Annotated in this window: 51 protein-coding genes and 1 pseudogene (1 of these 52 running past the window's edge); 15 read left to right on the top strand and 37 right to left on the bottom strand. The window is 61.9% G+C overall.

What is annotated here, in order from left to right:
• Positions 1–171 precede the first annotated feature (171 nt).
• From VCB98_RS01100 to ispF, 3 genes are read right to left on the bottom strand one after another with little or no spacing between them, the layout of a single operon-like run.
• Positions 172–927 (bottom strand): enoyl-CoA hydratase/isomerase family protein, encoded by a 756-nt coding sequence (locus VCB98_RS01100; RefSeq protein ID WP_346049565.1) that lies wholly within the window; start codon positions 925–927, stop codon positions 172–174.
• Positions 924–1961 carry a tRNA pseudouridine(13) synthase TruD gene (gene truD, locus VCB98_RS01095; RefSeq protein ID WP_346049563.1) on the bottom strand — a complete coding sequence of 346 codons (1038 nt, stop codon included), beginning with the start codon at positions 1959–1961 and terminating at the stop codon, positions 924–926. Before truD ends, VCB98_RS01100 begins: the two co-directional genes overlap by 4 nt.
• Complete coding sequence (ispF, locus tag VCB98_RS01090) at positions 1954–2445, bottom strand: 2-C-methyl-D-erythritol 2,4-cyclodiphosphate synthase (protein ID WP_406672204.1); 492 nt, start codon at positions 2443–2445, stop codon at positions 1954–1956. The genes truD and ispF overlap by 8 nt, the downstream gene beginning before the upstream one ends.
• Before the next feature lie 107 nt (positions 2446–2552).
• Between ispF and VCB98_RS01085 the strand changes: the two genes are divergently transcribed.
• The gene (locus VCB98_RS01085) at positions 2553–3032 is read left to right on the top strand and encodes a VOC family protein (protein WP_346049559.1); all 480 of its coding nucleotides are present in this window, start codon (positions 2553–2555) and stop codon (positions 3030–3032) included.
• Here the strand turns inward: VCB98_RS01085 and VCB98_RS01080 are convergent.
• The 25 genes and pseudogenes from VCB98_RS01080 to rpsB all read right to left on the bottom strand — a co-directional run bounded on the left by VCB98_RS01080 (position 3029) and on the right by rpsB (position 30987).
• Entirely contained in the window at positions 3029–4318 is a 1290-nt protein-coding gene (locus VCB98_RS01080; protein WP_346049557.1) for a tetratricopeptide repeat protein, read from the bottom strand. The genes VCB98_RS01085 and VCB98_RS01080 overlap by 4 nt on opposite strands.
• Before the next feature lie 2 nt (positions 4319–4320).
• Positions 4321–5016 (bottom strand): 2-C-methyl-D-erythritol 4-phosphate cytidylyltransferase, encoded by a 696-nt coding sequence (gene ispD / locus VCB98_RS01075; protein ID WP_346049555.1) that lies wholly within the window; start codon positions 5014–5016, stop codon positions 4321–4323.
• Positions 5006–5329, bottom strand: a complete 324-nt coding sequence (ftsB, locus tag VCB98_RS01070; protein WP_346049553.1) for a cell division protein FtsB — start codon at positions 5327–5329, stop codon at positions 5006–5008. Before ftsB ends, ispD begins: the two co-directional genes overlap by 11 nt.
• Before the next feature lie 57 nt (positions 5330–5386).
• The gene (gene eno, locus VCB98_RS01065) at positions 5387–6679 is read right to left on the bottom strand and encodes a phosphopyruvate hydratase (RefSeq protein ID WP_346049551.1); all 1293 of its coding nucleotides are present in this window, start codon (positions 6677–6679) and stop codon (positions 5387–5389) included.
• Between the two features lie 41 nt (positions 6680–6720).
• On the bottom strand, positions 6721–7557 hold the full coding sequence (gene kdsA, locus VCB98_RS01060) for a 3-deoxy-8-phosphooctulonate synthase (RefSeq protein WP_346049549.1): 837 nt from the start codon (positions 7555–7557) through the stop codon (positions 6721–6723).
• A gap of 37 nt (positions 7558–7594) precedes the next feature.
• A complete protein-coding gene (gene pyrG, locus VCB98_RS01055) occupies positions 7595–9256 on the bottom strand; it encodes a CTP synthase (protein ID WP_346049547.1) in 1662 nt (553 codons plus the stop codon).
• 102 nt (positions 9257–9358) lie between these two features.
• Positions 9359–10675 carry a tRNA lysidine(34) synthetase TilS gene (gene tilS / locus VCB98_RS01050; protein ID WP_346049545.1) on the bottom strand — a complete coding sequence of 439 codons (1317 nt, stop codon included), beginning with the start codon at positions 10673–10675 and terminating at the stop codon, positions 9359–9361.
• 144 nt (positions 10676–10819) lie between these two features.
• Positions 10820–11080: pseudogene (locus tag VCB98_RS01045) on the bottom strand (transposase domain-containing protein); the annotation flags it as partial.
• A 692-nt stretch (positions 11081–11772) separates the two neighbouring features.
• Entirely contained in the window at positions 11773–12729 is a 957-nt protein-coding gene (locus tag VCB98_RS01040) for an acetyl-CoA carboxylase carboxyltransferase subunit alpha (RefSeq protein ID WP_346049543.1), read from the bottom strand.
• A gap of 90 nt (positions 12730–12819) precedes the next feature.
• Positions 12820–16356, bottom strand: coding sequence for a DNA polymerase III subunit alpha (gene dnaE, locus VCB98_RS01035; RefSeq protein ID WP_346049541.1), 3537 nt, complete (start codon positions 16354–16356; stop codon positions 12820–12822).
• Entirely contained in the window at positions 16353–16958 is a 606-nt protein-coding gene (gene rnhB, locus VCB98_RS01030) for a ribonuclease HII (RefSeq protein WP_346049539.1), read from the bottom strand. Before rnhB ends, dnaE begins: the two co-directional genes overlap by 4 nt.
• Entirely contained in the window at positions 16955–18109 is a 1155-nt protein-coding gene (lpxB, locus tag VCB98_RS01025) for a lipid-A-disaccharide synthase (RefSeq protein ID WP_346049538.1), read from the bottom strand. The genes rnhB and lpxB overlap by 4 nt, the downstream gene beginning before the upstream one ends.
• A gap of 92 nt (positions 18110–18201) precedes the next feature.
• Entirely contained in the window at positions 18202–18972 is a 771-nt protein-coding gene (gene lpxA, locus VCB98_RS01020; RefSeq protein WP_346049536.1) for an acyl-ACP--UDP-N-acetylglucosamine O-acyltransferase, read from the bottom strand.
• Positions 18969–19427 carry a 3-hydroxyacyl-ACP dehydratase FabZ gene (fabZ, locus tag VCB98_RS01015; protein WP_406671923.1) on the bottom strand — a complete coding sequence of 153 codons (459 nt, stop codon included), beginning with the start codon at positions 19425–19427 and terminating at the stop codon, positions 18969–18971. Before fabZ ends, lpxA begins: the two co-directional genes overlap by 4 nt.
• Positions 19421–20446, bottom strand: a complete 1026-nt coding sequence (lpxD, locus tag VCB98_RS01010; protein ID WP_346049534.1) for a UDP-3-O-(3-hydroxymyristoyl)glucosamine N-acyltransferase — start codon at positions 20444–20446, stop codon at positions 19421–19423. The genes fabZ and lpxD overlap by 7 nt, the downstream gene beginning before the upstream one ends.
• 13 nt (positions 20447–20459) lie before the next feature.
• Complete coding sequence (locus VCB98_RS01005; RefSeq protein ID WP_346049532.1) at positions 20460–20978, bottom strand: OmpH/Skp family outer membrane protein; 519 nt, start codon at positions 20976–20978, stop codon at positions 20460–20462.
• Between the two features lie 83 nt (positions 20979–21061).
• On the bottom strand, positions 21062–23416 hold the full coding sequence (gene bamA, locus VCB98_RS01000) for an outer membrane protein assembly factor BamA (RefSeq protein ID WP_346049530.1): 2355 nt from the start codon (positions 23414–23416) through the stop codon (positions 21062–21064).
• A gap of 72 nt (positions 23417–23488) precedes the next feature.
• The gene (gene rseP / locus VCB98_RS00995; protein WP_346049528.1) at positions 23489–24856 is read right to left on the bottom strand and encodes an RIP metalloprotease RseP; all 1368 of its coding nucleotides are present in this window, start codon (positions 24854–24856) and stop codon (positions 23489–23491) included.
• A complete protein-coding gene (locus VCB98_RS00990; protein ID WP_346049526.1) occupies positions 24853–26040 on the bottom strand; it encodes a 1-deoxy-D-xylulose-5-phosphate reductoisomerase in 1188 nt (395 codons plus the stop codon). Before VCB98_RS00990 ends, rseP begins: the two co-directional genes overlap by 4 nt.
• Positions 26037–26828, bottom strand: a complete 792-nt coding sequence (locus VCB98_RS00985; RefSeq protein ID WP_346049524.1) for a phosphatidate cytidylyltransferase — start codon at positions 26826–26828, stop codon at positions 26037–26039. Before VCB98_RS00985 ends, VCB98_RS00990 begins: the two co-directional genes overlap by 4 nt.
• On the bottom strand, positions 26821–27579 hold the full coding sequence (gene uppS / locus VCB98_RS00980; protein WP_346049522.1) for a polyprenyl diphosphate synthase: 759 nt from the start codon (positions 27577–27579) through the stop codon (positions 26821–26823). The genes VCB98_RS00985 and uppS overlap by 8 nt, the downstream gene beginning before the upstream one ends.
• Positions 27580–27591: 12 nt before the next feature.
• Positions 27592–28149 carry a ribosome recycling factor gene (frr, locus tag VCB98_RS00975; RefSeq protein ID WP_346049520.1) on the bottom strand — a complete coding sequence of 186 codons (558 nt, stop codon included), beginning with the start codon at positions 28147–28149 and terminating at the stop codon, positions 27592–27594.
• The gene (pyrH, locus tag VCB98_RS00970; protein WP_346049518.1) at positions 28146–28883 is read right to left on the bottom strand and encodes a UMP kinase; all 738 of its coding nucleotides are present in this window, start codon (positions 28881–28883) and stop codon (positions 28146–28148) included. Before pyrH ends, frr begins: the two co-directional genes overlap by 4 nt.
• A 185-nt stretch (positions 28884–29068) precedes the next feature.
• On the bottom strand, positions 29069–29944 hold the full coding sequence (gene tsf / locus VCB98_RS00965; RefSeq protein WP_346049516.1) for a translation elongation factor Ts: 876 nt from the start codon (positions 29942–29944) through the stop codon (positions 29069–29071).
• A gap of 53 nt (positions 29945–29997) precedes the next feature.
• Positions 29998–30987 carry a 30S ribosomal protein S2 gene (gene rpsB, locus VCB98_RS00960; RefSeq protein ID WP_445353985.1) on the bottom strand — a complete coding sequence of 330 codons (990 nt, stop codon included), beginning with the start codon at positions 30985–30987 and terminating at the stop codon, positions 29998–30000.
• 349 nt (positions 30988–31336) lie between these two features.
• Between rpsB and map the strand changes: the two genes are divergently transcribed.
• From map to dapE, 8 genes are all read left to right on the top strand, one after another.
• The gene (map, locus tag VCB98_RS00955; RefSeq protein WP_346049590.1) at positions 31337–32107 is read left to right on the top strand and encodes a type I methionyl aminopeptidase; all 771 of its coding nucleotides are present in this window, start codon (positions 31337–31339) and stop codon (positions 32105–32107) included.
• Positions 32097–34784 carry a [protein-PII] uridylyltransferase gene (gene glnD, locus VCB98_RS00950; protein WP_346049514.1) on the top strand — a complete coding sequence of 896 codons (2688 nt, stop codon included), beginning with the start codon at positions 32097–32099 and terminating at the stop codon, positions 34782–34784. Before map ends, glnD begins: the two co-directional genes overlap by 11 nt.
• A 41-nt stretch (positions 34785–34825) precedes the next feature.
• Positions 34826–36028 (top strand): succinyldiaminopimelate transaminase, encoded by a 1203-nt coding sequence (gene dapC / locus VCB98_RS00945; RefSeq protein WP_346049512.1) that lies wholly within the window; start codon positions 34826–34828, stop codon positions 36026–36028.
• A 131-nt stretch (positions 36029–36159) separates the two neighbouring features.
• On the top strand, positions 36160–36498 hold the full coding sequence (locus tag VCB98_RS00940) for a GxxExxY protein (protein WP_346049510.1): 339 nt from the start codon (positions 36160–36162) through the stop codon (positions 36496–36498).
• Positions 36499–37014: 516 nt separating this feature from the next.
• Entirely contained in the window at positions 37015–37839 is an 825-nt protein-coding gene (dapD, locus tag VCB98_RS00935) for a 2,3,4,5-tetrahydropyridine-2,6-dicarboxylate N-succinyltransferase (protein WP_346049508.1), read from the top strand.
• Positions 37836–38183 carry a Spx/MgsR family RNA polymerase-binding regulatory protein gene (locus tag VCB98_RS00930; RefSeq protein WP_346049506.1) on the top strand — a complete coding sequence of 116 codons (348 nt, stop codon included), beginning with the start codon at positions 37836–37838 and terminating at the stop codon, positions 38181–38183. Before dapD ends, VCB98_RS00930 begins: the two co-directional genes overlap by 4 nt.
• Before the next feature lie 19 nt (positions 38184–38202).
• Positions 38203–39144, top strand: a complete 942-nt coding sequence (locus VCB98_RS00925; RefSeq protein ID WP_346049504.1) for a pirin family protein — start codon at positions 38203–38205, stop codon at positions 39142–39144.
• Between the two features lie 15 nt (positions 39145–39159).
• On the top strand, positions 39160–40287 hold the full coding sequence (gene dapE / locus VCB98_RS00920) for a succinyl-diaminopimelate desuccinylase (RefSeq protein WP_346049502.1): 1128 nt from the start codon (positions 39160–39162) through the stop codon (positions 40285–40287).
• Positions 40288–40297: 10 nt separating this feature from the next.
• Here the strand turns inward: dapE and VCB98_RS00915 are convergent, their stop codons facing one another.
• Positions 40298–40750: a YaiI/YqxD family protein gene (locus tag VCB98_RS00915; protein ID WP_346049588.1), complete on the bottom strand. Its 453-nt coding sequence runs from the start codon at positions 40748–40750 to the stop codon at positions 40298–40300.
• A gap of 188 nt (positions 40751–40938) precedes the next feature.
• Between VCB98_RS00915 and VCB98_RS00910 the strand changes: the two genes are divergently transcribed.
• Positions 40939–42405, top strand: coding sequence for an MFS transporter (locus VCB98_RS00910; protein ID WP_346049500.1), 1467 nt, complete (start codon positions 40939–40941; stop codon positions 42403–42405).
• On the opposite strand, the gene VCB98_RS00905 is transcribed toward VCB98_RS00910, so the two are convergent.
• From VCB98_RS00905 to VCB98_RS00895, 3 genes are all read right to left on the bottom strand, one after another.
• A complete protein-coding gene (locus VCB98_RS00905; RefSeq protein ID WP_346049498.1) occupies positions 42402–43088 on the bottom strand; it encodes a hypothetical protein in 687 nt (228 codons plus the stop codon). The genes VCB98_RS00910 and VCB98_RS00905 overlap by 4 nt on opposite strands.
• 89 nt (positions 43089–43177) lie before the next feature.
• Entirely contained in the window at positions 43178–44080 is a 903-nt protein-coding gene (locus VCB98_RS00900) for a bestrophin family protein (protein ID WP_346049496.1), read from the bottom strand.
• 27 nt (positions 44081–44107) lie between these two features.
• Entirely contained in the window at positions 44108–45013 is a 906-nt protein-coding gene (locus tag VCB98_RS00895) for a LysR family transcriptional regulator (protein WP_346049494.1), read from the bottom strand.
• Positions 45014–45127: 114 nt separating this feature from the next.
• Between VCB98_RS00895 and VCB98_RS00890 the strand changes: the two genes are divergently transcribed.
• The 3 genes from VCB98_RS00890 to VCB98_RS00880 all read left to right on the top strand — a co-directional run bounded on the left by VCB98_RS00890 (position 45128) and on the right by VCB98_RS00880 (position 48054).
• Positions 45128–46006, top strand: a complete 879-nt coding sequence (locus tag VCB98_RS00890) for a pirin family protein (RefSeq protein ID WP_346049492.1) — start codon at positions 45128–45130, stop codon at positions 46004–46006.
• A gap of 68 nt (positions 46007–46074) precedes the next feature.
• Positions 46075–46908 (top strand): hypothetical protein, encoded by an 834-nt coding sequence (locus VCB98_RS00885; RefSeq protein ID WP_346049490.1) that lies wholly within the window; start codon positions 46075–46077, stop codon positions 46906–46908.
• 198 nt (positions 46909–47106) lie between these two features.
• A complete protein-coding gene (locus VCB98_RS00880; protein ID WP_346049488.1) occupies positions 47107–48054 on the top strand; it encodes a hypothetical protein in 948 nt (315 codons plus the stop codon).
• On the opposite strand, the gene VCB98_RS00875 is transcribed toward VCB98_RS00880, so the two are convergent.
• On the bottom strand, positions 48032–49468 hold the full coding sequence (locus VCB98_RS00875) for an SLC13 family permease (RefSeq protein WP_346049486.1): 1437 nt from the start codon (positions 49466–49468) through the stop codon (positions 48032–48034). The two genes, VCB98_RS00880 and VCB98_RS00875, sit on opposite strands and share 23 nt — an antisense overlap.
• Positions 49469–50020: a disulfide bond formation protein B gene (locus tag VCB98_RS00870; protein WP_346049484.1), complete on the bottom strand. Its 552-nt coding sequence runs from the start codon at positions 50018–50020 to the stop codon at positions 49469–49471.
• Positions 50021–50163: 143 nt separating this feature from the next.
• On the opposite strand from VCB98_RS00870, the gene VCB98_RS00865 reads away from it, so the two are divergent.
• Positions 50164–51930 carry an AMP-binding protein gene (locus VCB98_RS00865; protein ID WP_346049482.1) on the top strand — a complete coding sequence of 589 codons (1767 nt, stop codon included), beginning with the start codon at positions 50164–50166 and terminating at the stop codon, positions 51928–51930.
• A 15-nt stretch (positions 51931–51945) separates the two neighbouring features.
• Positions 51946–52848, top strand: coding sequence for a bile acid:sodium symporter (locus tag VCB98_RS00860; RefSeq protein WP_346049480.1), 903 nt, complete (start codon positions 51946–51948; stop codon positions 52846–52848).
• A 74-nt stretch (positions 52849–52922) separates the two neighbouring features.
• On the opposite strand, the gene phoU is transcribed toward VCB98_RS00860, so the two are convergent.
• The 3 genes in view from phoU to pstA are tightly spaced (at most 43 nt apart) and all read right to left on the bottom strand, a layout consistent with a single transcriptional unit that may run on beyond the window.
• Complete coding sequence (gene phoU, locus VCB98_RS00855) at positions 52923–53660, bottom strand: phosphate signaling complex protein PhoU (protein ID WP_346049478.1); 738 nt, start codon at positions 53658–53660, stop codon at positions 52923–52925.
• A 25-nt stretch (positions 53661–53685) separates the two neighbouring features.
• Complete coding sequence (pstB, locus tag VCB98_RS00850; protein WP_374729179.1) at positions 53686–54540, bottom strand: phosphate ABC transporter ATP-binding protein PstB; 855 nt, start codon at positions 54538–54540, stop codon at positions 53686–53688.
• A gap of 43 nt (positions 54541–54583) precedes the next feature.
• Positions 54584–55487 carry the 3' portion of a phosphate ABC transporter permease PstA gene (gene pstA / locus VCB98_RS00845; RefSeq protein ID WP_346049476.1) on the bottom strand. It continues 761 nt past the right edge of the window, so 904 of the gene's 1665 nt are visible here — the last part of the coding sequence; the start codon falls outside the window, past its right edge; it ends in the stop codon at positions 54584–54586.

The raw sequence follows: 55487 nt of genomic DNA, 5'->3' as shown, positions 1-55487 counted from the left end.
GCGCAGCCTTCCGGGCGAACCCAGAGCCCCCAGGGATGGGTCTACGGCGTTCTTGGAAAGGTCTGTCGCCACCTAGGCCGGAACGCAACCCGTCACCGTCATGGAAAGGTGCTATCCCAACCGAAACCACCCACTTCGGATGGCACCAAGCCATTCGAAATCGACCAAGAGTCACTTTGCGGCGAGACGCTCAACCAGGGCATGCATGGCTGCCTGGGTTTCATCACTGAACCAGACTTCGCTCATGGCCTCACAGGTTTCGCGATCCACGTCCTTGAACAGGGCGCTGAGATCCGCGCGCACGACGCGGCGGGTGGAGGCCACCGCCACCGGCGGCAGGGCCGCGACCTGGGTGGCCCACTCCACCGCCGCCGCGCGGGTGGCGGCCGGATCATCGGCCAGGGCATCCACCATGCCCACCCGGTGGGCCTCCTCCGGCAGGATCATCTCACCCGAGGCCAGCAAGCGGTTCGCCGTCCCGGCGCCCACCAGGCGGGCCAGGGCCAGGCAGATCACATCCGGGACAGGGAGCCCGACCTGCACTTCGTTCAGGCCGATACGGAACTCGCCACGGCTCATCACCCGATAGTCACAGAAGATTGCCAGCACCGCACCGCCGGCCGGGCTGTGCCCCGTCAGACCAGCCGCGATCGGCACCGGGCAGGTCGCCAGGCGTTGAATCAGGCCAAAGAAATCGGACCAGAACTCGGTCATCTCTTCCCGGGAGAGACGCAACAGCACGGGCACATCCAGCCCCGCGGAGAACATCTTCTCCCCACCCACCAGGGCAATCCCGCGGGCCCCATCAGATACCGCATCAGCCAGACCCTGGTCGAGCGCCTGAATGAGCTGCGGATTGAGGGCATTGACCGGCGGCCGATCCAATTCGATGACGGCCACGTCCCCTTTGCGTTCAGTCTTGATCATGACTTGCTCCCGTCCTGTACATTGAGAAATTCGCGAATCACGGTGGTGGCATAGCTGCCCGCGGGCAGGCGGAAATCCAGCCACAGGCAATCGTCCTGCTGGCGCCAGCTCAAACCCCGCACCGGGAGACGCAGCGCCCGCCGCTCCTGTCGCATTCCGGCCTCTTCCAATACCTTGACCAGCGCCGGGTGCAAAGCCGCGATCCGCTCTTCAAGCTCAGCCACCGAAGCCCCGGCCGGACTGCCGCCCTGTCCCCACATGGCGCCACTGGGATGAATATCGCCCCGGCGGCAGCGATCCGCCAGCGCCGGATCATCGGCCTCGGCCACAAAATGGCTGTTACTGCCATCCAGCATGGGCAGTTCGCCGGCAAGGATGCGGTGCCAGCTATCATCCCCCACCCGTTCCGCCAGAATGGCATTGAACAACCAGGACCGTCCGGCTGACAGCAGCAAGCCACGTAACTTGCGTCGTCGGGGCAGCGGCGGTGTCAGCAGGCGAATGACATTGTCGCCATCCCGGCCGAAGCGCTGGGGCCCAAAGTAATTGGGGACACCGAGGCTGCCGATCCGGGCAAGGCGTTGATCGAGGAACCCGCTGTCGGCGGAGACATGTCGCAAGGCCAGACGAAAACGGTTACCGGTCAGGGCACCCGGACGCAGCTTGCGACGATGGCGATGGGCCTCGATCACTCGCCCCTGGGGTACCTCCCAATCCAGGGGATTGCCCTGTGCGGGCCAGGGCACGGTGAACCACTGTCGGGTCACCGCATGGCGGTCCTTGAGCCCGGCATAACCCACATCCCGGGGCCTGACTCCGGCAAGCCGGGCCAACTGCCCGGCCATCCAGTCAGTATTGGCCTCGCGCTTCTCCACCAGCATCAGGCAGTGCTCACCTTCACCGTCGGCGGCAAAGCCCAGGATTTCATCCACGCGAAAATCATCCGGGCTCTTGCGAATGACCGCCTCGCCAATCGCGGGTCCAAAGGCGCGGGGCAGAGCCTGATCCTGAAACCAATAGGCCTCATCATCCACAGGGCTCACTCCCCACTTCATCCAGCAATACCACCGCGTGGGCGGCCAGGCCCTCTTCGCGGCCAATGGCGCCGAGTTTTTCGGTGGTGGTGGCTTTGACATTGACCCTATCGGTGGCAAGGCCCAGGCTTTCGGCCAGCACCGCGCGCATGTCCGGTACATGCAGCCCCAGCTTGGGCGCCTGCGCCACCACGGTGAGGTCCACATGCACCGGCGCCAGGCCGCGGTCATCGATCCGCCTTAGCACCTCCGCCAGCAGGTCCCGGCTGTCGGCGCCGGAAAAGCCGGGGTCGGTATCCGGAAAAAGCTGGCCGATATCCGGGAGCGCGGCGGCACCCAGGATGGCGTCACACAGGGCATGCAGGGCCACATCACCGTCGGAGTGGGCGCGCACGCCCCGGTGATGGGGAATCCGCACGCCACAGACCATAACATGGTCTCCTTCGCCGAATGCATGCACGTCGAATCCGTGCCCGATTCTCAGGGTTGTCACCTGCCGCTCCCACAGTCCATACGATCCACACCGGCGCAAGGCGCCTGCCAGGGGCCGGCATTATCCCATGGCGGGCGGTTCAGGCATAATGCGCAATCATGAGTCACCGAGCCCGTTTTGCCCACGTCAATATCGTTGCCCGCGACTGGCGACGACTGGCCGATTTCTATGAAAACGTCTTCGGCTGCCTGCCGGTGGGGCCCGAGCGGGATTATCAGGGACGGGATCTGGATGCCGGTACCGGACTTTCGGGGGCCCGACTACGGGGCGTGCACCTGAAGCTGCCCGGCTTTGACGGCGACGCTGCGCCCACGCTGGAGATCTTCCAATATGACCCCAGTGGCGATGATCCACCGCGCTCGGTGAACCGCATCGGCTTCGGCCATATCTGCTTTCAGGTTCGGGATGTGGCGGCGGCCCGCAAGTCGGTGCTGGCCAATGGCGGCAGCGCGGTGGGCAAGGTGGTCACCCTCTCACCCAGCCCTACCGCCTCGGTGACCTGGTGTTACGTCAAGGATCCGGAAGGCAATATCCTGGAACTGCAACGCTGGAGCCCCTTCGGCTTCAAACCCCGCTAGGTGGGACTCCCCACCGCGTCAATCCGGACAGCCACCTCACGCCCTGCCAGTGCCATGGCCAGATAACGATATTGTATTCGGTGGCTAGTAACGAACTCCTGCCAGGCCCGGTACTCGTGATCCTGCCAACCGCGATAGCCGAGATAGTCGTCGAACACCACTACCGTGCCCGGCACCAGTCGTTCAGCCAACTGCTCCAGTACGCTGCGGGTGGAACTGTAGAGATCACAATCAATATGGACCAGGGCCACTGAGTCGCCGGGATGCTCGGCGAGAAAATCCGGCAGCGTGTCGTCAAACCAGCCGGCATGGAGCGTGACGTTATCCGGAACCTTGGGGAGCTCCCCCAGGGTTGAATAACTGCCCGCCGGTTCCCGCCCCCAGGCCTCGGGCAAACCGGAAAAACTGTCGAAACCATGTACCGGACCGGGCCGGGCGGCAGCAATCTGACGGATGCTGCGACCGTGGAAGACACCGAACTCCAATACCAGGCCTTGCTCCGGCGCCGCTTTCAAGCCATGGCGCAGCACGTTCGACGGTACGCTGAGCAGGCGCGCATCGGCACCCTGCTCTTGCCAGTAGCGCAGGGAAGTCACGGCAGGCTCCAGACGACGATCCCGGCCGGCGCGCGTCAACGCCCCTTCCGCCGCCGCCGGATCACCGAGGAGATAATGGCAGGCAGCACGCATCAGCTCCAGACGGGGATGCTCCCGGGCCGGTGAACGCCTGGCAACATCCAGGCTGGCGCGCGGGTCACGGTCACTGAAGCGGAGCCAGGCGGCCATCATCGCCGCTTCACCCTCCGCTGCCTTGTCCAGGACGGCAAGGGCCTTTCGACGCTGCCCCATTGCGATCAATGCCTTGCCCAGGGAGACCGCATAGCTCGGCACCCGCGGCTTGGATTGGTGGGCCTGGCGAAAGTAACGAAGCGCCTGATCGTAACGTCCGGCCGCCCATGACAACTGCCCGCGCAGTTGCTGGAGATCGGGTTTACGGGACGAGAGGGCATCCAGTAATGGCAATCCCCTGCCGGGGACGCCGGCCTGCATCCAGATGCGGGCGATGGCCGGCAGCAAGACCTGACGCGGCCCTTCCATATCCTGTGCCTTCGCAGCCAGCTCAATGGCATCGTCCTTGTGACCGGCGAGCAGTGCCACCCGGGCCAGATGCGTCCAGGCCAGGCCGTTTCGCGGCTGTTCCTGGAGCAATGCCCTGAGTCCGCGTTCGGCCTGTCCGAGATCGCCGGCATCAATCAGCGCGGAAAGTCGGATTATTTCATCCGCCATGATCAGTCTCGACCTTTCAGGTCTTCGCTATGGGTAATCTTGATGTTGCCGCGCTCGCCGAGAACAACCCGCACGGTCTCACCGGCCGCCTCGAGCGCCGCCGCTTCGTCCGTGGGCCAGTGCCCCTGGGCGAGTTGCTGGGACAGCGCCTGCTCCAGCCGCCCCAATCTTGCCATCTGCGGCGTTTGGGCAAGCCATATCTGCTCGCGCGGCACAGTCTCCACGATGCGTCCGGCCTCATCCACCCGCTTGACCGTATCCACAACCGGCAGGGCCAGAATACCGGCATCACCGCTTTCCAGAGTGGCATCAAGCAGCCGGGACAGGGCGCCGGCAGTCAACCAGGGCCGGACGGCATCATGAACCAGGACCCAGTCCTCATCGGCGGCACCGAGGGATCGCAGGTGGGCCAGTCCACGCAGGACAGAGTCCGCCCGTTCCGCGCCACCCTCGCAGGCATGGAGGCGACGATCGCGGGACAGTGCCAAACCATCCCAGTACTCGTCATCGGGAGCCAGGGGCACGGCGATGCCGTGCAGTCGTGGATCGGCCAGTAGGGGTTGGAGGGTGGCCTCGAGAATGCAGAGCCCGGGGCGGAGACTGAGATATTGCTTGGGCCGGCCCGCGCCGAAGCGTTGCCCTGCCCCGGCCGCCGGCACGACGGCCCAGATGGCCACGCCTTCAGTGCTACTCACCATTATCCCCCTCTTCCCCGTCGGACTCTTCCTCAAAGGCCCGGTCCAGCTCGATCACCTCGAAAAAGACCTCACCTTCACGGACCAGCCCCAGCTCGCTGCGGGCCCGCTCCTCGATCGCTTCCAGACCCTCACGCAGGTTGTCCACTTCGGCTTCAAGGGCTTCGTTGCGAGCGCGCAGGCGTTCGTTTTCTTCTTCCTGGGTCTCGATCTGCTGGCGCAGATTCCATAACTCAGGCACGCCCCCACGGCCCGCCCAGAGCTGGTACTGGAGTACGAGCAACAACAGCAGCAAGACGGCCAGCACTATCCGCATGAAGAGTATTCCCGGCGGCGCCAGGCGCCGCCACCGGTCGATGGGTAGGCGATAACGCTACCCGATTTTGACGCCGGACGGAAAGGCCTGACGCCCCGGGTAGCTGGCCTTATTACCCAGCTCACCTTCGATCCGCAGTAGCTGGTTGTACTTGGCCATGCGGTCGGAACGGCACATGGAGCCGGTCTTGATCTGGGTGGCGGTGGTGGCCACGGCGATATCGGCAATGGTGGCATCCTCGGTCTCACCCGAGCGATGGGAGACCACGGCGGAATAGCCCGCCTTGGTGGCCATTTCAATGGCGGCCAGGGTTTCGGTCAGGGTGCCGATCTGGTTGGGCTTGATCAGGATGCTGTTGGCGATGTTGCGATCGATACCCTGCTGGAAAATCCGGGTATTGGTCACGAAAAGATCGTCGCCGACCAACTGGACCCGATCGCCCAGCTTGCGGGTCAGGGCCTGCCAGCCGTCCCAGTCATTTTCGTCCATGCCGTCTTCAATGGAGACAATGGGATAGCGGTCCACCAGGTCGGCGAGGAAATCGGCAAATTCCTCGGCATTGAATCGCTTGTTCTCCGAGGCCAGTTCATAGACCCCGTCCTTGTAGAACTCGGAACTGGCCACATCCAGCCCCAGGACCACATCCTTGCCCGGCTGGTAACCGGCCTTCTCGATGGCTTCCAGAATGGTTTCCAGTGCCGCCTCGTTGGACGGCAGGTCGGGGGCGAAGCCGCCCTCGTCTCCCACCGCCGTGCTCAGCCCGCGGGCATTGAGCACCTTCTTGAGCCGGTGAAATATCTCGGCCCCCTGGCGCAGGGCCTCGGACAGGCTGGGCGCACCCACGGGCAGGATCATGAACTCCTGAATGTCCACGCTGTTGTCGGCATGGGCACCGCCGTTGACGATATTCATCATGGGCACGGGCATGCCGGTGGCGGCCTCCCCGCCCAGGTGCCGGTAGAGCGGCTTGCCGCCAGCCAGGGCGGTTGCCTTGGCAGCTGCCAGGGAAACGGCGAGGATGGCATTGGCGCCCAGGCGGCCCTTGTTGTCAGTGCCGTCCAGCTCGATCATCTTCTGGTCCAGGGCCTTTTGGTCGCCGGCTTCCATGCCCTTGAGGCTGTCCCGAATCTCGCCGTTGATGTTGGCAACGGCCCGGGTCACGCCCTTGCCCAGATAACGCTTTTCATCACCATCGCGAAGTTCCACGGCTTCGTTGACACCCGTGGAGGCACCGGAGGGAACGGCGGCCCGGCCCACTTCACCGGAATCCAGGAACACGTCCGCTTCCACGGTGGGGTTGCCCCGGGAGTCAATAATCTCCCGGCCAAGGATGTCACTGATCTTCGCCATGGCTTGCAGTCCTCGAATTGATTGAATTGGTGATTTTGAATTTATTGCAGTTGGTCTTCGATCAAGGTCTGCGCCTTGACCGCGTCGTCCACTGCCTTGAGAGATGTCAGCAGCGCTTCCACGCGATCCAGGGGCATGGAATTGGGTCCGTCGCAGAGCGCTTCATCGGGCTTGGGATGAGTTTCCATGAACAGCCCCGAGACACCCGCACCAATCGCTGCACGGGCAAGAACGGGAATGAACTGCCGCTGGCCGCCGGAACTGCCACCCTGCCCGCCCGGCAATTGCACGGAATGAGTGCAATCGAAGACCACCGGCGCACCGGTCTCGCGCATCACCGACAGGCCGCGCATGTCGGAGACCAGGTTGTTGTAGCCGAAGCTGAAGCCGCGTTCACAGACCATGATGTTGTCATTGCCGCTGCTACGGGCCTTCTCCACCACGGTGCGCATCTCCCAGGGCGACAGGAACTGGCCCTTCTTGATATTGACCGGGATGCCGTGGGAACAGGCGTTGACGATGAAATCCGTCTGACGGCAAAGAAACGCCGGGGTCTGAATCACATCCACCACACTGGCAACCTCGCCAATGGGCGTGTATTCATGGACATCGGTCAGCACCGGCACACCAATCTCGGACTTTACCTTCTCGAGTATGCGCAGCCCTTCTTCCATGCCGGGCCCCCGATAGCTTTTCAGGGATGTGCGGTTGGCCTTGTCAAAGGAGCCCTTGAAGACATAGGCAATGCCCAACCGCTCGGTCACCTCCCGAAGATGCCCGGCCACTTCCATGGCCAGGGATTCGCTTTCCAGCGTGTCCGGCCCAGCGATCAGGAAGAACGGCTGGTCCAGACCCACCTGAAAATCACGAATCTTCATGGCTTGTCTCCTATGAAGCCTGTTGAGAGCTTCCCTATCACTGGCCGCTTTCCGCGGCCGCTTCGTCGGCGGGGGCTTGCCCGGCCGAATGGCTGCGCGCGGCTTCCACGAATTTCTGGAACAGGGGATGACCATCCCGCGGCGTGGAGGTGAATTCCGGATGGAACTGCACACCCAGGAACCAGGGATGATCGGGCAACTCGACAATCTCGACCAGGTCATCCACCGACATGGCGGAGAAGACCAGACCGGCCTTCTTCAACTGTTCGAGATAATTGTTGTTGAACTCGAAACGGTGGCGATGGCGCTCGTGAATCTCATCCTGGCCATAAACCTGATGCGCCAGCGTGCCGGGCTTGATGTAGGAACTCTGGGAGCCCAGGCGCATGGTGCCGCCCAGATCGGATTCTTCAGTGCGTTCCTTGGTGGTCCCCTCACGGTCCAGCCACTCGGTAATCAGGCCCACCACCGGATGTTCATTGTGAGGGGCGAACTCGGTGCTGTGCGCGCCCTCGAGACCGGCCACATGACGGGCAAAGTCAATCACCGCCACCTGCATGCCGAGACAGATCCCCAGGTAGGGAATGCCCTGTTCACGGGCATATCGAGCAGCGGCAATCTTGCCTTCAATACCACGCTCCCCAAAGCCACCGGGGACCAGAATGGCATCCATGTCGGCCAGAATCTCGGCACCATCATGGGTAATCTGCTCGGAATCGAAATAGTGGATGTTCACCTTGGTGCGGGTGTGGATACCGGCATGCTTCAGGGCTTCATTCAGGGAAATGTAGGCATCCGCCAGTTCCACATACTTGCCCACCATGGCGATATCGACCGCCATCTCCGGATTGCGCAGGGCGGTCACCACGTCTTCCCATTCATGCAGGTCCGCGGCGGGGGCGTCGATGCCGAATTTTTCCGTGACCAGTTCATCCAGTTGCTGATCCCGCAGGTGCATGGGAATCTCGTAGATGTCACTGGCATCGGCGGCCGAGATCACCGCCCGTTCCTCCACGTTGGTGAACAGGGCGATCTTGCGCCGGGCATCCGCCGGCAGGGGATTCTCCGCCCGGCACAGCAGAATATCGGGCTGGATACCGATGGAGCGCAGTTCCTTCACCGAGTGCTGCGTGGGCTTGGTCTTGATCTCGCCGGAAGTGGCAATGAACGGCACCAGGGTCAGGTGCATGTAGAGGGTCCGCTTGCGGCCCAGCTCCACACTCAGTTGCCGGATGGCCTCCAGGAAGGGCAGGGATTCAATATCGCCCACGGTGCCGCCGATCTCCACCAGGCAGATATCGGCATCGCCCGCCGCCTGCAGCACCGAGCGCTTGATCTCGTCGGTGATATGGGGAATCACCTGCACCGTACCGCCCAGGTAATCGCCACGCCGCTCCTTGCGGATGACGCTTTCATAGATGCGGCCGGTGGTGAAGTTGCTCTTGCGGCTGGTGGTGGTACGCACAAAGCGCTCGTAGTGGCCCAGGTCCAGGTCGGTTTCGGCACCGTCCTCGGTGACAAAGACCTCACCGTGCTGGAAGGGGCTCATGGTGCCGGGATCCACATTGATGTAGGGATCCAGCTTGACCATGGAAATCCGGAGTCCGCGGGATTCCAGAATGGCACCAAGGGAAGCCGCGGCGATGCCTTTCCCCAAAGAGGAAACCACGCCGCCAGTAACGAAAATGAAATGGGTCATGAATGGGGGTCCCGATTGCCTGGAGGTGCCCGCCATGACGGGCCAGAATCGGGACGCAAACTTACCAGATCAGGCGCCTTTGCTCAATCCGGACCAGCACTTTCAGTCTTTCTCCAGCCAGCGCAGATGGCCCGTCCTGGCCCCATTTTGCCCCCGTTCTTCAGCGATATAGGCAGGATCAAGGACACTCTCGCCGGCGGCAAATAATCTTTCCCCATCCAGCAAAAGAGGCAGGCGATCCCGCTTTTCGGGAGGAATCTCCGCAAGCCGCATCCACTCCTTCAGCCGGCGGCTGTGGCGACCGTCGTGAAAAAGCTCGCCGCCCTGGCGATAACGGACCGTCACGCAGTCCGGAAGCCGAACGGTCCGCCCCGCCCCGTCGGGCCGCAATTGCAGGCGGCCATTGCCGGGCAACACCAGCGCCCTGGCCGGCGCCTGCCAGTGAAAAGGCCCCGGTTCCGGCTCCGGCTGGTCCCGGGGAATCCAATAAAGCCGGTCCCCGTGGCGCCGGACCAGACGCGTGCCCACGGCCAGCACCGGAGCGGCGTCCGGGCGGGCGTCGATCACCTCCGCCTGGAGCCGGTCCAGCCATTCCATTCCCGGGCCACGCCCCTGCTCATCGGTGAGCCAGTAACGGAGCAGATTGCGGCGGCGGGCGGGCGAAAGCTCACCCAGGGCCTGAAGACTGATCCACTCTCCTTCGCCGACCCTCGCCAGATCGGCCTCGCCCAGTTCACGCAGCACGGCGGCCTCCTCGGCCAGGTGCCGGGCGGCCCGGGCCGCCTGCCGACCGGCCTGCGGCCAGCGCGCCTGCAACAACGGCAGGACCTTGTGCCGCAGAAAATTGCGATCATGACGCAGTTCACGGTTGGAGGGGTCTTCGACCCAGCGCAGGGCATGGTCCTCGGCATAGGCCTGGATCTCGGCCTCGTCCACCATCAACAGGGGCCGCAGGATGTGGCCGGGCCCCAGTGGGCGCTGCAGCCGAATACCGGACAGCCCCAAGCTGCCGCTGCCGCGCAGCAGCCGCTGGAGCAACGTCTCGAGCTGGTCGCCCGCGTGATGGGCGGTGAGCAGCCAGTCACCGGGCCGCAGTTGCTCGGCAAGCACCCGATACCGGGCATGACGGGCGGCCGCCTCGAGGCTTTCCCCCGGCGGCAGGGGCACGTTCACTTTCAGGACCCGGCAGGGAACACCCAGGCCCTCGGCAAACTCCCGGCAGTGTTCGGCCCAGACCGTCGCGCGCTCGTGCAGACCATGGTCCACGTGCAGGGCCCGGCATTCCCGCCCCGGACAGACCCGGCTGACAGCATGCAACAGCACACTGGAATCCCGCCCCCCGGAAAAGGCGACAAGCAGGCGGCCTTTGGGCGCATGCTCGCCGACCAGCCGAGGGATCGTCTGCTCAATCTCGCTCATTACCAGGCACCGCTCCGGGAACATTGAACCCGCATATCCCATTAGGATACCTGAGGTGGGCTACTTTCCGGTCCAGAACTGGAAAATGACGCTATCGGAGATGACCGTCCGTTTCCCAGGACGGTAAGCGGTCACTCCACCCCGTTATTGACAGAAGGCGTCGAGCAAGGACGGCAGGGGTTGGTCGGCGAAGTGCTCTTTCCAGAGCCGGGGCGTGAGTTGGGCGACATCCGAGGCGGGGTGAATGGACACACGCTGGAGCACATCCAGCAGGTAGGTATAGGGGGTGATGCCGTCTAGCCGGCAGGTGGTCAACAGACTCTGGATGATGCCGAGCTTGCGGGCACCGACCTCCGTCCAGCAAAAGAGCCAGTTCTTGCGCCCCATGGGAATGACCCGCAGGGCGAAACCCGGCGAAACCAGGACACCCACCTCCCCCCATCCAATTCTTACACACCAATTCTGAAATTTCCTACAGAATCCCCCTGCCGCTGGTCTGAGAATAATGCCAAGCGTCAACGAGGGAATGCTGATGCCAATCGCCAGGGCGAAACCAGGACACCCACCTCCCTCCATCGAATTCTTACACACGGCGAAACCAGGATATATATGGACGCCTCCGTCCACTTGGATCCTGAGCATTTCCAGGGGCCAGAGACTGCACTATGTTGACTCAGCCAGTCGTGGGCAACGCGACCGGTAGAGGGGCCTGCCTTGGGTGGGGGTCACCGGGGCTGTGCTAGGGGATAGTTTGGTTTGGTTTTATGGCTTGATGCTAACTAGAGGCTGCAATCGCGGCTGAAGCCGCTCCCACGGTGCCTGTAATATGCGCTAAATCGAAGGCAGTCTGCCCATCATTTGAATTTGCTATCAGCGAGCACGGCCCAGGTGACTACCACCAAAGGTAGGCCTTGGAGCCGACAGGGCTTTCCAAGGCTGTGTGAGCCAGGATGGCGAACCCAGAGCCCCCAGGGATGGTTTCACGGCGTCCTTGGAAAGCCCTGTCGGCTCCAAGGCCGGAATACGCCCATCACCGTCACCGAAGGGGACTAACCCAATCGAAGGCAAAACCGAGAGGATTAAGCCGAGCTCCGCCCCTATTCCTTGTATCGACCGAAACCCATCAGCCGCTTGTAACGGCGCTCAAGGAGTTCGTCCATGGGGATCTGGTCCAGTTTCTGATAGGCGTCAAGGAGGGCCTTTTTGAGGATACCGCCCATGGCGTCCCAGTCACGGTGGGCGCCGCCCAGGGGTTCTTCGATGATGTTATCGATCAGCTCCAGCTCACGAATTCGATCGGCGGTAATGCCCATGGCCTCGGCCGCGTCGGAGGCCCGCTCCGCGCTGCGCCAGAGAATGGAAGCACAGCCCTCGGGGGAGATGACTGAATAAATGCTGTGCTGCAACATGCTGACCCGATCACCCACGCCGATGCCAAGCGCCCCGCCGGAACCCCCTTCACCGATCACGGTGCAGATAATCGGCGTGCGCAGCCGGGACATTTCGAACAGATTGCGGGCGATGGCCTCGCTCTGGCCGCGCTCCTCGGCGCCAATGCCGGGATAGGCGCCGGGGGTGTCAATCAGGGTGATCACCGGCAGATGGAAACGCTCGGCCATCTTCATCAGACGCAAGGCCTTGCGATAACCCTCAGGCCGGGGCATGCCAAAATTGCGATAGACCTTCTCCTTGGTGTCCCGCCCCTTTTGCTGACCGATCACCATCACCGGCTGGCCTTCCAGGCGCGCCAGGCCACCGACGATCGCCGGGTCATCGGCATAGGCGCGATCACCATGGAGCTCCTCGAAATCGGTGAACACGCGCTCGATGTAGTCGATGGTATAGGGGCGCTGGGGATGGCGGGCGACCTGGGCCACCTGCCAGGCGTTCAGCGAGGAGTAAATGGATTCGGTCAGCGCCTGGCTCTTGTTCTTCAGGCGCGTGATCTCCTCGTTGATGTTGATGGCGGAGTCATCACCCACGTAGCGCAGCTCCTCGATTTTCGCTTCCAGCTCGGCGATGGGCTGTTCGAATTCGAGAAAATTCAGGTTCATCGCTTATCCTCAAGTCTAGCTGCTTTGTGGGTTTTCGCACGGAAGCCGTTGATTGTATGACGGAGAGCCAAAAAAGGCCATGATCGTGGCTCAAGCGGTCTGGCTCAGTTCCCCGGCCCCGCTGTCTGCAGGGCGGCGGTAGATGCGCCGCAGGCCCTCCTCGCCCACCAATTTTTCCAACTGCCGAATGAGGGCACTGGTGGGCCGGACCTTCCATTCATCCCCCAGGGGGATCTTGGCCTCGGCGATGCCGTTGATGTAATGCACGGTGACCCGGCAGCCCCCTTCCCGATGGGGCTCCAGGATTTCCCGAAGGCGGGCCGCGAAGCGCCGGTCCAGCGCTTCGCCCGCCTGCCAGCGCAATACCAGCCCCCGCAGCGCCGCTTCCCGGGCTTCGTCGATGTCGATGACCTCGCGCACATTGATGCGCCAGCCATTGATGAACTCGTCAAAGCCCAGCCGCCCCTGAATGACCAGGACCGCGTCCTTGGACAGCAGGTGCCGAAAACGATTGAAGGCGTCCTCGAACAGGGTCGCCTCGATGCGGCCGGTGCGGTCGTCCAGGGTCAACGAGACCCGGCCGCCCCGCTTTTTCATCTCCACCGCCAGCCCGGCCACGGTCACGAAGCGCTGGCGGCGGCGGCCGTAGCCACTGTCGGTGTCAGGCTCGGCCTCGATCAGCTTGCCGATGCGGGCAGTGACAATCTGTTCCAGCTCTTCCTCGAACTGACGGATAGGGTGGCCGGTGAGGTAAAGGCCCAGGGTTTCCTTCTCCGCCGCGAGCCGGTCCGGTTCTTCCCATTCGGGGATTTCCGCGATGGCCGTGCTTTCCGGGGCCGACTCGGGGGCAGGCTCCGAGAGGCCAAACATGTCGTTCTGCCCCGCCTCGCGGGCCCGGCGGTCCTGTTCCGCCCGATGCAGGCATTCCGGCAGCGCCGCCATCAGGCTGGCGCGGTTGGGGCCAAGGCTGTCCATGGCGCCAGCGCGAATGAGGGCTTCGAGCACGCGCCGGTTGACCTTCTGCAGGTCCACCCGGCGACAAAGGTCCTGCAGATCCCGGAAGGGCCCCTTGTCCCGGCGTTCAGCCAGCACCACATCGATCGCCGAGCGACCCACGCCCTTGACTGCACCCAGGCCGTACTGTATCTCGCCGGCCTCATTGACGGTGAAGGCATTGTCGGATGCGTTCACATCCGGGGGATGGACCGTCAGGTCCATGTTGCGACATTCGTCGATCAGGACCACCACCTTGTCGGTGTGGTCCATATCGGCCGACAGCGTCGCGGCCATGAAGGCGGCCGGGTAATGGGCCTTGAGCCAGGCGGTCTGGTAGGACAGCAGGGCATAGGCGGCGGAATGGGATTTGTTGAAGCCGTAGCCGGCAAACTTCTCCACCAGGTCGAAGATATATTCCGCGGTCTTGGGCTCCACGCCCCGCTCGGCGGCGCCATCCACGAAGACCTTGCGCTGGCGGGCCATCTCCTCGACTTTCTTCTTGCCCATGGCGCGGCGCAGGAGGTCCGCGCCGCCCAGGGTGTAGCCGGACAGCACCTGGGCAATCTGCATCACCTGCTCCTGATACAGGATGACGCCGTAGGTGGGCTCGAGGATGGGCTCCAGGTCCGGATGGGGATAGGTGACTTCCGCCCGGCCATGCTTACGGTTGATGAAATCATCCACCATGCCGGACTGCAGGGGGCCGGGGCGGAACAGGGCCACCAGGGCGATGATGTCTTCGAAATTGTCCGGCTGCAGGCGCCGGATCAGGTCCTTCATGCCGCGACTTTCCAACTGGAACACCGCGGTGGTCCCGCAGGCCTTGAGCAGATCGAAGGTGGGCCGGTCATCCATGGGCAGGGCGGCAACATCCAGGGGCGCCTCCCCTTTCCGCTTGCGCTGCTCATCGGCGATCTGCACCGCCCGATCGATGATGGTCAGGGTGCGAAGCCCGAGAAAGTCGAATTTCACCAGGCCGGCGGATTCCACATCGTCCTTGTCCAACTGGGTCACCGGGTTGCCACCGCCCGGTTCCACATAAAGCGGGGTGTAATCGGTCAGCACGGAAGGCGCGATGACCACGCCCCCGGCATGCTTGCCCGCATTTCGGGCCATGCCTTCCAGGGACAGGGCCCGGTCGATGAGATTGCGGACCTCTTCGTCTTCCTCGTAGTTCTGGCGCAGCTCTTCCTCTTCCTCCAGCGCCCGTTCCAGGGTCATGCCCACTTCGAAGGGGATCAGCTTGGCGATCCGGTCCACATAGCTGTAGCCATGGCCGAAAACACGGCCCACGTCCCTGACCACCGCGCGCGCGGCCATGCTGCCGTAGGTGATGATCTGGGAGACCTTCTCGCGCCCGTACTTGTCCGCCACATACTCGATGACCCGATCGCGACCTTCCATGCAAAAGTCCACATCGAAGTCGGGCATGGAGACACGCTCGGGATTGAGGAAGCGCTCGAACAGCAGATCGAATTCAAGCGGGTCCAGGTCGGTGATCTTGAGCGCGTATGCCACCAGGGACCCCGCCCCGGAACCACGCCCCGGCCCCACCGGCACATCGTTGTCCTTGGCCCATTGGATGAAATCGGCCACCACCAGAAAGTAGCCGGGAAAATCCATGGAATTGATGACCTCGAGCTCCCGGTCGAGGCGTTCGTAGTAGGGCCGGATCTTGGCTTCCAGGTCTTCGGTGCCCGGGGGAAAGATCTGTTTGAGCCGTTCTTCCAGGCCACGGACCGATTCCTCGCGCAGATAGCTTTCCGCGGTATGACCTTCCGGGATGGGAAAGTCGGGCAGGTCGTTCTTGCCCAGTTCGATTTCCACGGTGCAGCGGCGGGCAATCTCGACGCTGTTCTCCAGGGCCTCGGGGATGTCCGCGAACAGCTCGGCCATCTCCTCGGGACTGCGCAGGTACTGTTGGCGGGAATAGCGGCGGGGCCGCCGGGGGTCATCCAGGGTGCGGCCTTCCTGGATGCAGACCCGAGCCTCATGGGCCTCGAAATCCGACTCGTTCAGGAAACGCACATCGTTGGTGGCCACCACGGGGGTGCCGGTATTGGCCGCCAGCTCCACCGCGGCGTGGAGATAGTCTTCCTCCCCTTCCCGGCCGGTGCGCACCAGCTCCAGGTAATAGCTGTCCGGGAAACGCTCCCGCCACCAGTCCAGGATTTCCATGGCCTGTGGAGTCCGCCCCGATAACAGGGCGCGACCCAGATCCCCCTCACGGGCGCCCGAGAGCGCGATCAGACCATCGCAGCTCTCCCGGTCCAGCCACCCCCGATGGACCAGGGGCTTGCCCCGATGCTGGCCCTCCACATAGGCACGGGTAATCAGACGGGTCAGATTGCCGTAGCCCTTGTGATTCCGACACAGCAGGGTAATCCGGCTGGGCTGGTCCCGGTCGCCCGGCTCGTCGAGCCACAGATCCGCCCCCAGAATGGGCTTGATCCCGGCGGATTCGGCGGCACGGTAAAACTTGACCAGGGCGAAGAGGTTGGACTCGTCGGTCATCGCCACCGCCGGCATCGCCCGCTCGGCCACGGCCGAGGTCAGACCCGCTACCCGGATGACACTGTCCACCAGGGAGTACTCGGTGTGGACCCTGAGATGCACAAAGCTGGCGGTCATTGGGACACCTCTGACAAGGCGCGACGAACGGGCGAAAAACTGCGCCGGTGAATCTCACAGGGCCCGTGTTCGGCCAGGGCCCGGAGGTGGGCCGCGGTGCCATAACCCTTGTGCCCGGCGAAGCCATACTCAGGATAGCGCTGATCGGCTTCCCGCATCCAGCGATCCCGGTCCACCTTGGCAATGATGGAGGCGGCACTGATGGCCGGGTGGCTGCCATCACCACCGACGATGGCTTCCCCCGGCACAGGCAGCCGGGGCAGCTGATTGCCGTCCACCACCGCCGCCGTGGGCAAGGGATCCAGCCGACTCACCGCCTGGGTCATGGCCTCAAGAGACGCGCGACCGATGTTGAGGCGATCCACTTCGGCGGCATCCAGGTAAACGATGGAGACGGCCAGCGCCCTGGCCCGAATCTCCAGGGCCAGGGCCTCACGACGTTTCTCGCTGAGCTTCTTGGAGTCGGCAAGCCCTTCGATGGGATGGTCGGGATCAAGGATCACGGCGGCGGCGACCACCGGACCGGCCAGGGGGCCACGGCCCACTTCGTCCACGCCGGCGATTCGCCCTCGATTGATCAGGTCCAGACCGGCTTGCTTCATGACCGATTCCGCTTGACCAGCTCCAGTACCGCTTTGGCTGCCTGCTCCGGACCCGCACTGCGCAACTCACCGGCCAGTTCGGCGAAACGCCGGGACAGGGCCTCGCGCCGATCGGGATCATCCAGCAACTCCCCCACCGCCGCGGCCAGCCTGGCCGGTCGGGCCCTGGACTGAAGATACTCGGGCATCAGCATTTCCCCGGCGAGGACATTGGGCATGGCCACATGGGGCGTTTTGAGCAGGCGAAAGGTCTTGACCAGGGTGTGGGTCAATGAGCTGACCTTATAGGCCACCACCGTGGGCCTTTCCAGCAACATGGCTTCCATGGTGGCGGTTCCCGAAGCGGCCAGCACCACATCCGCCGCCGCCATGCACTCCCGGGGCTGGGAGCGGACAATCCGCACGGGAAATTCCAGGCGATTCCATTGCGGTAGCGCCGCCAACTGGGCTTCCACCTTGTCCCCGGGAACCGGCATCACGAATTCCAGTTCCGGGCGTTCCGCCTTCAGCTTCATCGCGGTATCGAGAAAAACCGGCCCCAGCCGTGATACCTCACCACTACGGCTGCCCGGCAGCAGCGCCACCACCGGGCCCTTCTCGGGCAGCTTGAGGAATCGGCGCGCCTCGGCCCGATCCGCCCGCCCCGGAATCTCGACGGCCAGGGGGTGACCGGCAAACACCGCTTTGAGATTCTGGCCCCGGTAGCAATCCGGTTCAAAGGGGAAGAGACACAGGAGCAGATCCGCCGCCTGGGCCACTGTCTTGACCCGGCCGGCACGCCAGGCCCAGACGGTGGGGCTAACATAATGGACCGTGGGGATGCCGGCCTTGCGTACCCGCTTCTCCAGGCCCAGATTGAAGTCCGGCGCGTCGATGCCGATTACCACGTCGGGTTCATCTTCAATCAAATAATCCGCCAGCTCACGACGCAGACGAATCAGCCGTGGCAGTTCCTTCACCACCTCGGACAGACCCATGACCGAGAGCTCTTCGATATCGCCGATCTCTCGGCAACCGATCATTCGCATGCGAGGGCCGGCCACGGCCTCGAAGGAGACATCCGGTTCCAGCTTGCGCAGGGCGCGCATCAGGCCAGCGCCCAGTTGGTCGCCGGAGGCTTCTCCAGCAATCAGGGCTACTCTAAGGCTCATTTTCCTACCCCCGGGACTGGAGACAGACAATAGGCGCCCGACATTGAACCGGGCGAATCAGAACGACCCCTGGTCAGCAGGGAAGCATCAATTCAGCGCACGATACTCCGGCTGGTATCGCGAATAAAGTCGACCATCTTGGCCACTTCCGCCGAGCTTTCCGCCAGGGCCTCAAGATTGCCCAGCGCCTCTTCGAGACGAAGACCGGAGCGATACAGCACGCGATAGGCGTGGCGGATTGATTGCAATTGCTCGCGAGTAAAGCCGCGCCGGCGCAGACCGACGGCATTGAGGCCATGGGGGTCCGCCGGCATGCCGGAAACCGTCAGGTACGGCGGCACATCGCGGGTCACACCCGCGTCCATGGCACAGAAGGCATGCTCGCCGACACGGCAGAACTGGTGAATCTTGCTGAAGCCCCCAAGGACGGCATAGTCGCCGATGTGAACATGCCCGGCCAGGGTGGCCGCATTGGCCATGATGGTGTGACTGCCCACCTTGCAGTCATGGGCGATATGGACATAGGCCATGATCCAGTTATCGTCACCAATGGCGGTAACCCAGTCGTCCTTGATGGTCGCCCGGTTGACGGTGCAGCACTCACGGAAAGTGTTGCCATCGCCAATTTCCAGGCGCGTGGGCTCATGGTTGAAGCCCTTGTCCTGGGGTACTTCGCCAATGGAGCAAAACTGGTAGAAATGGTTATCCCGGCCAATGGTGGTTGGCCCCTTGATCACCACATGCGGACCGACCACGGTGCCTTTACCGATCTTCACATCCTTGCCGATGATCGAGAAGGGGCCAATCTCGACCCCTTCATCAATTTCGGCACCCGGATCGATAACCGCCCGTGAATCGATCATTCCTCAATCTCCCGCGCCGCGCACATCACCTCCGCGCTGGCCGCCAGTTCCCCGTCAACCTCGGCACGGCAGTCAAACTTCCACATGCCACGGCTGGTGCGAATAATACTGGCATGAAGCATGAGCTGGTCACCCGGCTCCACCACGCGCTTGAAGCGGGCCTTATCAATCCCGACGAAATAGAACAGCATGTTGTCCGGCGCCTCACCCTGAGTCTCGAAGGCCAACAGGCCCGACGCCTGAGCCAGCGCTTCCAGGATCAACACGCCAGGCATCACCGCCCGCTGCGGAAAATGCCCGGGGAAATAAGGTTCATTGACGGACACATTCTTCACCGCCCGAATGGACTCTCCGGGCACGCACTCAACTACCTTGTCCACGAGCAGGAAAGGATAGCGATGCGGCAGGAGGTGCTTGATTCGATGAACATCCATGGAAATGGGGGCAGTCACGATTTTTCTCCCTTGTCTTTGAGCTCCCGCTCCAATCGGGCGACCCGGCGAGCCAGGTCATCCAGCTTGCGGAAGCGTGCACTGTTCTTGCGCCAACTGGCACCGTCATCCATGGGCAGACTCCCGGAGTAGATGCCGGGCTCACGAATATCCCGGCTCACCAGAGTCATGGCCGTTACGACTGCGCCATCGGTAATCGTCAGATGACCGGCAATTCCGACCCCTCCGGCAATCATGCAGGAGCGGCCAATCTTGCTGCTGCCGGCGATGGCAGTGCAGCCTGCAATGACGGTATTGGCACCAATCTGCACATTGTGGGCGACCTGAACCTGGTTATCCAGCTTGACACCGTCGCCAATGACCGTGTCTTCAATAGCGCCCCGATCCACCGTGGTCGCGGCACCGAGTTCGACCCGGTCACCAATCCGCACGCCGCCAAGCTGGGGGACTTTCACCCAGTCATCGCCATCCGGCGCAAAGCCGAAGCCATCCGCACCGATCACCACACCGGCATGGATCAGGCAATCCCGCCCTATCGTCACGCCCGGCTCGATTACCACCCTAGGGCGCAAACGGCTGCCGGCACCGATCCGGCTGGGCCCGGCGACCACGCAGCCGGGACCGATCTCCACGCCATCGGCCAGCTCAACGCCGGCGCCAACGACGGCACCAGCACCCACATGCACGCCTTCCCCGAGGGTGGCTCCGGGATCGACGCTGGCCGAGGAACTGATTCCCGCCTCGGCCTTGCCCGCCGGATGCAGCAAAGCGGCCGCCCGGGCATAGTCGGCATAGGGGTTGTCACTCAGAAGGGCCGCCACGGGACAATCCGCGGCGTCCCTGGCATGGAGTATGACCGCACCGGCACGAGTGGAGCGCAGATGCTGACGGTAACGGTCGTTGGCGAGAAAGCAAAGCTCGCCCGGCCCGGCGGACTGAATCGTGGCAACCGATTCAATCCGCCGGGCCGGGTCACCTTCAAGCTGAAGGCCGAGCGCCTCGGCCAATTCACCCAGGGTCAAGAGGTACCCCGGATCAGCCGTCGTTCTCGGCCCGGCGGCGCAGCCGTTCAAGCACGGCGTCGGTGATATCAACCTGGCTGGAGGCGTAAAAAACCCCCTCGCCCACCACCAGATCAAGGCCGTTGTCGCGAGCATAGGTCTGAACTTCGCTCATGATCAGACGCTGCAAGCTACCGAGGGCCTCGTTGCGACGGGCATTGAAATCTTCGGCCAGATCGCTCTGCATCCGCTGAAGGGTGCGCTGGATGTCGCGCACTTCGCGCTCGATATCCCGTCGCTCATCTTCACTCATCACATCGGCGTCACGCTCCAGGCGGTTCTGCAGCTCCTGAGCGCGGCTCTGATACTCACGCATCTCGCTTTGCGCAGGCTCGAACTCGCGCTGCAACTGCTGGGACAGGTTCTGGGCCTGGGGCGACTGCTCCATGACCCGGCCCACGTCCACATATCCGACGCTGACATCGGCCAGGGCGACCATGGGAGCCAGGGCCATGGCCAGTACAAAGGTCAAACGCACGGTCATCTTCTTCATCTTCAAAACACTCCCACCAAAATGGTCAATATCCAGCAGTTAGTCGTCCAGTGTACCACTGCGAGGGCCGAGCCCCGAGTGGCTTAAAAGCCCCCGCCCAGATCGATCTGGAAGCGGTCAACGATATTCCGGGCATCGTCCTCGTCGCGGACGTTGATCGGACGGGCCAGACTGAAACGCATCAGGCCCATTGGGGTCAGCCAGGTTGCACCGATACCGGCGGAGAGCCGCAGATCACTGGCGTCCACCGCATCGATGTCGTCCCAGACATAGCCCGCATCATAAAACAGGAAGAAGCGATATTGAGCCTGCTGCCCCGGACTGTCTTCGTCGGCAAAGAAATTGGGCAGGATCAGCTCATTCTGAACGTTGGCCAGTACCGTCCCGCCGTAAGGCCGGCCGCGGGAATCCACCGGGCCCAGTCGGGCCGGCCGGTAGCCACGCACCGAGGTGGGGCCACCCGCAAATACCTGCTTGAAGGGCGGCAACTGGAAGGTGTCATCGCCATAGGGCTCGCCGTAGGCCACTTCAGCGTTGACCCGCAGGGTCCAGTCATCCGCAAGGCGCAAGAAACTGTCCTGACGCAGACGCAACATCCAGTACTCGAGATCCAGCCCCGGCACGGCCACATCCAGGCTGAGGACCCGGCGAATACCCCGGTCGGCGAACAGGGCGCGATTACGGGTATCCCGCACCCAACCCAGGTTCAGCTCGGCCGAATCCATGCGGGAGCCGCTGAAGCCACCCCGCTCGAACTGTTGACCATGAGTCTGAATGAACTCCCGGAACTCATCCGAGGTACCCGAAGATTCCACAAACTCACTGCGGCGAACACTGAAGCCATAACGAATGGAATCAAACTCGGAAATCGGCAGCCCATAACGCAGGTTCATCCCCGTACTGGTGGTGGACACCGGAGACTGCCCCTGAGCGAACAGAGACTGACTGGAATAGAAGCCGCCAATGGTCCGCGAGACACCATCCTGGCTGGCGTAGGGATCCGTGTGGCTCAGGTTGAGAAATTCACCCAGCTGGTTGGATTGCAGGTCCAGCGTCCCCTGGTGGCCAAGGCCGAAGAGGTTGTTGTTCTGGACCGCCACATTGGCCGACAGACCGGCGAAGCCGCCATAACCCACGCCCACCTGGAATTGGCCAAAGTTTCGTTCCTGAACATTGATTTCCAGGTCTACTTCATCACTGGCATCCGGCGATGGGACTTCCTCGATGTCCACGCGCTCCACGAAGGGAAGGCGTTGCAGACGGACCCGGGAGCGATTCACGTCCACATTGGACAGCGGTGCGCGCTCGAACTGCCGCAGCTCCCGGCGATAGACCTGATCGTCGGTGGACTCGCTGCCCGTGACGCGGATTTCTCGAACGTAAATCCTCTCACCAGGCTCCACGAAGAAGAGCATGGAGACTTCACGCGCATCATCATGCAATTCCGGCACCGGCGTCACTTCGGCATGGGCGTAACCGGCCGCACCGAGACGTTGCTCGATGAACTCGGCACTGCGCTCGGCCCGTGCCAGGTTGAAGGTATCCCCGGCATTGACCTGAATGAAGGGCCGCAGCTGCTCCTCGGGGACCGGGAATTCACCCAGCATCTCAATGTCACGGATGGTGTAGACATCCCCTTCATGGACATTGATGGTGAGAAAAACGTCTTCCCTGTCAGGACCAATGGATACCTGAACGGACTCCACAGCAAAATCGGCATAACCCCGGTCCATGTAGAAAGAGCGCAAGGTTTCCAGGTCACCCCCGACCTTCTCTCGGGAATACTGGTCGCGGGAGGAGAAAATCGTGCGCCAGCCGGAAGGGCGCAGCTCCAGTTGCCGCAACAAGCGGTCATCCTCAAAGGCCTCGTTACCGACGATATTGATCTGTCGGATATTGGCGACCCGTCCTTCCTTGATCTCGATCCTCAGCTCGACCTGATTGGAGCCCAGGTCACGCACCACCGGGGTAATGGATACGCCGTAACGGCCCTGGGCGTAATAGGTCCGATACAGTTCCTGCTCCAGTTGGTCGACCAGCAATTCGTTCAGCACCCGGCCTTCATCAATGCCCTCTTCGCGCATGGCGCGACGCAGCATCTCGGTCTCGATCTGCCGGTTACCGCTGATCTCCAGGCGTGCAATGGTTGGGCGTTCCTCCACCCGAACCACCAGGGTGTTGTCATCCCGTTCCAGAATGACATTATCGAAGAAACCGGTATCGTAGAGTTCCTGAATGGCACCGCGCACGGCCATCCGATCCACCCTGTCACCCACCTCAATGGGCAAATAGGTCAGCACCGTACCCTCGGAAATGCGCTGGAGGCCTTCCAGGCGGATATCCTCAACGACGAAGGGTTCAGCCTGCGAATGCGCCACGGCGGGCAGCATGAGCAGGGCCAGTATCCATCCAAACAGCAATTTTTGACCGGCTTTCAAGATCCTACCTCGTCTTCAGAAACAAAATGACCGCCCGTGGAGTGGTTACCAAACCCACTCCGCCGCACGGACTCAATCCACGAATAGGCGCATCAGGTCGTTATAGAGCGCAAAGGCAATCAGCGCCGCGATCATGGCCAACCCGATCATCTGGCCCGCGGCCAGCATGGATTCGGGGACCGGTCGGCGTGTTGTCGCCTCGATGCCCAGATAGACCAGATGGCCACCGTCGAGGACCGGAATCGGCAATAAATTCACAATCCCGAGACTGATACTGACGATGGCGAGAAAACCCAGGAAAGATACCAGTCCCGAGCTCACAGTGACACCCGCATAATGGGCAATATTGATTGGCCCGCTCAGATTTCGGACCGAAACCTCACCAGTAATCATCCGCGTCAGCATGCGCAGGGTCAGCCGGGTCATTTCGCCGGTATTGACCACACCCATGCCCAGAGCCGTCACCGGCCCGTAGCGCTCCTCGCTGCGCATGCGATCGATCAGGTCCTCGGGGACGTGGGGGGCCGCGCCAATCCTGCCCTCTCGCCCATCGTCGGTTTCCACCTCCGCCGGGACCAGTTCAATGGTCATGCGCCGACCGTCACGTTCCAACTCGACAGCGAGCCGTTCCTCCGGTCGGGCGGTGACAGCCTCGCGGAAAAGCTGCCAGGTTTCAAGCCTTTCCCCATCAACGGTCAGGATTCGGTCGCCCCTTTGCAGCCCCGACCCGGCAGCGGCGCCGTCGTCAGCCAGTTCACCAATAACCGGGGGCAAGGCCTCGAACCAGGGGCGCAGGCCGAGTCCGTCCAGCAAGGCGCCCGGCTCGGTTAGTGCCCGGCGGCGCTCAGGGTCCACCGAAAGGGTCAGATCGTACTCGCTACCGCCCCGAAGCACGGTGAGTTCAATCGGTCGGTCATCCAGGATCCCATCCAGCAGCTCGATACTGGCGGTGCGCCAGGTGGGGGTACGTCGGCCATTGACGGCAACGATCTCGTCGTCGCCGTGGATGCCGGCCTCGGCGGCGGGGGTGTCGTCGGCCACCTGGCCGATCACCGGCTTGAGCCCGGGAATGCCGGCGACAAATATGGCCCAATAGGCAAGAATGGCGAAAAGAAAATTGAAGGCGGGGCCCGCCAGGACAATCACCGCTCGGCGCGAGACAGACTGGCGATTGAAGCTGCGCGCCCGATCGGCCTCGCTGACTTCATCCTCGCGCTCATCCAGCATTTTGACGTAGCCGCCGAGCGGCAGGGCACCGAGCTGATACTCCGTTTGGTCGGCCCCCAGGCGACGCTGGAAGATGGGGCGACCAAAGCCCACCGAGAATCGCAGGACCTTGACCCCGCAAAGGCGGGCGGCGAGATAATGACCGAACTCATGCACGGTCACCAGGATGCCGACGGCGAGAACAAAGCCGGCGATGGCGATCAAGATACTCACGGCCGGCTCTCCACTGCCCCTGGGTCAGCCCCCATCCAGGCACGAACCTCTCCATCCAGGGCCAGAACAGACTCCAGATCCCCGCCGGCCACGCCGGCGAAGGCATCCATGGCCGCCGACACCCGGGCCGGGATGGAGGGGAAATCGCGGCGGCCGGCCAGAAAATCCGCCACGGCCACTTCATTGGCGGCGTTAAGCACCACGGGCATGCCGCCACCGGCACGGGCAGCCGCCTCCGCCAGACCCAGGGCTGGGAAGCGGTTCCGGTCGGGGGCTTCAAAATGCAGGCTGGCCAGTTTCACGGGATCCAGGGCCTCTACACCGGCGTCGATTCGATCCGGCCAGGACAAGCCGCTGGCAATGGGGGTGCGCATGTCCGGCTGGCCGAGCTGGGCGATCACCGAGCCGTCTTCATACTCCACCATGGAATGAATGACGCTCTCCGGATGAATGACCACCCGGATCCGGTCAGGTTCCAACTGAAACAGGCGGCAAGCCTCAATTAATTCCAGGCCCTTGTTCATCATGCTGGCCGAATCCACCGAGATCTTTCGACCCATGCTCCAGTTCGGGTGCTTGCAGGCCTGCTCGGGGGTCGCCGCCCGAATGGCGGCCGCATCCCATTGCCGAAAAGGACCACCGGAGGCGGTCAACATCACCGAGCGCAGGCCCGACACGGCTTCACCGCAGCGGTAACCGCCCGGCATGCATTGAAAAATGGCATTGTGCTCACTGTCGATGGGCAGCAGCTCGGCGCCGGACTGACGAACCGCCGCCATGAGCAGATCACCGCACATCACCAGTGGCTCCTTGTTGGCCACCAGAACCCGCTTGCCGGCGCGTACGGCGGCCAGCGTGGACATGAGGCCAGCGGCGCCGACAATGGCGGCCATGACCGTGTCCACCGAATCCATCGCCGCCACTTCATCCAGGGCGGCAGCACCGGTGGCCACCCGGGTCTCCAGACCGGCGGCTCGAAGCCCCCGTTCCAGTTCAGCCGCACCATCCGATTCCACCAGAACAGCGACCGCCGGCCGATGGGCCAGGCACTGTGCCAGCAATTCCCGGTGATTCCGGTTGGCACTGAGCGCCACCGCCTGAAAATAATCGGGATGACGGGCCAGCACATCCAGGGTGCTGCGCCCTACCGAGCCCGTGGAGCCGAGCACCGCGACCTGTCTCACGCCGGCTCTCCCAGCAGCATCAGGCCCACCAGGAAGATCGGCGCCGCGATCAGCAGACTGTCCACCCGGTCGAGAATGCCGCCATGCCCGGGGAGAATCCAACCGCTGTCCTTGGCGCCCGCCTGGCGCTTGAGCATGGACTCAATCAGATCGCCGGTCACCGACAGACCCGCGGTCAGCAAGGCAAGGAAGACGAAGGGACCCAGCCGCTCGATGTTCAACCACCAGGCAGCGACAACGGCCACCAGGGCCGCCAGCAGGAGGCCGCCGGCCACCCCTTCCCAGGTCTTGCCGGGACTCACTCGCGGCGCCAACTTGTGGCGACCAAAGGCCTTGCCGGCAAAATAGGCCCCCACATCAGCGCCCCAGACCAGGCCGAAGAGTGTCAGCAACAACCAGGCACCGAGCGGCTCGCCATGGAGCAGAAACAGGGCGCTCCAGGCTCCAAGCAGCACGAGCAGGCCGAATAACAGTTTTGACAACGCCGGCGGTCGGCGGGTCGGCAGACACAGCCAGGCCAGGCCCAGCAACCAGACCGGCAGAACTAGCCACACCGCCCACTGGGCCAGACCCTGCCACTGCAACAACAGAGATAGCCCCGCGACCAGCGCCGCATAGGCCACCGCCAGTCCACGCTGTTCCGGAGACGCCAGCGCGGCCCATTCCTCCCCGGCAAGGCCGACGACTGCCGCCAGCACGACCCCGAACCAGAGATTGGGCAGAAAGAAGATGGCTGCAATGGCCAGAGGCCCGACCACCAGGGCGGTTATGATTCGCTGCCTAAGCACTGGCCTCTCCTTCATTGTCGGCCACTCGCCCAAAACGTCGTTCCCGTTCGCCAAAATCCGTGACCGCTTCACGCAGGGCATCGCCACCGAAATCCGGCCACAGGCGCTCGGAGAAATACAGCTCGGTATAGGCCAGGTCCCAGAGGAAGAAATTACTCAGCCGCCGCTCACCGCCGGTGCGGATGAACAGATCGGGCGCCGGCACGTCGGCCAGGGACAAGCCGGCGGCAAAGCCTGACTCATCAATGTCCTCGGGATTCAACTTCCCTGCGGCCACATCCCGAGCCAAGCGCCGACAGGATTCCAGAATATCCCAGCGCCCACCGTAGCCGGCGCAGATATTCAGAGTGAGGCTCTGATTATCCGCTGTCAGCGCCTCGGCTTCGGCCATGCGGGTCTGGAGGTCCTCGGGGAAACGGCGCCGGTCACCAAGAAAGCGGACACGGACACCGTTTTCATGAAGTTTTGGCAGGGCCTGTTTAAGGGCCCGCCGAAACAGATCCATGAGTCGATTGACTTCAGTCGCCGGTCGCGACCAGTTCTCACTACTGAAAGCGAACAGGGACAGCACGGGAACGCCCAGCTCACCGGCGGTGGCAATCACCTCCCGGGCCGCTTCCGCACCGGCCTGATGCCCCTTGTGGCGAGCCTGCCCACGCTCTTTCGCCCACCGCCCATTGCCATCCATGATAATGGCAATATGGCGGGGCAAGACCCCCTTACCGTCTCTGTCACCTTCCACTTCCGACATGAGTCAGCTGGATCAGACCTCCAGCAGCTCCTTTTCCTTCTCGGCCACGACGGCGTCCACTTCGCCCACGAACTTGTCGGTCACTTTCTGGATCTCTTCCTGGGCCTTGCGATCGTCATCCTCGGTGATTTCCTTTTCCTTCAGCAGTTCCTTGACGTCACTGAGGATATCCCGACGAATATTGCGAATGGCCACACGGGCATTCTCCGCCTCACCCTTGGCCAGGCGAATCATATCCCGACGCCGTTCTTCGGTCAGGGGCGGCAAGGGAACACGAATGACACTGCCCGCCGTTACCGGCGACAGGCCCAGGTTGGCACTCATGATGGCCTTCTCCACCTTGGGAACCATGTCTTTTTCCCAGGGTGTGACAGCCAGCGTGCGAGCATCTTCAACCGCCACGTTGGCGACCTGATTGATGGGCGTGGGCGCGCCGTAATAGTCCACCTTGATAGGCTCCAGCAGACTGGTATTGGCGCGACCGGTGCGCATGCGGGAAAGCTCCTCGCGCAGGGAGGAGACACTCTTTTTCATCCGCTCGGAAGCGTCTTTCTTAAGGTCTTCAATCATGCTGATTCTCCATTGTCCACCAGCGTGCCGATTTCACTACCGCCACGCAGAATACGCATGAGGTTGCCGGGTTCAAAGACATCAAAGACCCGCACCGGCAAACCGTTATCCCGACACATCACGATCGCCGTGGCGTCCATGACATTGAGCTTGTCTGCAATCACACGATCATAACTCAGATGGGCGTAACGGACTGCCTGGGGATTGGTCTTGGGGTCTGCGTCATAGACACCGTCCACCTTGGTGGCCTTGAGCAGCACATCCGCGCTAACCTCGATGGCCCGCAGACTGGCGGCGGAATCGGTGGTAAAGAAGGGGTTTCCGGTGCCGGCAGCAAAGATCACCACCCTGCCCTTTTCCAGATGGCGAACCGCGCGGCGGCGGATATAGTCTTCGCAGACCTCATTGATTCGAATCGCCGACATCACGCGGGCAAAGACACCCAGACGCTCCAGTGCGTCCTGCATGGCCAGGGCATTCATCACCGTGGCCAGCATGCCCATGTGGTCACCCGTCACCCGGTCCATGCCGGCATCGGCCAGGCCCGCACCACGGAAGATGTTGCCACCGCCGATGACTACGCCCACTTCCACGCCGGCCCGGGACACGTCACGGATCTCCTGGGCCAGGCGGGAGATAACCGCCGGATCGATACCATAATCGCCATCCCCCATGAGGGCCTCACCACTCAGTTTCAGCAGAATGCGGCGGTAACGAATTTCCGGCTCGGACATGCAATTTTCCCCTGGCTGCGTGACGATCTTTAAAGGGCCTTTCACCCACTTGCAACAAACCTCTGATCAGTTCCGACCCGCGCCGGACCCGACCAGAGGTTGCATTGGCTCTCCCTGGGGAGAGCGAGCCGGACCTGGGCCCGACCTGCCCGCCCCGGTGCCATACCGGGGCGGGCCAGGAAGGATCAGGAGCCCTTGGCTTGGGCCATCACTTCCTCGACGAAGTTGTCTTCCTGCTTCTCAATGCCCTCGCCCACTTCAAAGCGGACGAATGCCTTGACGCTGGCATCCTGGGACTTGAGCAGTTTCTCAACCTTGGTGTCCGGATCCTTGACGAAGGGCTGACCCAGCAGGGTGATCTCGCCCAACCACTTGTTCAGGCGGCCAGTGATCATCTTTTCGATGATTTCAGCAGGCTTGCCGGAACCCTCGGCCTGGGCCTTGAGAATGCCCTTCTCGTGCTCGACGGTCTCCGCCGGCACCTCGTCCTTGGAAACGCACATCGGCTTGCTGGCGGCAATGTGCATGGCCAGGTCACGACCCAGCTGCTCGTCACCACCCTGATAGGCCACGACCACGCCGATTTTCATGCCGTGCAGGTACTGGGCGATCTGGCCCTCACCGGCATCAACGATCTGAAAACGGCGCACGCTCATGTTCTCGCCAATCTTGGCAATCAAGGCGCGACGGGCCTCGTCCACGGTTTCACCACTGGCCAGCTTGAGCTGATCCAGGGCGGGGACGTCGGCCGGACTCTCCTTGAGAATCGTTTCAGCCACCTGATCGGCGAACTGACTGAAATCATCGCCACCAGCGACGAAGTCGGTTTCGCAGTTCACTTCCAGGATGACGGCACGGCCACCTTGACTCTTGACCACGATGCGGCCTTCGGCAGCCACTCGGCCGGCCTTCTTGTCGGCCTTGGCCATGCCGGCCTTGCGCATGTGTTCGATAGCGGCTTCCATATCACCGCCGGTCTCGGTCAGCGCCTTCTTGCATTCCATCATGCCGGCGCCGGTGCGCTCCCGCAGCTCCTTAACTTGAGATGCAGAAATACCCATTGTTCCACTCTCCGTATTCTGTTTGCCCTTGTCTTCCAATCAGAATCAACTGATTACTCGGAAGCGGTAGTCGTCTTTTTCTTGGCAGCCTTCTTGGTGGCCTTCTTCTTGGAAGCGGTCTTCTTGGACGCTTTCCTGGTGGCCTTCTTGGCAGCCTTCTTGGCGGTCTTCTTGGACGCAGCCTGGTCGTCGCTCTCGTCCTTGGACTCGCCTTCGTCGGCCTTGGCAGCGGTCTTCTTCGCGGCCTTCTTCTTGGCAGCCTTCTTGGCGGTCTTCTTGGCGGCAGGGGCAGCCTTGGGCTTGCCTTCCTCGTCCAGCTCCACGAACTCGTCGTCGCCGGCAGCCTCGGCCATGCTCGGCACGGAAGCCTTGCCGTCGATCACTGCATCGGCAATGCCACGGGTGTAGAGCTGAATGGCGCGAATGGCGTCGTCGTTGCCGGGGATGACGTAATCCACCTCATCCGGGGCGTTGTTGGTGTCCACCACCGCCACGATGGGAATACCGAGCTTACGGGCTTCCTTGACGGCGATCTTTTCAAAGCCGACATCAATGATGAACAGCACATCAGGCAGGCCGGGCATATCCTTGATGCCACCAAAACCGCGCTCAAGCTTGTCCATCTCCCGGCGCAGCATGGTCACTTCCTTCTTGCCCAGGACGTTGAAGGTGCCGTCTTCTTCCTGCTCCTTAAGATCCTTCAGGCGCTTGATGGAATTGCGCACGGTGTTGAAGTTGGTGAGCATGCCACCCAGCCAGCGATGGCTGACGAAGGGCATGCCACAGCGCTCGGCTTCCTTCTGGATGGTCTCGCGAGCGGCACGCTTGGTGCCCACGAACATGACGCGACCGCCGTCGGCGGCGATCTTGCTCACGTAGTTGATGGCGTCCTGGTAAAGCGGCAGGGTCTTTTCCAGGTTGATGATATGAATCTTGCTTCGCTCACCAAAGATGTAGGGCTTCATCTTCGGGTTCCAGAAGCGGGTCTGATGGCCAAAATGGACACCCGCTTCCAGCATGTCACGCATGGATACGCTGGACATAGTCACTTCTCCGTTTTGTAAGGGTTGAGCCTCCATGTGCCCCATACGACAACCTCGGTGGCCCACCTCCCGGGGGAGACGGAGCCGACCGAGGCACCCAGCCGCATGTGTCGGCACATGTGTGGATTGCTTAATGTGGGCGCGCTTTATACCATAGGCGGGATATCAGCACAACGCGGAAAGGGCCTGTTTGCGCCGCTTCAAGCCCGCCTGGCCGCCCGACCCGGCACCCATGATCCGGGTGCGGGCGCCGGAAAACCGCGTCTGGCGGGCCCTGGCCCGCCTGCTGCCATTCCCGATCGCCCAGACCCGGCGCCGGGCCGCACTACAGACAGAATCACGGAAAACCATGGCCGTCACCATCAAGTCCCCGGAAGAACAAGAGAAAATGCGCGTGGCCGGCCGCCTGGCGGCGGAGGTCCACGAAATGATCGAGGAACACGTTCGCCCCGGCGTTACCACCGAGGAGCTGGACAGGATTTGCCATGACTACATCGTCAATGAGCAGAAGGCGACCCCCGCTCCGCTGGATTATCACGGTTTTCCCAAATCCATCTGCACCTCGCTCAATCACGTGGTCTGTCACGGCATTCCAGGGCCGAAGAAGCTCAAGAAGGGCGACATCGTCAATATTGACATCACCGTGATCAAGGATGGCTTCCACGGCGACACCTCCAAGATGTATTACGTGGGCAAGCCCTCGATCCAGGCTGATCGCATCAGCCGGGTGGCCCGCGAGGCCATGCTGGAGGGTATTCGCCTGGTCCGCCCCGGCACCCGCCTGGGGGATATCGGTTACGCCATCCAGAAATACGCCGAAGGGCACGGGTTTTCCGTGGTCCGGGAGTATTGCGGCCACGGCATCGGCCGGGGCTTTCACGAGGATCCACAGGTCCTGCATTACGGCAAGCCCGACACCGGGCTGGAATTGCAGGAGGGCATGACCTTCACCATCGAGCCCATGATCAATGCCGGCAAGCGCTTTACGCGGCTGCTGCCCGATGGCTGGACGGTGGTGACCAAGGACCACTCCCTTTCCGCCCAGTGGGAGCACACCGTGCTGGTGACCTCGGACGGTGTTGAAGTCCTGACCAAGCGCCGGGAAGAGGATGACCTCTGAAACGCCCAGGCGGCGACGCCCGACCCCGCCGCGTTTCGACAACGCCTGGCTGGCAGAGCTGCTCGCCGGTCGTGACCCCCTGCCCCAGCATCTCCGCGCTGCTCACAAGCATGGCAGTAGCCGCCTGAGCGAGCTGGCGACTGCCGGCGCCTCCGCCGCGGCCCTGGTCGCCGCTCGCAGCCGGATGATGGATACCCTCATCCGAGCCCTCTGGCGGCGCAATCTGGGCCGGACCCGGGGCCTGGTGCTGGCGGCGGTTGGCGGCTACGGCCGCGCCGAACTGCATCCCTGTTCGGACATCGACTTGCTGGTGCTGGCCGAAGAGAAGCTGAATGACCGCCGTGCTGCGGCCCTGGAGCAGTTCTTCACCGAGATCTGGGACATCGGCCCTGATGTGGGCCACAGTGTCAGAACACTGGAAGAATGCCGGCAGGCCGCCCGGGAAGACATCAGCACCGCCACCAATCTGATCGAGGCCCGCCGTCTCGCAGGCTCCAAAAAAACCTTCGAGGCCCTGCAGGAACTGGCATTCTCCGATGAGCTCTGGACCTCCCGCAGCTTCTTTGAGCGCAAACTCGAGGAACAGCGTACCCGGCACGCCAAGTACCACGACACGGCCTACAAGCTCGAACCCAATATCAAGGAAAGCCCCGGCGGTCTCAGGGACATCCAGATGATCGGGTGGGTGGCCAAACGCCACTTCGGTGCCCGCACCCTGGCCGACCTTGCCTCCTATGGTTTTCTCAGCCGCGAGGAACATCGGCGCCTGGTGGAGGGCCAGGGTTTTCTCTGGCGTATCCGCTGGCTACTGCATGAGATGACCGGGCGCCACGAGGACCGGCTGCTGTTCGATCACCAGCTGCGCCTCGCCGAGACCATGGGCTACGAGGACAGCGAGCACAGTCTGGCGGTGGAACAGTCCATGCAGCGCTACTACCGCACGGTGATGGAGCTGAACCGTCTCAATGAAATGCTGCTGCAGCTGTTCAAGGAAGCCATCCTGCTCGAGGGCGATCCCCGCATCCAGCCCATCAACGAGCGTTTCCAGCTCAAGAACGGCTACCTGGATGTAGTGGACCGGGATGTCTTCCGACGCGAACCCGGCGCCCTGCTGGAGCTGTTTCACCTGCTCCAACAACATCCGGAAGCCGAAGGGGTCAGCGCCGGCACCATTCGCCTGGTGCGCCAGCACTGCCATCTGATCAACGAGGATTTCCGCCGCAACCCGGACAACCAGGCCCTGTTCATGGCCATCCTGCGCGAACCACAGGGTGTCACCCACGAGTTCCGCCGCATGAACAGCTACGGGGTGCTGGGCCGTTATATCCCGGAGTTCGGGAAGATCGTCGGCCGGATGCAGTTCGACCTCTTTCATACCTACACCGTGGACGAGCACACCCTGTTCGTGCTGAGCAATCTGCGCCGCTTCGCCCTGTCCCGCTTTGATCACGAATTCCCCGACTGCAGCCGGGTCATGCGCGGTCTGCCGAAACCGGAACTGGCCTATCTGGCAGGCCTGTTTCACGATATCGCCAAGGGCCGCGGCGGGGATCACTCCGAACTGGGTGCCAGCGATGCCCTGCGGTTCTGCAAACGCCACGGCCTGAGCGAATACGATGCCCGACTGGTGTCCTGGCTCGTCCGGCAACACCTGCTGCTCTCGCTCACCGCCCAGAAGAAAGACATCAGCGACCCCAGAGTCATCCACGAGTTTGCCGAGAAAGTCGGCGATCAACTGCATCTGGACTATCTCTACATCCTCACCGTGGCCGATGTGCGCGCCACCAATCCGGAGCTCTGGAATTCCTGGAAAGCCAGCCTGTTCAGCGAGCTCTACCAGAACACCAGCCGCGCCCTGCGCCGTGGCTTGGTCAATCCGGTGGCCCGCGAAGAGCTGATCAACGAAACCAAGCGCGAAACCCTGGAGCAGCTGGATTCGGCCGGCATCAACACCGAGGCGGTCAGGGGAATCTGGTCCGCCCTGCCGGGAGATTATTTCCTCCGCCATTCGCCCTCGGAAATCCAGTGGCATACCCGCGCCCTGCTGGAACATGGTGACTCCGGCAAGCCGCTGGTGCAGGTACGGCGGGAGACCGAGCGCGGCGGCACCGCCGTTTTCGTCTGCTCCCCACGGGACGATCTGGCCTTCGCCCGCAGTACCGCCGCCCTTGAGCAGCTGGGCCTGACCGTGCTCGATGCCCGCATCGTATCCACGCGGGATGAACGCACCCTCTACACCTGGGTGGTGCTGGAAGCCGACGGCGAAGAGATCGAATCCGCCGAACGCGGCCGGGAGATTCTCAGGGTGATGGAACAGGAAGCCGGCCGCCTGGGCGGCGACCCACGGGATATTCGTCGGCGCATGCCACGTCAGCACCGCATGTTTTCCACCCCCACCCGCATCAGTTTCGCCGACGACGAACGCAACGACCGCACCATTCTGGAGATCACCACCGGCGACCGCCCGGGCCTGCTGACCCGCATTGCCGGCGCCCTGCTGGATGCCCGGGTGCGGCTTCAGAATGCCAAGGTGGCCACGGTGGGGGAAAAGGCGGAAGACATCTTTTTCATTACCGAAACCGATGACAGCCCCCTGGACAGCGAAGCCCGACGCCAGGAACTGGAACAGGCACTGAAACGGCAACTTGAAGACGGCGCTGACTCGACCTCGCTCTAATTTCACTCAAGTCACTACGATCGAGAACTAAAAGGGAGCCCATGAACCCCGATCTGGACAAACTGCACCCCTACCCCTTTGAACGCCTGGCGACCCTGAAGGCCGGCATTGAACCCCCGAAGGGGCTTTCCCATATTGCCCTGTCAATCGGCGAGCCCAAGCACGAACCACCGGCCTTTGTGATCGAGGCCTTGAAGGATCACCTGGATGGCCTGGCCTCCTATCCCATGGCACCCGGCATCCCCGAGCTGCGGGCCGCCATCGCCCGCTGGCTGTGCCGGCGTTTTGGGCTGCCGGAACAGCGCCTGGATATCGAACGTCACATCTTACCCCTTACCGGTACCCGAGAGGGCCTGTTTGCCCTGACCCAGGCAGTGGTGGAAGACAAGCCGGGTGCCGCCGTGATGATGCCCAACCCCTTCTATCAGATCTATGAGGGGGCGGCCCTGCTTGCCGGTGCCGAGCCCATCTATCTCAACACCACGGCCGAGAACGATTACCTGCCGGACCTGGATGCCGTGTCCCCCGAAGACTGGGACCGCTGCCAATTGCTGTTCCTGTGCTCGCCCGGCAACCCCACCGGCAAGGTCATGAGCCCCGAGTATCTCAAGCACGCCACTGCACTGGCCGACCGCCACGATTTCGTGATCGTCGCCGACGAGTGTTACTCGGAAATCTACCTGGGTGACACCCCGCCGCCGGGACTGCTGGAAGTCTGCGAACAGACCGGCCGCCATGACTTCAAGCGCTGTCTGGTCATGCACAGCCTGTCCAAGCGTTCCAATGTGCCCGGCCTGCGCTCGGGCTTCGTGGCTGGTGATGCGGACATCATCAAGCCCTTCCGTCTTTACCGCACTTACCACGGCTGCGCCATGCCCCTGCCGGCTCAACAGGCCAGCATCCCGGCCTGGGATGACGATGCCCACGTGGAACAGAACCGTGCCGCCTACCGGGCCAAGTTCGATGCGGTGTTGCCCATCCTTGAGCCGGTGCTGTCCTGCAGTCGCCCCGAAGGCGGCTTCTATCTCTGGGTCCAGGTTCCCGGTGGTGATGACGAAGCCTTTGCCCGGGATCTCTTCGCCGAGCAACACATCACTGCCCTGCCCGGTACCTACCTCTCCCGCGACACCGCCCAGGGCAACCCCGGCAAGGGCCACCTGCGCATTTCCCTGGTCGCCACCGTGGAGGAATGCACCGACGCTGCCCATCGCATCCGCCGCCTGCTGGAAACAAAAGGAAGCTGAGCTGATCGAATTGCGCCTACAGCCCGGATGGCGAGTCACTGATTGATTGGGGCTGCAGGCTTCATTCAGACTGATTTTTTTACACAGAGGTCACAGAGAATCCGCAGAGGGCCACAGAGGATATTGGAGGTATGAGCATGGAGGCTCATTCAGTACTGGATAATGCACTAACGAGGCGCGTAATTGGATGCGCAATCGAGGTGCATCGTGTGCTCGGGCCAGGCTTGCTTGAGAGTGCTTACGAACAGGCACTCGCTTACGAGCTTTCGCGCGCCGAACTGAATTTTTTTCGCCAGATACAATTACCTGTGGACTACAAGGGTACAGCACTTGAATCCGGATACCGGATTGACCTGCTTGTAGAAAACAAACTGATTTTGGAGCTCAAGAGCGTCGAAAAACTGATGCCTGTGCATACTGCACAGGTGCTCAGTTACCTGAGATTATCAGGCCACCCCTATGGATATTGATTAACTTCAATGTCCCGCGACTCCTAGATGGCGTCAAAAGACTGATAAAATAGAACACCTCTGTGTTCCTCTGCGGATTCTCTGCGTTCTCTGTGTCTAAGGAACCTCTGATCAATTCATTCGCGCCCGCAGCCAACGGGATTTTTCCTCTCGCGAGGCGCGACGAGCGTAGTGTAGCCGCTGTGCTACATGAGCGAGGAGCACAAATGCGTCGGGAACGTATTTGGACTCGCGCTCTGCGCGAGGCCCCGACCGAAGGGAGGGGTGAGGCTCAGGGATGAGCCGAACAACGAAGACGAGAGGGAAAATCCCTCTGGCCCACAAGGGGTTGGCGCTGAGAGCGCCTGCTTCTGCGTTGCATTGCTTGCCCGTAGCGCAGAGGCTACTGTGCTGCGCAATGCGCCTTGAATCAGACGCTCTCAGCGCCAACTGCGGGCGCGAATGAATTAATCAGAGGTTCCCTATAACGCCAAAACCCAGCACCGAACTACCAGCAAACAGAACAGGATCCAAATCATGGCAGAACTGAAGTCAATCATTGAACAAGCCTTCGAGAAGCGTGCCGAAATCGGCCCGGGAAAGGAGGACCGGGATGTGATCGAGGCAGTGGATCAGGCGCTTGGCATGCTGGACTCGGGCGAGGCCCGGGTGGCGGAAAAGCAGGATGGTCAGTGGGTGGTCAATGAATGGCTGAAAAAGGCCGTGCTCATTTCCTTTCGTCTGCGTGACAACAGGGTGATCGACGGCGGCTATACCCGTTTCTTCGACAAGGTACCGCTCAAGCATGCCGACTATGAGGAAGCTGACTTTAGACGCGACGGTGTGCGGGTGGTACCGCCGGCGACGGTACGCGCCGGGGCTCATGTGGCCAAGGGTGCCGTGCTCATGCCCTCCTATATCAATATCGGCGCCTGGGTGGGTTCCGGGACCATGGTGGATACCTGGGCGACGGTCGGGTCCTGCGCCCAGATTGGCAAAAATGTGCACCTGTCCGGGGGCGTGGGAATCGGGGGCGTGCTCGAACCCTTGCAGGCCACGCCTACCATTATCGAGGACAACTGCTTCATCGGTGCCCGCTCGGAAGTGGTTGAAGGGGTGATCGTCGAAGAGGGCTCGGTGATCAGCATGGGGGTGTATCTTGGCCAGAGCACGCGCATCTATGATCGGGAAAGCGGCGAGATCCTTCGTGGCCGTGTGCCGGCCGGGTCGGTGGTGGTGCCCGGCACCCTGCCCGCAAAGGACGGCAGCCACAGCCTGTATGCCGCCATCATCGTCAAGCGCGTGGATGCCGCCACCCGTGCCAAGGTGGGCATCAATGAACTGCTCAGGAGCGCTGAATGAGCATCACCCTCTACGGCATTCACAACTGCGATACCTGCCGCAAGGCGCGCCGCTGGCTGGACGAGCAGGGCATCAACCACGGCTGGCATGATCTGCGCAAGGACGGCCTGGATGATGCCATGGTCAATCGCTGGCTGGATGAAATCGGCAGTGACAAGCTGATCAACCGTCGCGGTCCGAGTTGGCGCAAGCTGACTGACAAAGACAAGGACCGGGCCAACGAGGGTGACGCGGCCGTCTTTGTCGCCAACCCCACCATCATCAAACGCCCGGTGCTGAACCAGAACGGCACTCTCCGGGTTGGCTTTCAGGCCGATGACTGGACAACACTGTTCAAACGCTGAAACGGCACAGGAGCCTGCCATGACAACGGCCGAGGGTGATCGCGACTGCATTGACCTGGACTGCGCGAACAAGGAACAGCAGCCAACGATACAGCGCCTGCAAGCCCGTCATTCCGATGTGGGCGGCATTCCGGTCGCGCGCAGCCTGCCCACTCGGGGCCGTCGCCTGATCGGCCACTGGTGCTTTCTGGACCATGCCGGCCCGGCCCGCTTCGCCCCGGACAGCGACGGCATGCAGGTTGGGCCCCATCCCCACACCTGTCTGCAAACCTTCACCTGGATGATCAAGGGCAAGCTGCTGCACCGGGACAGTCTGGGCTACGAGCAGATCATCCGCCCGGGCCAGGTCAATCTCATGACCGCCGGCGCTGGCATCAGCCACACCGAGGCCTCACTGCCCGGTGAGAGTGATCTTCACGCCGCCCAGTTGTGGATCGCCCTGCCCCATGAAGATCGTCACACAGCGCCCCGCTTTGACCATTATCCCGAACTGCCCCGTTTCGAGCAGGACGGTTTTCAGGCCACCCTGCTCATGGGGGAACAGGGAGAACACCGTGCCCCCACCCTCAGTTTCTCCCCCTTGTTGGGCATGGACCTGGCCTGGCCCGAAGCTGCTCGCACGCAGTTCTCCCTCCGCCCGGATTTCGAATACGGCATCCTGCCGCTGGAGGGCGGGATTGATATCGAGGGTGAACATTTCGCCGAGAATGAGCTGGCCTATCTGGGCCTGGGACGCGACCGGGTGGCCATCGCCAGTGAGCAGGCAGGCCGGGCCCTGCTCATCGGCGGTGAACCCATGCCAGGCCGCATCCACATGTGGTGGAACTTCGTCGGTCACAGCCGCGAAGAAATCGAAGAGGCCCAGAAGGACTGGGAGGCCGGTGCCGAACGGTTCGGCCACATCCCCCGGCCCAACCGGCCACGCCTCGAGGCCCCGCCCATTCCCTGGAAACAACCGTAAGGACGAACAACCCTCATGAACCAGGTCAACGAGCTTGCCAAGGCACTCATCCGCCGCCGCTCCATCACCCCCGAAGACGCCGGTTGCCAGGCGCTGATTGCAGAACGCCTCGAGGCCCTCGGTTTCCGTTGCGAAGCGCTTCGCTTTGGCGAGGTGGACAACCTCTGGGCCGTGCGGGGTGAGAAAAGTCCCCTGTTCTGCTTCGCCGGGCATACCGATGTGGTGCCAACCGGCCCGGAAGACAGCTGGACTCATCCGCCCTTCGAGGCGGTGGAGAGTGACGGCTGGCTCTGGGGCCGGGGCGCGGCGGACATGAAGGGAGGGCTGGCGGCCATGATCTGCGCCGTGGAAGACTTTCTCAGCCAACACCCCGACCCCGGTCTGCGCCTGGCCTTTCTGATCACCAGCGACGAGGAAGGCCCGGCCCAGGAAGGCACCAAAAAGGTCATGGAAACACTCAAGGATCGAGGCGTCCGTATCGACTACTGCGTGGTGGGCGAGCCTTCCAGCCGGGAACGGGTCGGTGATGTGGTCCGCCATGGCCGACGGGGTTCACTGTCCGGCCAGGTAACGGTCAGCGGCATCCAGGGTCATGTGGCCTACCCCCAGAACGCTGACAACCCCATCCCCCGTCTGGCGGCCGCGCTGAGCGAACTCAGTCAGCGACAATGGGATGAAGGCGACGCCGACTTTCCGCCCACCAGCTTCCAGATCTCCAATTTCAATGCCGGCACCGGCGCCAACAATGTCATTCCCGCCACTGCCGAGGCCTGGTTCAACTTCCGCTACAGCCCCCGGCAGACACCCGAGGGACTGCAGCAGATGGTAAACGAGGTACTGGAACGCCACGCGCCGCGACATGAGTGCTTCTGGCGGGACTCGGGCCGTCCCTTCATCACCCGGGGCGGACCACTGGTGGAAGCGGTCCGGGATGCGGTCCGCGATCAGGCGGGTCTGGAACCCGAGTTCTCCACCTCCGGCGGTACCTCGGATGGCCGCTTCATCGCCCCCACCGGGACCCAACTGGTGGAACTGGGCCCCACCAATGCCACCATTCATGCGGTGGATGAACGAATTCGGGTCGATGAGCTGGATCAGTTGGCGGGGATTTACCGGGATATCCTGGAGCGCATGGCGAGTTGAGGACCGGCCGTCACGCCCCTTTGTGCTGCGCCAGAATACGGTCCAGGTGGCCGGCGAAGGCCTTGCGATCAGCCTGACTGAGGGCCGGTGGCCCACCGGTGTCCACACCACTTGAGCGCATGGTGTCGAGAAAGTCCCGCATGTTGAGCCGGGCGCGGATATTGGCCGTGGTATAGAGCTCTCCCCGCGGGCTGAGCGCCACCGCGCCCTCGTCGATGACCTCCGCCGCCAGGGGAATATCCGCCGTGACCACCAGATCTCCGGCCGACACCTGCCGGACAATCTCGTCATCGGCGACATCGAAGCCCGAGCTGACCTGGCGCATGCGAATAAAACGGGATTTCGGCACCCGCACGGGCTGATTGGCCACCAGCGTTACCATCACCTGTGCCCGCTCCGCGGCCCGAAAGAGAATCTCCTTGATCACACCGGGGCAGGCGTCGGCATCCACCCATATATTCATTGTCATTGCGACTCCCTCATGAGGCTGCATCATTGCGCAGTTCCGTATTGCATCGCAAATGACTGTGCCGGCTTTCACCAGCCGGGGCGGCCTGATACAGTTTCCGCTCAGGACGAATGCCATCCCTCGGGACACTCGTCACGCTTGATGGGACCCCCAGGTCCCCACCCCTTTAAGCTGGATTCATTATGAGCGTTGATCCACAGACTCGCGACTCGGGCGTGAGCCGGAGTAGCGGACAGGTGCTGCTGGCGATCATGGCGCTGGCGGTATTTGTCAGCGTGCTCAACAACAGCATGATCAACGTCGCCATCCCGCGTATCCGGGCCGATCTGGCGGTCTCGGCCAGCGCGGCCGGATGGATCATCACCGCCTATGCCCTGGTCTTTGCCGTGGGTACGGCACTCTACGGGCGAATCTCGGATTTCATCAGTCTGCGCAAGACCTTTCTGGTGGCCCTGCTGGTATTCGCCGCGGGCTCGCTGATGGGCGCCCTGGCGCCGAGTTTTGCCTGGCTGGTGGCCGGGCGGGTGATGCAGGCAGCCGGCGCGGCCGCCATACCGGCCCTGGCTCTGGGCTCCGTCACCCGCCTCTTCCCCCCCGGCGAGCGTGGCCAGGCCTTCGGTACAGTCATCTCCAGTGTGGGCATCGGTGCGGCCACCGGGCCCATCGTGGGCGGCGTGGTCGTCAGCCTGGGCGGCTGGCCCTGGCTGTTTCTCGGCACCCTCATGCTCTTGATCCTCCTGGCCACCGCCACCTGGCTGCGGATGCCGGACACCGCAGCGGCTGACCGGGCAAAGGGTGGATTACGGCATTTCGGCCTGATGGGCGCCTTGCTGATTTCGCTCAGCGCCGCCGCGCTTTTCCTTGCCGTCACCGGCTTGCAGCAGGCCGGGCCCGACTCTCCCCGAACCTGGGGCCCGCTGATCGTGGCAATCGCGGCCGCGCTCGGCTTCGCCATTCATATCCGTCATTCGGCCACCCCCTTCGCCCCACCGGCGCTGTTCCGTAACCGGACCTATCTCTCGGCCTGCGGGGTGGCCGTTTTCGCTCAGGCGGCCTTTCTGGGCGGCGGCCTGTTCCTGATCCCCCTGCTCATGATCGAGCAGCACGAACTGAGTCCCCTGGGGGCGGGCATGGTGCTAGCCCCCAGTGCCCTGGCCATCTTCCTGTTCTCAAGAATGGCCGGGCGACTGTCCGACCGTATCGGCCCGAGGCGGGTACTGCAGGGGAGTCTGGCTCTGGTGTTGATGGGGCTGCTTTTCCTCTCCATCCAGACCGACAGCCCCCCACCGGTCATCGCCTTTGGCTTGCTGGTCATGGGGATTGGCTATGCCGGCGTCATGTCCCCCAATGCCAATGCAGCCTCCTTTGCCCTGACCCGGGAAATCGCCGGCATCGGCTCGGGCATCTATCAGCTCTTCTTTTTCATGGGGGCGGGTCTGGGCGCTTCCACAGTGGGTGCCTTCCTGTCCCACCGGCAGGAGGTCGCCACCGCCGCCCTGAACCCACTGTACACCGCGGCGGCCAGTGCCATCCCCTATTCCGATACTTTCTTGCTGGCCGCCGCCTCCACGGTGATCGCCCTGCTCTTCACGCTGGGCATCGGTGCCAGGCCCAGGAAGGAAACCGGGACACCCGATATAGAGCGCTAATCGAGCAGTTTCATGTGCGCTTTCACATCAAGCGCCTCAAAACTCCCGATTTCGCCGAGTCTGATTGGCTGGGGGAGCGCGAACTCTTTCCAGGTCTCTTCGAATTCCTCGTCTCCGCCCTCGGCATCGTGATTGATGTTTTCCCTGATCAACATTCTTTTGGTCAGCAGATTGATGCTGACGGAGCGCTCCACAACCGGTCCCCGTTGCTGCGTGCTGTCGTAGCCAATCAGTTCAAAGTCGTCCCCCTGATAGCGGAAATTGTAGGTCCAATGACCGTATCGGCCGTGACGGAAATGAATATACAGATTACCACGGTCGATACTGACATCCGGCTCCGGCGCGAAATAGACCCCACCTTCCTCACTATCGGAAGCAAGGCAGTCGAGGTTCGAGAGCACATGGCGATATCCGTCCTCCTCATTGAAGACGACAAGCAGTCCATCGCTCTCACCAGTGCCCGTCCGGCCTTGATCCTTACCCCCGGATTCGCCCTCGTCGTTCCGGCTGACAAGAAAGACCCAGTCGTCTCGTTGGTTCTGATTCAGATCGCCCTGCACTGCCCCAACCACATGGTAATCGCCCGGGACAAAATCCCGGGCAGTCGCAGTCTGCTCCGGCAATACTTCAGCAAAGGTGCTCCCTGCAAACATCAGGGCCGCCCCGGTCATCATCTTTCTCATTTCTGATCCCACTTTTGTTCAAATGCTAAACAGTAATGCAGACGCCCGGCTTTCGCAGAAAGACCTGGCCATCAAGCTAGAAGCACCTATCAGAAAAGATAGCCCAGGCCCTTGGGCTTGACGGGTGCCGGCAGTTCGGTTTCGCCCAGCATCTCGCGCAGGTCGATTTCGATGGTGCGGGCAATGTAGTCAAGGGGGACGTCGTTGACCTCGTTTTCGAAAGGGTTTTCGATATGTCGTCCCACGTATTCCAGCATGATATAGGCATATCCGATCAGCAGGGCAAAGGGGATGGACCAGTAGCCCAGGTGTCCGGCCAGGCTCAGGGGCAATACCAGCAGGAAAAGTATCAAGGTATAGCTCATGAACCAGCTGTACTGCATTGGAAAGGGGGTCTTTTTCAGCCGCTCACTGCTACCCAGCGCTTCATTGAATGCCTGCAGCAATTCAGTAAATCGAACATGGCGGTAGGCATCCAGCCTGCCGGACTCGGCCAGCTCATGAATGGTCTGCCCCTGAAGTCTCAGCAGTGCCAATGGGGGATGCTGACTGGCGCTGACCTTTCTCCGCTCCTGCGGGGACAATAGCGGCTCCATCTCGCTACCCGGCTGGCGACGGCGGAGGAAATGATTGAGCCACCAGGCAAAAGCCGCCTGACGATGAATGAGTTGCCGACGGATGCCGTTGATCCCTTCCCCATCGGGAATCAGCCCCTGCACGAGCAGGGCGAAACTGCGCGAGTTGTACTTGAGCCGCGACCAGATCTGATGCCCCTCCCACCATCGCCCGTAGGCGGCGTTGTTGCGAAAGCCGATCAGAAAGGCCAATGCCGTCCCAAGAAAACCGGCGGCGTAGGACAGGGCCTGCAGTAGATCCCGCTCAAGATAGTCCATGATCAGGCAGGCAAGCAGGGTGAAAAAGGCCAGGATCAAAAACCTGGGCCAGGTGAAGCGCAATAGCTTGCTAAGTGAAATACGTCGGGTGACGATCATGTCGGACTCCTGGGGATCACTGTGATTTCAATCCTCTTCCAGCGCCGCGAATCCCGCGGCCAGGTGATCAATCAGGGCGCGGACGGCCGGGAGCAGGCCGCGCCGGGATGGAAAGACCACATGCACGATCTCCCGCGGCGGGGCCCAATCAGGCAGCAGACTGCGCAAACGATTCTCGGCCAGTGATTCGGTCACCATCATGCGGGGAAGCTGCACCACACCCTGCCCCGCCTCGGCGGCGGCACGCAGGGCGGGCATGCTCTGGGTGACCAGTCGGGGCCGGTGCTGAACGCGGACGGCCTCGCCTCCCGGCCCCTGAAGCTGCCAGACATGACGGTCCCGGGACAGACCGAGGGCCAGACTGGGATAGTCGGCCAGGTCGCTGGGGCTTTGCGGCTCGCCATGGCGGGCCACCAATTCAGGGCTGGCCAACAGGCACTGACCACGGTCGGCAAGTCGACGCAGGGCCAGGTCGCTGTCTTCCAGCGGTGGCGGGCGCACCCGCACGGCCAGATCCAGGCCCTCTTCGATCAGATCCACCCGGCGATTGGTGGCATCGACGTTAACCACCACCCTCGGGTTATTGCTCATGAATTCAGCCAGCATGGGACCGACACGGGCATCCAGCAGGGCAATGGGGCAACTCATGCGAACCACGCCACAGGGTTCGGCGCGACTGGAGTCGATGGCCTCCTGGGCGGATTCGGCCTGAACCAGCATAGCCTTGCAGTGGCCATAATAGACACGGCCAATCTCGGTAACGGTGACATGGCGTGTCGAGCGCTGGAGCAGACGCACACCCAAGCGAGCCTCCAGTGCCGACACGCGGCGGCTGAGCTTGGATTTGGGCTCTCCGAGCGCCCGCGCGGCGGGGGCAAAGCCGCCATGTTCCACCACCTGGGCGAAGTAATAGAGGTCGTTTAAGTCCTGCATGGCGGCTATCGTTCCATATCTGGAACGCTGAGTACAGATTTTGCCCCCTACTCATGTCAGCGTCTCAGTACCACACTGTCTGCAACCGTACAGACAATCCATCAGGAGGATGACATGAAGAAGGTTCTCGCCACTTACAATGCCCCACCCCGGCACTGGGTCGGTGATGGTTTCCCGGTGCGCTCACTGTTTTCCTATGACCGACACGGCAAACACATCAGTCCCTTCCTGCTGCTGGACCATGCCGGGCCGATGGATTTCGATGCCGCCGAAACGCCTCGTGGCGTCGGTGAACACCCGCATCGCGGCATCGAAACGGTGACCATTGTGTATTCGGGCGAGGTGGAACACCTGGACTCCACCGGCGCGGGTGGCAAGATCGGCCCGGGCGATGTGCAATGGATGACCGCCGGTGGCGGCATCCTGCACCAGGAATTTCACTCCCGGGCCTTTACCGCCCAAGGGGGCGAACTGGAGATGGTCCAGCTCTGGGTCAATCTGCCGGCCAGGGACAAGATGACCGATCCCGGTTACCAGACCCTGAGCAACGACGATATCCCGGTGCAATCGCTACCGGATGGTGCCGGCAGCCTGCGCGTGATCGCGGGGGAATACGAAGGCAAGCAGGGTCCGGCGGATACCTTCACGCCCATGCACGTCTGGGATGTCCGCCTGAACAAGGACGCCAGCACTCGCCTGCCCCTGCCGGATGGCTGGACCGGCCTTGTGGTTTCACTCAAGGGCACGATCCAGGTCAATGGCGAGGCGATCACGCGCCCCGATCAGGTCACCGTGCTGGGCACCGACGGCGAGGGCCTACTGCTGGAGGCCAATGACGATGCGGTGCTGCTGGTACTGGGGGGCGAGCCGATCGACGAGCCCATCGCCGGCTACGGCCCCTTTGTAATGAACACTCAGGAAGAGATTCAGCAGACCTTTGAGGATTTCCGCAGCGGCCGTTTCGGCACCATGCCACCCACGGAACGGACTTGACGCAGACAGCCCGGCACCGGTCCTTCCCGGTGCCGGGCCCTCGACAGCCGTCCCCGGATCGCCAATAATTGCGCCCCTTCGTACAACCGGATTTCGGGGGCGTCTTGCGGGAAGAATCGGCAAACGGTCGCCTGGCCAGGCTGGGCTTCAAACTCCATTTGTTTCGCCACGGCCTGACGCGGGGCATCAAGGAAGGCTGGTACCGCATGGTACGGGCACCGTTGGGCCACCTCGCCTGGTTGGGGTGGTGTCATCTGGGGGTGCCGGGAGATCGGCAATTAAGCCGTCGCTGCGCCCTTGCCCATGTGGGGGACCAGACCCTGGTCTGGGTACCGCCCCGCAGCCTGCAGCATTGGGTCCGCTTCGGCAACGGCGCCACCCGAAGGCGGTTCTTCTGGACCGGCGATTGGGATCTGGACCCGCCCCGCATCGAGGATCACGACCGCTACCAGATGATGGCGGATATCTGGCACAACCGGGAAGACCTCAGACAGAGTGAGGCCTACCAATCCCTGATGGCCCGCATCGAGCGCGGTGACCCGCGACGCATCATGAACAAGGGCTACTTCCTCGATACGGAAGCTCGGGTCTTGGCCTGGCTGGAAGAGCTGCTGGATCTGTTCCGCATCCTGACAGAGGAAGGCTTTCGCCTCGACAAGGGCCCGGATGAGCTGAATGTGGCCATTGGTCGAGATGGAACCCTGCTAAAGGCCAATGCCGGTCGCAAACGGACCATGATCTCGCACATCCTGGGCCTGGAGCGCATACCGGTGCGGATTGCCTATATCCACCTGGAATGGTGGCATGAGCAGGCAGCTCGATATACCGGCAACCGGGAACAGCGGCTGCGGGCAGCCCTGGCGGATTATCTGGCTCAGCAGGGCTTTGAACGAGCCGGGTAACTCGGGCAGCAAATATCGCTTGATTTGGGAAAAATGCCACCTGGACGAATGCACGCCACCCACTTAATCTGTATCAAAGTGGGATCTCAGTGGCTGAGCCGTGCGGGAGGCCGGCTGTTACACGGGGTCATCAGAGCCGTAAATTAAGAAACCAAGCGGATGAATCCGCAGGGATGCTCCACCGGATCAGAAGAACTCATGAAAAAAACCAACTGTCTCGCGGCCCTGGGCGGCTGCCTTGCCTGCCTGTTCGCATTGGATAGCCTGGCCAGCACTCGCAATATTCCCACCACCCATAGCGGCATGGGCTTTCGCCAGGTGAACTGGGAAAACCATGAACGCGAATGGGTGGATGGCCTGGAATTCGACGACAACAATCATTACCTGCTGGACTTCAGTATCCGGGCGGGTGACAACTTCTATGCCAGCCTGCTTCTGGATCTGGATGATTCCGAGGACAGCAATCGCCGCATTGCCGGCTACCTCGGCTTCGGTGATTGGGGCCTGTTCATGGACCGGGGACAGATCAGTGGCAGCTACGGGCCATCGGCAGACCTGGACATCTCTCCTGAAGCCGAGCGCTTTCAGGAGGACTACGAATTCTTCGCCCTATACCGCTGGGAGCATCGCCGTGATGGAGGCCGGGTCGGCCTGGGCTATGGCAACTGGACCCTGCCCACCGAGGGCCGCTTCAATGTGGATGTTCCCGGCGGGGTGAGCTTCATCGATACCGCCACCGAATTTGAAGTCCTTGGCATCTACATCGACTACGACTGGATGCGGGCGGTGGCCACCGGCTATCGCAACCCCGGCTTTGGCTCCGACCTGACCACCTTTCTTGGCTATCAAACCTTGAATAACCGGGGCGTGAACGAGGACGCTCTCAGGGCGGCCACCGGGACCGACCCCATCACCGAGGAAAGAAGGGGCCTCGGCGGCTATACCCGCGTCGCCCTGGGGTACTACGGCCTTATGGATGTGAACGACTCGCTGCGAATGACCTTCTCGCTCGGTTACCAGGTGCAACTGATGGGCTTTCTCCTGGGGGAATTCGACAATACTTACCGACGGGACGATGTGGCTACCAGTGAGTCGGGTTCAGTCTGGAACCACGGTTTCTTCTTCAACCTGCGAGCCAACTGGTAAGTAAGCCGCCTCCCGCGACCAACGCGAGGATCAGCAGACTGAGTACAGCCCCTGCTTTCAGCATCTGGGTCACCGCCAGGCGATTGCTGCCGAAGACAATGGCATTGGGTGGAGTGGCGTTTGGGAGCATGAAGGCACAGGACGCGGCCAGGGCCACGGGCATGGCGAGTATCAGCGCGGACTCTCCCTGCCCGACGGCGACGGCTGCGGCGATGGGAATCAGAGTCGCGGCGGCAGCGGTGTTGGACGTGACGTGACTGACCAGCATGGCGACAGCGGCCACCGTGACCACCAGCACCGGCATGGGGTGGGCTGCCACCGCCTCGAGCCCCAGGGCCACGGTATCGGCCAGACCGCTCTCCTTGACCGCAAGCCCCAGACTCAGACCCCCACCAATGAGTATCAACACCCCCCATGGAAGCTGGCGGGTATCTTCCCAGCGCAGCAAGGGTTCGGCATCCCTGCCTCCGCTGCCCATGGCAAAAAGAAGCACTGCGGCCGCCAGGGCCACAATGGCGTCATCCAGTCCGGGTAACCACGTGGTCAGCCAGGGCCTGCTCATCCAGGCCAGCACCGCCAGGACGAACACCCCGGCAACTCTTTGTTCAGCCGGGGTCCACGGCCCCAGGGCCTGACGCTGACGCTCGAAGCGCTCCGCGAGGCCGCTGAGGTCCTGGCGGCCCACGGGAAAACAGATGCGGACCAATACCCACCATGCCAACAGCAGCAACAACAGAGCGATGGGCAGGGCGATCATCATCCAGCCGGCAAAACTCAGATGAATGTCATGCTGCTCGCCGAGGTAGGCGGCAAGGATGGCATTGGGCGGGGTGCCGATCAGGGTGGCCATGCCGCCGATATTGGCGGCGAAGGCCACCCCAATAAGCAAAGCCGGCGCCAGTCTCTCCGATACGGTCTGGCCGTCATCCTGCTGGGACAGAGCCAGCACCGACAAGGCAACCGGCAGCAGAATGGCAGTAGCGGCCGTATTGCTGATCCACATGCTCAGCAGCGCCGTGGCCGCCATGATTGCTGCCACTAGCCGATCAGGCCGGCTGCCACCCAGAGATACCACCGCCATGGCCAGGCGACGGTGCAGGCCACTGGACTGGATTGCCAGAGCAATGACAAAACCGCCAAGAAACAGAAATACCACCGGATTGGCGTAGGGTTCGGCTGCTTCAGCCAATGCCAGGGTGCCCGTGAGCGGCAGTACGACGACAGGCAGAAGCGCCGTGACCGCCAGAGGAAGGATTTCCGTAATCCACCAGATCATCATCCAGGCAGCCAGGCCACAAACGAGCCAGGCAGGCTGGCTGAGCACCGCCGGGGGTGGCAATAGCAGGGTAATGGCGAAGACGAGCGGACCCAGCAGCAGTTTCAATGCCCGACGACAGGCGCTGGGAGCCATCATCTAGAAGGGGGGACGCGCAGCACGCCAGTTGGCCCAGACGCCCGCGGCACCCAGAAAGACGAACCACATACCCACCCAGGCGGGCATGGACAGGCCCAGGAAGGCCCAGTCCACCTCGGCGCAGTCACCGGTACCGGTAAAGGCCATTTCCAGGGTCTCCCAGAAGCTGAAGACCTCGATCATGTAGCTGAGATCGGCACCACAGGCGGCAAATTCCTCCCCCGGAAGATTCTGTTGACGAATATGCCAGGCCGATATGCCGGCCCCACTCAGCGCGGTCAAGCCCGTCAACCCGGCCATCACACGGGAGCGCACAGGGCCGCCCCCCACCACTGCGGCACTCAGAAAGACCAGCATCAGGGCAATCATGGCGATCCGTTGAAAAATGCACAGCGGACAGGGCTCCAGACCAACCACGAACTGGCTATAGTAGGCATAGGCCAACAGGACCGCGCACACTGCGGCGGCGAGCAGATTGAAGGGACGAGCTTCCAGCAGGCGATCCAGCACGATGACAGGCACTCCGGCGGTGATTGCGTGGTTTCGGGCCATTCTAGCAAAGCCCCAGCCTGCTTTCCTCGTCATTGATAGGCGGGCCAGGCCGGGCAAATCCGGCAGATTAGCCGCACCCACTACCCGCTGCGGCTGATCCGATGGTAGTCTTGAACACTTGTTTGAATTAAGGGGACTGAAGCATGAGCGATTGCCAGGCCTATGACCGCGCACCCTGGTCGGACCAGTACGAACACCCCATTGAGCCGGACCAGGTGGTAGCCGGCTACGACAGCCTGCCCGATCTCATTCGGGAGGCCTCCCAGGCTTACTGCGACAAGATAGCCTTCACCACCTGCATGCCCAATGGCATGAACGGCTCGCTGCGCTATTCAGAGGTGGAGGAAATGTCCGACGCCTTTGCTGTTTACCTTCGAGAAGAGCTTGGTCTGGAAGCAGGCACCCGGGTGGCTGTACAGATGCCCAACTGTCTGTCTTTTCCCATCGCCGCCTTCGGCACCCTCAAAGCCGGCTGTGTTCTGGTAAACACCAACCCCCTCTACACCGGCCCGGAAATGCGTCATCAGTTCAACGACTCCGGAGCCGAGGTGGTGGTCATACTTGACATGTTCATGGACAAACTGGAATCGGTGATCAAAGAAACACCGGTCAAGCATGTCGTCGTTTGCAGTCTGGCCCAGTGGTTCCCACCTATTGTGCGCGGAATCATGAAGGGCGTATTACGGTGGTGGAACCGGGCCATTCCCGACCATAATCTCAAGGCGACTTCCATCCACCGGGCAGTGGAAGTGGGCCGTCGCCGTCTCAATGAAGACTCCATTTCGGTGGCGGACTACAGCAGCGGAATCCGTCTTGAGGACGGTGCGGTCCTGCAGTACACCGGCGGCACCACCGGTGTCAGCAAGGGGGCCCTGCTGAGTCATGGAAACCTCCTGGTCAACATGCGTCAGCTGGACCTGATCTCCCAGGATTATGCGGAACCGGGTAAAGACTGCGTGGTTACCGCCCTGCCCATGTATCACATCTTCGCCTTCACCGTGAATCTCCTGCTTTTCTACCACCATGGTGGGCGCAATGTACTGGTCCCCAGCCCTCGCCCCATCCAGAACTGTCAACGGGCCATTGAGAACTACCCCGTCAACTGGATCACAGGGGTGAACACGCTTTACAACGCACTCCTCAATGAGGAATGGTTCAACGTCTACCCCCCCAAGACCATGAAGGTCGCCCTGGCGGGCGGCACGGCCTTGCATCAATCAGTGGCCGAGCGCTGGGAACAGGTGGTGGGCTGCCCCATTGCCGAGGGTTACGGCCTCACCGAAAGCTCCCCCCTGCTCTGCTTCAACCCCATCAGCCGAACCCGTCAGGACAGCATTGGCATCCCAGCGCCCGGCACCCAGGTACGGATCGTGGATGAAGAAGGCCAATGCGTGACACCGGGCGAAGCAGGCGAATTGATCGCCAAAGGACCACAGATCATGCAGGGCTACTGGAACCGCCCCGAGGAAACGGAAAAGACCCTCCGCGACGGCTGGCTATACACCGGCGATGTGGCCGCCATGGACGAAGACGGCTTTTTCCGCATCGTGGACCGGAAGAAGGACATGATTCTGGTTAGCGGCTTTAACGTCTACCCCAATGAGGTCGAGGAATGCCTCGCCCAGGTGGACAAGGTTCATGAATCGGCAGTTGTGGGTTTGACCGACGAGAAATCCGGTGAGGTGCCATGGGCATTCGTCGTCAAGCGCGATGAGAGCCTGACCGAGCAAGAACTCGCTGCTCATTGCAAGGAGAACCTGGCGGGGTACAAGCGGCCCAAGCGCTTCATCTTCCGGGATGAATTACCGAAAACGCCGGTTGGCAAGGTGCTGCGCAAGGAGCTCCGGGCTGAAATCGAGGATGGCAGCAAGGCTGCCACGGCCAAAACCAAGAACAAGACTGCTGCCTGACCAGGGGACTGAAACATGCTGACACCACTTGAGGAACAACTACTGGCAATCATGATGATTGTCATCATGCTGGGCATGGGGGCCTCGCTGACCTTCAAGGACTTCCGCATCGCCCTCCGTCACCCCCAGGCCATCGGCATCGGCTTTGCGTCTCAATACCTTTTCATGCCCTTGATTGCCTACATTCTGGCCCAGGTCTTCAATCTCAGCGGCCCGCAGACCATTGGCCTGATTCTGATGGGCTGCGTACCAGGCGGGACCACATCCAACATCTTCGCCTATTTCTCCAAGAGCATGCTGAGCCTGAGCATCCTGATGACCATCTGCTCAACCATTGCCGCCTTCATCATGGTGCCACTGGTCATGGAGCTGTATACGCGAGGTGTCGAGGATGCACTGCGAATTCCGCCCGAGAACATTGCCAGCATCCTCTTCGTTCTGCTTATTCCAACGGTCATCGGCATGTGGGCGCGCAAGAAGAACGCCAATTTCGGAGCCGTAACCGAGTTGATCGGCGGCCTGCTGGGCGTGGTGGTTATTCTATTCCTGCTCGTTACCTGGATCCCGAGAAACTGGCAACTTCTAATGGAGACTGGCCCGGAAGTATATGGCTCGGCCATATTCCTTGGCCTTTGCGGCTTCCTGATCGGCTACTGGTTTAGCCGCGGCTTCCGCATGAACAAGCAGAAAGCCCGAACGGTATCTCTCGAAACCGGCATCCAGAACGGACCGCTGGCCATTCTCATCGTGGTCCTTACCTTCGATGGGGCTATTCAGCAGGAGATCATGCTGATCCCGGTGATGTACTCTTTATTCATCGTCATCAACTCGACGATCATCACCTTTTTCTATCGGGCCAGAAGCAAACGGGAAGAAATTGCTCGGGATCAGGCTAAGGTTGAACCAGCCAAATCCTGAGTGATAACATCAGAACCGACACGGGAGCGGCAAAGGTGCCGCTCCCGTGTCTTTAACAAAAATCGCCTGCAGCGCTAAGGGCTCTCTGACTCCTTCCCTCCCCCCCCAATCTCTCGCTCCATTTCCTCAACCGGCGCATGTCGCAAGTCCTTCCCCTCGACGAGATAGATAATGTACTCCCCAATATTCTTGGCGTGATCCCCAATTCTTTCGAGGGAGCGAGCCACAAAACTCATATCCAGGGTGCGTCGCACATTCCTTGGATCTTCCATCATATAGGTAATATTCTGACGCATGATGACCTCATACTCTGCATCGACAGTTTCGTCCGCCCGAGCCAGATCAACTGCCACTTTCGGGGATAAGCGGGCGAATCCATCCAGCGCATCGCGGAGCATGGATTGCACATAGCCGCCCAGGCGGCCCAGCTCCCGATAGCGATGAGCGGGCTGATCACCCTCTGCAAGCCGCGAAGCCAGTCGAGCAATGCGCTCTGCCTCATCACCCATGCGCTCAAGATCTGTGATGGTCTTTAGGATCACAATCACCAGCCTGAGATCGCTGGCTGCCGGCTGGCGGCGTGCCAGAATCAAATTGCACTCCTCGTCAATTTCCTTTTCCATTGCATTGACTTGGCCGTCGCCATCGATCACTGCTTGGGCAACTGAAGCATCGCTTTCGATCAGCGATCGGATTGCCCCCGCAATCTGGTTCTCAACCAGCCCACCCATGGCGAGGACCCTATTCCGAACGTCTTCCAGCTCACGGTTGAACTGGCGGGAGATATGTTGATCAAGATTCAGTTTATCCATGTCGCACCCCTGCGGTCGCGATAGATCAGCCGTAGCGGCCGGTAATGTAATCTTCGGTAGCCTTCTTCCTGGGATTGGTGAAGACGCTGACTGTGTCGTTGTACTCAATCAGCTCACCCATGTAGAGATAGGCGGTGTAATCGGATACCCGGGCGGCCTGCTGCATGTTGTGAGTCACGATCACGATAGTGTAGTCGTTCTTGAGTTCGTAGATCAGCTCCTCGATCTTCGCCGTGGAAATGGGGTCCAGCGCCGAAGCAGGCTCATCCAGCAAGAGAACCTCAGGTTCAATGGCCACGGCTCTTGCGATCACCAGTCGCTGCTGCTGGCCGCCGGACAGGCCGAAGGCGTTTTCGTGCAAGCGGTCCTTGACTTCATCCCAGAGGGCAGCCCGTTTCAGCGATCGTTCCACCACCGCATCCAGCTTGCGCCGGTCACGCACCCCCTGAAGCCGTAGTCCGTAAGCCACATTTTCGTAAATGCTCTTGGGAAAGGGATTGGGCTTCTGAAAGACCATACCCACACGTCGCCGCAATTCAGGAACATCCACCTTGGGGGCGTAGATATCCTCCCCATCGATCTCTATCTTGCCCTCGATGCGACATGTGTCGATAAGGTCGTTCATCCGGTTCATGCATCGCAGCAGCGTGGATTTTCCACAGCCACTGGGCCCGATAAAGGCGGTAACCCGTCGGGACGGGATCATCAGGTCTATGCCCTTGAGTGCCTGATCCTCGCCGTACCAGAGCTTCAGGTCTCTGATATTGATGCAGCTTTCCTCATCCGAAAGCTTCAGTCGCCGGCCACCCTCCTGACTGGCGAAATACTTCGGGTCCATGGCATGGGTGACGGGCTCTTTTCCCTGCTTCTGCTCTGTCATGTCTTGATACCATTGATTGTTGGTAGAAAACCGAGCCTGAGAGTCAGTCACTCTCGCTCTTGTACTTCTCGCGAAGCCGGTTACGGATCGCGATGGCCGTCAGATTGAGGATGATGATGATGGTCACCAGAACCAGTGCGGTGGCGTAAACCAGGGGCCTTGCCGCCTCTACGTTGGGACTCTGGAATCCCACGTCATAGATATGAAAGCCCAGATGCATGATGCTGCGCTCCAGGTGGACATAGGGGAACTGTCCATCCACCGGTAGATTGGGTGCCAGCTTCACCACGCCCACCAGCATCAGCGGCGCCACCTCCCCCGCGGCACGGGCCACTGCCAGGATCAAGCCGGTCATCATGGCCGGCGAGGCCAGTGGCACCACTGTCCGCCAGAGGGTCTCGGCCTTGGTGGCCCCCAAAGCCAGACTTCCCTCCCGTACGGTCTTGGGAATCCGTGCCAGTCCTTCCTCCGTGGAGACGATCACCACCGGCAGGGTCAGCAAGGCCAGGGTGAGAGAAACCCAGATCAGGCCCGGGGTACCAAATGTGGGTGCCGGCAGGGCCTCCGGGTAGAAAACCTGGTCGATATTGCCGCCGATGAAATAGACGAAAAAGCCCAGACCAAATACACCGAAGACAATGGACGGCACCCCGGCCAGATTGTTCACGGAAATACGGATGGCTCGTGTAAGCGGCCCCTGCTTGGCGTACTCCCGCAGATAGATGGCGGCGAGCACACCAAAGGGTGTGACGAATATGGACATGATCATGACCATGGTCACCGTGCCGAAGATGGCCGGAAAAATACCGCCTTCCGTATTGGCCTCCCGGGGATAATCGGAGAGAAAGCGCCAGAAGCGGGAGAAGTACTCACCGATTTTCTCTGAGGTTGACATGGCATTTGGCGCAGTAGCCCGGACAAGATTGGCGAAGTTGATCTCCACCATC

This window comes from Natronospira elongata (assembly GCF_034931365.1).
GTDB lineage: Bacteria > Pseudomonadota > Gammaproteobacteria > Natronospirales > Natronospiraceae > Natronospira > Natronospira elongata.
Note: the sequence above shows the minus strand (reverse complement) of the source record. Positions and strands in the feature narration are given on the sequence as shown.

Bases quoted from the DNA above. Each gene is read 5' to 3' on its own strand.
- dnaE (WP_346049541.1), bottom strand. From the start codon at position 16,356: ATGACCGCCAGCTTTGTGCATCTCAGGGTCCACACCGAGTACTCCCTG.
- kdsA (WP_346049549.1), bottom strand. From the start codon at position 7,557: ATGAAGATTCGTGATTTTCAGGTGGGTCTGGACCAGCCGTTCTTCCTG.
- map (WP_346049590.1), top strand. From the start codon at position 31,337: ATGGCCGTCACCATCAAGTCCCCGGAAGAACAAGAGAAAATGCGCGTG.
- VCB98_RS00860 (WP_346049480.1), top strand. From the start codon at position 51,946: ATGCTGACACCACTTGAGGAACAACTACTGGCAATCATGATGATTGTC.
- VCB98_RS01005 (WP_346049532.1), bottom strand. From the start codon at position 20,978: ATGAAGAAGATGACCGTGCGTTTGACCTTTGTACTGGCCATGGCCCTG.
- uppS (WP_346049522.1), bottom strand. From the start codon at position 27,579: ATGTCGGAAGTGGAAGGTGACAGAGACGGTAAGGGGGTCTTGCCCCGC.
- VCB98_RS00870 (WP_346049484.1), bottom strand. From the start codon at position 50,020: ATGGCCCGAAACCACGCAATCACCGCCGGAGTGCCTGTCATCGTGCTG.
- VCB98_RS01080 (WP_346049557.1), bottom strand. From the start codon at position 4,318: ATGGCGGATGAAATAATCCGACTTTCCGCGCTGATTGATGCCGGCGAT.
- VCB98_RS00865 (WP_346049482.1), top strand. From the start codon at position 50,164: ATGAGCGATTGCCAGGCCTATGACCGCGCACCCTGGTCGGACCAGTAC.
- VCB98_RS01085 (WP_346049559.1), top strand. From the start codon at position 2,553: ATGAGTCACCGAGCCCGTTTTGCCCACGTCAATATCGTTGCCCGCGAC.
- frr (WP_346049520.1), bottom strand. From the start codon at position 28,149: ATGATTGAAGACCTTAAGAAAGACGCTTCCGAGCGGATGAAAAAGAGT.
- VCB98_RS00890 (WP_346049492.1), top strand. From the start codon at position 45,128: ATGAAGAAGGTTCTCGCCACTTACAATGCCCCACCCCGGCACTGGGTC.
- tilS (WP_346049545.1), bottom strand. From the start codon at position 10,675: ATGAGCGAGATTGAGCAGACGATCCCTCGGCTGGTCGGCGAGCATGCG.
- lpxA (WP_346049536.1), bottom strand. From the start codon at position 18,972: ATGATCGATTCACGGGCGGTTATCGATCCGGGTGCCGAAATTGATGAA.
- phoU (WP_346049478.1), bottom strand. From the start codon at position 53,660: ATGGATAAACTGAATCTTGATCAACATATCTCCCGCCAGTTCAACCGT.
- VCB98_RS00905 (WP_346049498.1), bottom strand. From the start codon at position 43,088: ATGAGAAAGATGATGACCGGGGCGGCCCTGATGTTTGCAGGGAGCACC.
- VCB98_RS00900 (WP_346049496.1), bottom strand. From the start codon at position 44,080: ATGATCGTCACCCGACGTATTTCACTTAGCAAGCTATTGCGCTTCACC.
- eno (WP_346049551.1), bottom strand. From the start codon at position 6,679: ATGGCGAAGATCAGTGACATCCTTGGCCGGGAGATTATTGACTCCCGG.
- VCB98_RS00915 (WP_346049588.1), bottom strand. From the start codon at position 40,750: ATGAATATATGGGTGGATGCCGACGCCTGCCCCGGTGTGATCAAGGAG.
- VCB98_RS00940 (WP_346049510.1), top strand. From the start codon at position 36,160: ATGAGCATGGAGGCTCATTCAGTACTGGATAATGCACTAACGAGGCGC.
- glnD (WP_346049514.1), top strand. From the start codon at position 32,097: ATGACCTCTGAAACGCCCAGGCGGCGACGCCCGACCCCGCCGCGTTTC.
- VCB98_RS00925 (WP_346049504.1), top strand. From the start codon at position 38,203: ATGACAACGGCCGAGGGTGATCGCGACTGCATTGACCTGGACTGCGCG.
- dapC (WP_346049512.1), top strand. From the start codon at position 34,826: ATGAACCCCGATCTGGACAAACTGCACCCCTACCCCTTTGAACGCCTG.
- VCB98_RS00875 (WP_346049486.1), bottom strand. From the start codon at position 49,468: ATGATGGCTCCCAGCGCCTGTCGTCGGGCATTGAAACTGCTGCTGGGT.
- dapD (WP_346049508.1), top strand. From the start codon at position 37,015: ATGGCAGAACTGAAGTCAATCATTGAACAAGCCTTCGAGAAGCGTGCC.
- pyrH (WP_346049518.1), bottom strand. From the start codon at position 28,883: ATGTCCGAGCCGGAAATTCGTTACCGCCGCATTCTGCTGAAACTGAGT.
- tsf (WP_346049516.1), bottom strand. From the start codon at position 29,944: ATGGGTATTTCTGCATCTCAAGTTAAGGAGCTGCGGGAGCGCACCGGC.
- rnhB (WP_346049539.1), bottom strand. From the start codon at position 16,958: ATGAAGCAAGCCGGTCTGGACCTGATCAATCGAGGGCGAATCGCCGGC.
- pstB (WP_374729179.1), bottom strand. From the start codon at position 54,540: ATGACAGAGCAGAAGCAGGGAAAAGAGCCCGTCACCCATGCCATGGAC.
- ftsB (WP_346049553.1), bottom strand. From the start codon at position 5,329: ATGCGGATAGTGCTGGCCGTCTTGCTGCTGTTGTTGCTCGTACTCCAG.
- ispD (WP_346049555.1), bottom strand. From the start codon at position 5,016: ATGGTGAGTAGCACTGAAGGCGTGGCCATCTGGGCCGTCGTGCCGGCG.
- VCB98_RS00880 (WP_346049488.1), top strand. From the start codon at position 47,107: ATGAAAAAAACCAACTGTCTCGCGGCCCTGGGCGGCTGCCTTGCCTGC.
- VCB98_RS01040 (WP_346049543.1), bottom strand. From the start codon at position 12,729: ATGAACCTGAATTTTCTCGAATTCGAACAGCCCATCGCCGAGCTGGAA.
- VCB98_RS00930 (WP_346049506.1), top strand. From the start codon at position 37,836: ATGAGCATCACCCTCTACGGCATTCACAACTGCGATACCTGCCGCAAG.
- VCB98_RS01100 (WP_346049565.1), bottom strand. From the start codon at position 927: ATGATCAAGACTGAACGCAAAGGGGACGTGGCCGTCATCGAATTGGAT.
- lpxB (WP_346049538.1), bottom strand. From the start codon at position 18,109: ATGAGCCTTAGAGTAGCCCTGATTGCTGGAGAAGCCTCCGGCGACCAA.
- rpsB (WP_445353985.1), bottom strand. From the start codon at position 30,987: ATGTCCAGCGTATCCATGCGTGACATGCTGGAAGCGGGTGTCCATTTT.
- VCB98_RS00910 (WP_346049500.1), top strand. From the start codon at position 40,939: ATGAGCGTTGATCCACAGACTCGCGACTCGGGCGTGAGCCGGAGTAGC.
- pyrG (WP_346049547.1), bottom strand. From the start codon at position 9,256: ATGACCCATTTCATTTTCGTTACTGGCGGCGTGGTTTCCTCTTTGGGG.
- dapE (WP_346049502.1), top strand. From the start codon at position 39,160: ATGAACCAGGTCAACGAGCTTGCCAAGGCACTCATCCGCCGCCGCTCC.
- VCB98_RS00895 (WP_346049494.1), bottom strand. From the start codon at position 45,013: ATGCAGGACTTAAACGACCTCTATTACTTCGCCCAGGTGGTGGAACAT.